Genomic DNA, 50,345 nt, shown 5'->3' with positions numbered 1-50,345 from the left:
GTTACGGGGTGTCCGGCCCCGGTAAGCATGGGAAGCCGGGTCGGCCGCACCGGAGTACGCCTCAGTCTCCGTGACGGCGAGGCGCACGGTTCCCTCGGAGGTCTTGCAGGTGAGGACGCTCCCGAGCAGCCTGGGGGCGACCTCTTCGGCGGGATGGGCGAGAAGATCGACATTCATGCTGACTGCCTTCACATTCCATAGGTGAAGTAGACATACGAATGTCCCGACGGGCCGGACAGCACGCTGGTGCGGGCCGTCCGGCCGCGGAACGCGTGGGAGCCGGGGTCGGCCTCCCCCGCCTCCACCTCCGTGAGCCGCAGCCCGACGGTGCCCTGGCCGGTGCTCCGGACGAGCACACGGCCCAGGAGGTCGGGTGCCACCTCCCGGGCCGACCTGTCGAAGAAGTCCCGCCCGAGCGGCCTTCGGTCCATGCCCACGTTCATAGCGTCCGAGGGTACTGGGCTCGGCGCGACGGGAACCGGCTACGGTCATGGCGCGTATGTAGGGGTCAGGACCAAGGAGGAAAACATGGGTTTCAAGCGGCTGCTCGCGAGCATGGGTGCCGGCGGTGCTTCGGTCGAGACCGAGCTGACCGAACTCAACGTCGTCCCCGGCGGGGTCGTGCAGGGAGAGGTACGGATCCAGGGCGGATCCGTCGCCCAGCAGATCGAGGGTCTCTCGGTCGGCCTGCAGGCGCGGGTCGAGGTCGAGGGAGGGGACCAGGAGACGAAGCAGGACATCGAGTTCACCAAGCTGCGTCTCGGGGGTGCCTTCGAGGTGCAGGCCGGCGCGGTGCACGTCGTGCCCTTCGGCCTGGAGATCCCCTGGGAGACGCCGATCACCATGTTCGCCGGGCAGCACCTGCGCGGCATGAACATCGGGGTGACGACCGAGCTGGAGATCGCCCGCGCCCTGGACTCGGGAGACCTGGACCCGATCAACGTGCACCCGCTGCCCGCGCAGCAGGCCATCCTGGACGCCTTCGGGCAGCTGGGCTTCGGCTTCCGCAGCGCCGACATGGAGCGCGGTCACATCCGCGGCACCCGCCAGCGCCTGCCGTTCTACCAGGAGATCGAGTTCTTCCCGCCCCAGCAGTACCGGGGTCTGCACCAGGTGGAGCTGACGTTCGTCGCGGACGACCGCGAGATGGACGTCATCCTGGAGATGGACAAGAAGCCGGGGCTCTTCAGCGAGGGCAGTGACTCCTACCGCGCGTTCAAGGTGGGTCTGAACGACTTCCAGGGCACGGACTGGGCCGCTTACCTGAACCAGTGGCTCGCCCAGGTCGGCGGTCAGCGCAACTGGCTCTGATCACCCCCTAGGGTCGGTGGGAAGACATCGCACAGCCGATCAGGAGAGGTGCTGACGTGACCGAGCCGAAAAGGGCGCCGCTGCCGCACGACTTCCATCCCGAGGTCCCCGCGTTCACCGTGGTGAGCGAGGACCTCGCGCCGGGTGCCGTGCTGGCGGACGCGCAGGTGTTCGCGGCGGGCAACACCTCGCCGCGGCTGCGCTGGGAGGGGTTCCCGGCGGAGACGAAGAGCTTCGCGGTGACGTGCTTCGACCCGGACGCGCCCACGGGCAGCGGATTCTGGCACTGGGTGCTCTTCGACGTCCCCGCCACCGTGACGGAGCTTCCGGCCGGCGCGGGGAGCGGGGCGTTCGACGGGCTGCCCGAGGGTGCCGTGCAGGCCCGCAACGACTACGGGGCGAAGGAGTTCGGCGGAGCCGCGCCACCTCCCGGGGAGAACCACCGCTACGTCTTCACCGTGTACGCCGTGGACACCGAGAAGCTCGGGCCGGACAGTGACGCCTCGCCCGCCGTCGTCGGATTCAACCTGCGTTTCCACACACTGGGCCGGGCCCAGCTGATCGGGGAGTACGCCGCCCCCGAAAGCTGAACGTTCGCCTCCCGTTTGCCCTGCCCTGGTCTTGGAGAGATCAGGGCAGGGCACTTTTTATTGCGTTGTCCATCACGGTCCGCCCGGACAGAGTTGTTCCGGGCCCGCCGACAGACGGGCGGCACACGGGAGGTGGGCGGGATGCGGGACACACTTGTACTCAACGCGAGCTTCGAGCCACTGTCGACGGTGACGCTGAACCGCGCCGTCGTCCTGATCCTGCAGGACAAGGCCGTCGTCGAGCAGTCGCATCCCGGGCTCCGTATGCGCGGTGCCGCCGTCGACATCCCGGTGCCTCAGGTGATCAGGCTCTGCCGGTACGTACGGGTGCCCTTCCGAAGACACGCTCCGTGGTCCAGACGGGGTGTACTGATACGTGACCAGCACCGGTGCGCGTACTGCGGGCGGCGGGCCAGCACCGTGGACCACGTGGTACCGCGGGCCCAGGGCGGCCAGGACACCTGGCTGAACACCGTGGCCTCGTGCGCGGAGGACAACCACCGCAAGGCGGCCCGGACCCCGGAGCAGGCGGGCATGCCGCTGCTGCGTGAGCCGTTCGTGCCGTCGCCGGCGGACGCGATGCTGCTCGCGCTGGGCTCAGGTGACCGCTCGGCGCTGCCTGAGTGGCTGACGCGCTCGGCGGCGTGAGCGCCTGGTCCACCCATGGGCACGGGTGCGGAGCCCGTACCCCCGTCGCGGAGGGGCGGGCTCCGACCCTCAGCGCAGCAGCAGTTGGACGATGGCCACGGTACCGACGACGACGATCAGGGCACGCAGGAAGCGCGGGCTGAGCCTGCGGCCGACCTTGGCGCCCACCTGGCCGCCGATCGCGGAACCGACCGCGATGAGGACGACCGCCGTCCAGTCGAAGTCGGCGACGAAGAGGAAGAAGAGCGCGGCGACGCTGTTGACGACGGCGGCGAGGACGTTCTTGACGGCGTTGAGGCGCTGCATCGTGTCGTCGAGCAGCATGCCCATGAGGGAGAGGTAGATGATGCCCTGGGCCGCTGTGAAGTAGCCGCCGTAGACGCTGGCGAGCATCAGGCCGGTGAACAGGAGGGGCCCGCCGTCGGGGCGGGCTGCCCTGCCGGTGCGCTCACGGCGGCTTTGCACTGCGCGGCTGATGCGCGGCTGCAGGATAACCAGGACCAGGGCGAGGGCCACCAGGACGGGGACGATCGTCTCGAACGCCGTGGAGGGCAGGGCCAGCAGGAGGGTGGCACCGGTGAGGCCGCCGACGAGCGCGCCGACGCTCAGCTTCACTGTCCGGCGGCGCTGGCCGGTGAGTTCCGCGCGGTAGCCGATGGCGCCGCTGATGGAGCCCGGGATCAGCCCGAGGGCGTTGGACACGGTCGCGGTGACCGGGGGCAGACCGGTGGCGAGCAGGACCGGAAAGGTGATCAACGTGCCGGAACCGACGATGGTGTTGATCGTTCCGGCGCCGACACCTGCCGCGAAGACGGCGAGCATTTCCCAGATGGACAAGGCCATCTCCTTCGATGGTCAGTGATGCCTCCCCGCCATGAAGGTCGAGGGGCCTCACTGATCATGCACGAAGGTGTTTCGCGGTCATTCGACCGGGGGCTGCTCCCTGCGCTCCGTGCCGGTGTTGAAGCCGGGCGCCCCGCTGCCGAGGTTGCCGAAGGCACCGCTGAGTCCCTTGAGCGCGTCGCCGATCTCGCTGGGCACGATCCAGAGCTTGTTGGCGTCGCCCTCGGCGATCTTCGGGAGCATCTGGAGGTACTGGTACGAGAGGAGCTTCTGGTCCGGGTCCCCGGCGTGGATGGCCTCGAAGACCGTACGGACCGCCTGCGCCTCGCCCTCGGCCTTGAGGGCCGACGCCTTGGCCTCACCTTCGGCTCGCAGGATCGCGGACTGCTTCTCGCCCTCCGCGGTGAGGATCTGGGACTGCCTGATGCCTTCGGCGGTGAGGATGGCCGCGCGCTTGTCACGGTCGGCGCGCATCTGCTTCTCCATCGAGTCCTGGATGGAGGTGGGCGGTTCGATGGCCTTGAGCTCGACGCGGTTGACGCGGATGCCCCACTTGCCGGTTGCCTCGTCGAGGACTCCGCGCAGTGCGGCGTTGATCTCCTCGCGGGAGGTCAGGGTCCTCTCGAGGTCCATGCCGCCGATGATGTTGCGGAGGGTGGTGACGGTGAGCTGCTCGATCGCCTGGATGTAGCTGGCGACTTCGTACGTCGCGGCGCGGGCGTCGGTCACCTGGTAGTAGATGACGGTGTCGATGTTGACGACGAGGTTGTCCTGGGTGATCACCGGCTGCGGCGGGAAGGGGACGACCTGTTCGCGGAGGTCGATCCTGTTGCGGATCGAGTCGATGAACGGGACGACGATGTTCAGCCCGGCGTTGAGTGTGCGGGTGTAGCGGCCGAAGCGCTCGACGATGGCGGCACTGGCCTGCGGGATGACCTGGATCGTCTTGATCAGGGCGATGAAGACGAGCACCACCAGAATGATCAGGACGATGATGATCGGTTGCATCGTGTGCCTCGTGCCCTTCGGTTGCCGACGGATCGCGGTGATCGTGGTCGATCGGTCATGACGGTCGTATTCTCATGATGATCGACTTCGAGTTTGGCAGACTGCGGCCTGCCGTGTGACCGGTTCGCTCACATGACTACGGCCGTCGCACCGTCGATGTCCACGACGTCCACCTGCCGGCCGGGTTCGAAGGTCTGGTCGGCGTCGAGTGAGCGGGCGGACCAGACCTCGCCGGCGAGCTTGATGCGCCCGCCGCTGCCGTCGACCTGTTCGAGGACGACGGCTTGACGGCCTTTCAGCGCGTCGATTCCGGTGGCGTGCGGGGACTGGCTCGCACGGTGCCGGGCCGCGATCGGGCGCACGACCGCGATCAGGGCCACCGACACCAGGACGAACACCAGGACTTGCGCGACGATCCCGCCGCCGAGGGCCGCGACGACGGCCGCGGCCACCGCTCCCACGGCGAACATCCCGAATTCGGGCATCGCGGTCAGGACGAGGGGAATGCCCAGTCCCACCGCGCCGATCAGCCACCACACCCACGCGTCGATGTCCACCTGGTCATCGTAGGACCGCGGGCCCCTTCCACGACAGTGCGCAGAGGAGGTTGGCTGTGCTGCGCCTACTGGCCGAGGGGCAGTCCGCGGGCGGTGTAGCGGTCGCCGTGGTGCTCGACGACGAGCGGGAGGCCGAAGCAGAGGGAGAGGTTCCGGGAACTGAGCTCGGTCTCCATGGGGCCTGCGGCGAGGACCTTGCCCTGACGGATCATCAGGACGTGCGTGAAGCCGGGCGCGATCTCCTCGACGTGGTGGGTGACCATGACCATGGAGGGGGCGTACGGGTCGCGGGCGAGCCGGCCGAGACGGCGGACCAGGTCCTCGCGTCCGCCGAGGTCGAGTCCGGCCGCCGGCTCGTCGAGGAGGAGCAGCTCGGGGTCGGTCATCATGGCGCGGGCGATGAGGGTGCGCTTGCGCTCGCCCTCGGACAGCGTGCCGAACTTGCGGTCGAGGAAATCGGTCATGCCGAGACGGTCGAGGAAGGCGCGGGCGCGCTCCTCGTCGACGGCTTCGTAGTCCTCGTGCCAGGTGGCGGTCATGCCGTACGCGGCGGTGAGCACCGTCTGCAGCACGGTCTGGCGCCTGGGGAGCTTTTCGGCCATGGCGACACCGGCGATGCCGATGCGGGGGCGGAGCTCGAAGACGTCGGTGCCGACCCCGCCGAGCCGCTCGCCGAGGACCTTTGCCGTTCCGGTGCTGGGGAAGACGTAGCTGGAGGCGATGTTCAGGAGCGTGGTCTTGCCGGCGCCGTTGGGGCCGAGGATGACCCAGCGCTCCCCCTCCTTGACCGACCAGGAGACGTCTTCCACCAGAGCGCGTCCGTCGCGGACCACGGATACGTCCACCAGCTCCAGTACATCGCTCATGGCGCGTTGTCTCCCCATACAGTGTCGAGATCGTCGCGTGCCTGTGGGCACAGCTCCCAGGGAAAACCTACGCCACCCGAGGAGTGCTCAGGCCCTGGGGCCGTTCCCTAGGCTGTCCCCATGCTTTCGGAACCACGCTCAGGGCGGCTTGCCGCATGGGGAAACGCGCTTTTGGCCGGACTTGTGTCACCGGACGACGCCGCGCTCGCGATCGTCGGCGAGGACGCGGTGCACCGGGTCGAGGGGCTGCCGGGTGAGACGGGGCCCGTGGGGCTCACGCTGGCGCTCGGGCGGCTGAGGGGGCTGGGTGCGACGGGTTTCCGGGTCGCGCTGCCGGTGCCGGGTCACCCGCTGGGGCTCAGCGGGCCGCCGGACTTCAACGCCCGGGCGCTGGAGGCGGAGGAGGCGGTCGTCACGTCCGGGGCGCCGTACGGGCTCGTACCGGAGGTCAGCGAGGCGGGGCCCGCCGGGGATCTGCACGTGGAGGTGGTCTGGCGGTGCCTGCCGGTCCGGGAGGCACCGCCCGCCGACGTGCCGTCGCTGGGTGAGGCGGAGCGGGAGCTCGCAGAGGCGTTGCGGGATGCCACGGCGGTGCTGTCGCGGCTGGACCTCGCCGGCTCCGGCCCGGTCGCGGAGGCCGCGGTGGACGCGTACCGGGCCCGGGCGGAGCGGGGGCGGGAGGTGCTGGCCCCGGGCTATCCGCCGCGGGCGGTGCGAGTGCTGGAGCTGGCCCAGCGGGTGGGGCTGCTGGTGTCGGTGGCCCATGAGAACGGGCACGGCGGCGCGGTGAGCGCGTCCGAGATCGCGGCCCGGGGAGAGGCGCTGCGGCCGGTGGAGCGGGTGGCCAGGCGGGCGCAGGTCGCGGCGTACAACGCGTACGTGGAGGAGCGGGGCCGCTGATCGCGGACCGTCGGCGGGGCGGTGCCGTCCCGCCGACGGCCCCGCCCCCCGCCCCCCGGCCGCCGCACGAAGCACGCGGCACGCGGCACGCATGGAGAGGGCGCCACCCCGCGGAGGATGCGCCGTAAGGGTGGCGTGCACCCGACGGTATGACTCCCGGACCGGAGTGGAACCGTCCGATGGTCCGGCGGCGGCTCGCGGCGGCTCCCCTCAGCCCGCCGCCCCGTGCCTGACCGCCCAGAGCGCGGCCTGGGTCCTGTCCGACAGGTCGAGCTTCATCAGGATGTTGGAGACGTGGGTCTTCACCGTCTTCTCCGACAGGATCAGCGCCCGGGCGATCTCACGGTTGGAGCGGCCGTCGGCGATCAGACCGAGCACCTCCCGCTCCCGCTCGGTGAGGGTGCTCCCCCGGCCCGTGCCGCCGCCCGTGTCCTCCTGGGCGAGCAGCGCCCCCGCGACCTCCGGCTGGAGCAGGACGTGACCCGCGTGGACCGAGCGGATCGCGCCGGCCAGGGCGTCCGGATCCACGTCCTTGTACACGTAGCCCGATGCCCCCGCCCGCAGCGCGGGCACGACGGTGCGCTGCTCGGTGAAGCTGGTGACGATCAGCACCCTGGCCGGGTTGTCAAGCGCCCTGAGCCTGCGCAGCGCCTCGATGCCGTCCGTACCGGGCATCTTGATGTCCATGAGGACGACGTCGGGCCGCAGCTCCTCGGTCCTGGCGACGCCCTCGGCCCCGTCCGACGCCTCCCCGACGACCTCGATGTCGTCCTGGATCTCGAGGAACGTGCGCAGTCCCCGGCGGACCACCTGGTGGTCGTCGACCAGCAGCACCTTGATGACCTTGTCAGCCACAGGGGACCTCCATCTGGATCGTGGTGCCCCTGCCGGGCTCCGAGTCGACGGTGAGCCGGCCGCCGACGCCGCCGGCCCGGTGGCGCATGGAGACGAGGCCCAGGTGCCGGCCCGCGCGCCTGACCACGTGCGGGTCGAAGCCGCAGCCGTCGTCGGTGACCCGCAGCACCGTGGCGGAGGTGTGCCGGGCGAGGCTGACGTCGACCTGCCCGGCTCCGGAGTGGCGCAGGGCGTTGTGCAGGGCTTCCTGTGCGACCCGGAGCATGGCCTCCTCCTGGGCGGACGGCAGCGCCCGCACACCCGCGCTCCCGAAGGTGACCCGGGCGCTGTGGGCCCGGTCCAGGACCTGGATCTGGGTGCGGAGCGTGGCGACCAGACCGTCCTCGTCCAGGGCCGCGGGGCGCAGCTCGACGACTGCCGCGCGCAGCTCGTCCACTGCCTCCCCGGCCAGGGCGGCGACCTGCTGGAGCTCGCCCTTGGCGCGCGCCGGGTCGCGGTCGACGAGTGCCGCGGCGGCCTGGGCGGTGAGCCGGAGCGAGAAGAGCTTCTGACTGACGGCGTCGTGCAGCTCGTGGGCGAGCCGGGAGCGCTCCTCGGCGATGGTCAGCTCACGGCTGCGTTCGTAGAGCCGGGCGTTGGTGAGGGCGATGGCCGCGTGCTGGGCGAGGACCTCCAGGAGTTCCTCGTCCTCCTGCGTGAATCCGCAGCCGCCCGTGGGCTTGGGGCAGCGCTTGTTGGCGAGGAAGAGCGCGCCGATGGTCTCGTCGCCGTCCTGGATCGGGAGGCCGAGGAAGTCGGACATGTCGGGGTGGGCGTCCGGCCACCCCTCGAACCGGGGGTCCTGGCGGACGTCGGCGAGGCGCTGGGGCTTCGCCTCGTGGAGCATCGCGGCGAGGATGCCGTGCTGTCGGGGCAGCGGTCCGATGGCCTTCCACCGGTCGTCACTGACGCCGTCGACGACGAACTGGGCGAAGCCGCCGTGGTCGTCCGGCACGCCGAGGGCGGCGTACTCGGCGTCGAGCAGTTCCCGGGCCGAGGCGACGATCGTCTTGAGGACGTCCCTCATCTCCAGGTGCCGGTTCATGGCGAGCAGCGCGGCGCTGACCGCGGCGAGGCCCGACGGTGGGCGATGACTCATGTGGTCACCGTACCGGCGGGGGTGCGGGGGCCGTATCGGGCTGTGGGCCTCCCTCGTACGGGGCCTCGGTCCTAGGCCGAAGTGCCGTGCGGCGTTGCGGCCGGCGGACGAGGCGGCGGGGCCCGGCGGATTCCTAGGTTGGAGGGCGTCGGAGCTCGTACGAGGTTCAAGGGGATGGCTCTCATGCCGGTCGCGGTGGTCACGGGTGGGACGAAGGGGCTGGGGCGCGCGCTGGGCGCGGCTCTGGCACGGCGAGGATGGGATCTGGTGCTGGGTGCCAGGTCGGCGGAGGCGCTCCGCTCGACCGCGGCGGAGCTGGGCGGGCGCCACGGGGCCCGTGTCGTGGCGGTGGCCGGGGATGTGACGGACCCGTCGCACCGCGAGGCCCTGGTGGCGGCCGCCGGGGAGCTGGGCGGGCTCGACCTCCTGGTGAGCAACGCGAGCGCTCTGGGCGCCGAACCGCTCGTGCGGCTGGAGGAGCTGCCCCTGGAGGGGCTGAGGCGGGCGCTGGAGACGAACGTGGTGGCGGCGCTCGGACTCGTGCAGGAGGCGCTGCCTCTGTTGCGGGCCTCGGCGGCCGGGGCGGTGGTCACGGTGAGCTCGGACGCGGCGACCGAGCCGTACGGGACCTGGGGCGGTTACGGGGCGTCGAAGGCCGCGCTCGACCAGCTGGCCGCGGTGCTCGGGGCGGAGGAGCCGGGGCTGCGCGTGTGGGCGGTCGACCCGGGTGACATGGCGACGGACCTCTATACGGCGGCCGTCCCGGACGACACCGGCCCCCGCCCGCGCCCGGAGGACGTGGCACCCGCCTTCGTGCGGCTGCTGGAGCTGCGCCCGCCCGGTGGCAGGTACACGGCGTCCGCGCTGCTGGACATGGGCCGGAGGGCGGGGCGATGACCGCGCTGGACGCACTGCGGGTTCCTCCGGAGCTTTCGGCGCGGGTCCCGGCCGAGCAGCGGGGTTCGGGGCGCGACGACGTACGCCTGCTGGTCTCGCGCGGTCGCGCGGTCTCGCACCGGGCCTTCCGGGATCTGCCCGGGGAGCTCCGGCCCGGTGACGTCCTGGTGGTCAACACGTCGATGACGCTGGCGGCCGCGGTGAACGCGCGGCTGGGCGGCGAGCGTGTCGTCGTGCACTTCTCGACCCGGGGCGAGGACGGGCGGTGGGCGGTGGAGCTGCGCCGGCCGGCCGGGGACGGGACCACCAGGCCGCGGCCCGGCGGCCCGGCGGGGGCGGTGGTCCGGCTCCCGGGCGGCGGCGCTCTGGTCCTGGAGGAGCCGCTCGGGCCCGGCGAGGGGGCCAGGCTGTGGTGGGCGCGGGCTCCGCGGGATGTGCCCGATCTGCTGGAGCGGCACGGGCGGCCGATCCGGTACGCGTACACGGAGCGGGACCAGCCGCTGTCGGCGTACCGGACGGTGTTCGCCGTGCCGTCGCCCGACGGGAGCGGCTCGGCGGAGATGCCGAGTGCGGCGAGACCGTTCACGGCGGGGCTGGTGGCGGAGCTGGTGAGCAGAGGGGTGCAGTTCGCGCCGCTGACGCTGCACACGGGTGTGGCCTCGGCCGAGGTGCACGAGCCGCCCTACCCGGAGCGCTTCGAGGTGCCCCGCACGACGGCGTGGCTGGTCAACGCGGCTCGGGCGGGCGGCGGCAGGGTGATCGCCGTGGGGACGACCGCGGTGCGCGCGCTGGAGTCGGCGGCCGGCGAGGACGGGGTGGTGCGGGCCGCGGCGGGCTGGACCGACCTGGTGGTGACGCCGCAGCGGGGGGTGAAGGTCGTGGACGGGCTGCTGACCGGGCTGCACGAGCCGGAGGCCTCGCACCTGCTGATGCTGGAGGCGGTGGCGGGGCGGGAGGCGCTGCGGCTGGGATACGCCGAGGCGCTGGGCCACCGGTACCTGTGGCATGAGTTCGGGGACGCCCACCTCCTGCTGCCCCCTGCCCGGAAAGCCCCTTACGCTCCGCATCGCGGTAGCAACTATTCGTGAGTCGGAAGGGGTTCCGATGTGAGCCCAGGCATAGGGCCCACGTCACTTACGAAGAAGGATAGTTTGCCCAAAACGGGCAAGTTGCCAAGGTTCAAACCGGACAAGGAGGCATGAACAAGACCCCCTTCCACTACCCGGCTTCGTACGTCACACCTTTGCCAGGCCATTTTGCTGGCGCTAAGAATTGCAGCTGTCCCCGACGGAGATGCCTCCGGCTCTTCCGTCTGCGTCCTCGCCGAGGACCCCTGCTATTCGAAGAGGTACGACTGTATGTCCGTGTCCCGCATCTCCAGCCGTAGCCGTCGCCTGAACAAGGCGCAGAAGCTCTCCGTCGCGGGGGTCTCGACCCTGGCCGCCGCCGCTGTCGCCTTCTCGCTCGTCCCGGACGACGCGTCGGCCTCCACCGAGCCGCAGGCCGCCGCGGCCGCCGCGCCGGTCGCCTACACCGGCTCGCAGACGCAGAGCCTGAAGGCCACCGGCCTGGCGCAGAACACGACGGCCGAGCGTCTCGCCACGACCGTCGACGCGGCCAAGGCCAAGGAGGAGGCCGCGAAGAAGAAGGCCGCCGCGAAGGCCGAGGCGAAGGCGAAAGCTGTCGCAGAGGCCAAGAGCAAGGCCGCCGCGAAGGCCAAGGCCGACGCGAAGAAGCGTTCCGCCAAGAAGGCCAGCCGTGCCGCCGACCGCAAGCCGGTCTTCGCGAACAACCTGGACGGCTGGATCCGCGAGGCCCTGTCGATCATGCACGAGAAGAAGATCCCCGGTACGTACGAGGGCCTGCACCGCAACATCATCCGTGAGTCCAGCGGTAACCCGCGTGCCATCAACAACTGGGACATCAACGCGATCAACGGCATCCCCTCGAAGGGTCTGCTGCAGGTCATCAAGCCGACCTTCGACTTCTACCACGTCAAGGGCACCAAGCACGACCAGTACGACCCGGTCGCCAACATCACCGCGGCCGCCAACTACGCCGCGGACAAGTACGGCTCGATCGACAACGTCGACAGCGCGTACTGAGCCACGCACCGAGCAAGGCCTGGCACAACGGGCCCGCCGGTCCGCAGCGTCGCGTGACCGGCCGGCACATGCCGAAGGGCGGCACCCCACGGGGTTGCCGCCCTCGGGCGTTTCCGGGTCCGGCGCGGTCCCGTTACTTGCGCATGACCTCGGGCTCATGGCGTCGCAGCATCCGGGAGACCGCGACGAACAGGACGACGCTCATGAAGAGCATCACCGTGATGTCGATGCCCCACTGGCCGGCCGAGTGCTCCCACAGCGGGTCCAGGTCGGTCGGGTTCTTCGGGTCCCACGGCGGCATGAGGTGGGCGAGGTCCAGCGTCGTGCCGGCCGCGGCCACCGCCCAGCGCGACGGCATCAGCCAGGCGAACTGCTCCAGGCCCGGCGAACCGTAGACCTGGAAGAGCACACCGGTGAAGACGACCTGGACGATGGCGAACATGACGAGCAGCGGCATCGTCTTCTCGGCGGTCTTCACCAGCGCGGAGATCATCAGGCCGAACATCATCGAGGTGAAGCCGAGCACGATGATCGACAGGCAGATCTCCACGGCGGGAGGCATGAAGAGGCCCTCCTCCGGCAGCTCGCGGGTGGAGAAGCCGATCCCGCAGATGATCACGCCCTGGAAGGCCGTGATCACTCCGAGGACGATCACCTTGGACAGCAGATAGGCGGACCGGGACAGGCCGGTGGCCCGCTCCCGCTCGTAGATCACCCGTTCCTTGATCAGCTCTCGTACGGAGTTGGCGGCGGCCGCGAAACACATGCCGACCGCCAGGATCAGCATGATCGTTCCGGCCTTGCCGTTGAACCGGGAGGGCGGATCGGGCTCCGCCAGACCGAACTCCGCGGGGATGACCACGCTCACCACGCCGAGCACGGCCGGCAGCAGCACCATCAGGAGCAGGAACCCCTTGTCGGACGCGATCACCGAGACGTAGCGGCGCATCAGCGTCCACAGCTGGGCCATCCAGCCCGAGGGCTTCGGCGGGCGGATCTGCTGGGCGGAAGGCATGTGTACGGGCTGCGCGGCGACCGCGTCGATGTCCGCTGCGTACATCTGGTAGTGCTGCGAACCACGCCAGCGGCCCGCCCAGTCGTAGTCGCGGTAGTTCTCGAACGCGGAGAAGACGTCGGCCCAGCTGGTGTAGCCGAAGAAGTTCAGGGCCTCCTCGGGGGGACCGAAGTAGGCGACGGAACCGCCGGGCGCCATCACCAGGAGCTTGTCGCAGATGGCCAGCTCGGCCACGGAGTGCGTGACCACCAGGACCGTGCGGCCGTCGTCGGCGAGGCCGCGCAGCAGCTGCATGACGTCGCGGTCCATGCCGGGGTCGAGGCCCGAGGTCGGCTCGTCCAGGAAGATCAGCGACGGCTTCGTCAGCAGCTCCAGGGCGACCGAGACGCGCTTGCGCTGGCCTCCGGAGAGCGAGGTGATCTTCTTGTCCTTGTGGATGTCGAGCTTGAGCTCGGCGAGGACCTCGTGGATCCGGGCGGTGCGCTCGGCCTCGGTGGTGTCCGCGGGGAAGCGCAGCTTGGCCGCGTACCGCAGAGCCCTGGTGACCGTGAGTTCCTTGTGCAGGATGTCGTCCTGCGGGACCAGACCGATGCGCTGCCTCAGCTCGGCGAACTGCTTGTACAGGTTCCGGTTGTCGTAGAGGACGTCTCCCTGGTTGGCGGGCCGGTAGCCGGTGAGCGCCTTGAGCAGGGTGGACTTGCCGGAGCCCGAGGGGCCGATGACGGCGATCAGCGACTTCTCCGGGACGCCGAAGGAGACGTCCTTGAGGATGTCCTTGCCGCCGTCGACCGTCACGGTGAGGTGGCGGGCGGAGAAGGAGACCTCACCGGTGTCGACGAACTCTTCCAGCCGGTCCCCGACCAGCCGGAAGGCCGAGTGACCGACACCGACGATGTCGTTCGGGCCGATGAGCGCGGAGCCGGACTTGCTGAGCGGCTGACCGTTGACGTAGGTCCCGTTGTGGGACCCGAGGTCGCGGATCTCGAACCGGCCGTCGGGGGTCGCCCGGAATTCGGCGTGCAGACGTGAGACCTGCAGGTCGGAGACGACCAGCTCGTTCTCCAGCGCACGGCCGATGCGCATGACACGGCCGAGGTCCAGCTGGTGGAACGTGGTCGGGCTGCGGTCCCCGTAGACGGGTGGAGCACCCGCCGCACCGCCGGGCGCACCGGCTACGGGCACGCCGCCGCGGTTCTGCTGGTGCGGGACCGGGGGCTGCTGCTGCATCTGCGGGGTCTGCTGCCAGGCCGCCTGCTGGGGGGCCTGGTGCGCGGGGGCCTGCTGCTGAGCGGGGGCTGCGGGCCAGCCCGCCGCGCCCTGCGGCTGCTGGGCTCCCGCCGCCTTCACGCCGGGCGCTCCCGCACCGGCCGCCGCGGTGAGGTTCAGGCGGGGTCCGTCGGTGGCGTTGCCCAGGTGGACCGACGTTCCCGCGGCGATCTCCGTCTGCTGGACGCGCCGGCCCTGCACATAGGTGCCGTTGGTGCTGCCGTGGTCCTCGATGGACCAGCCGCGGCCGTTCCAGCTGATCGTGGCATGCCGCCAGGACACCCTGGCGTCGTCGATCGTCATGTCGCCCTGCGGATCACGTCCGAGGGTGTACGACCTGGACGGATCGAGCGTCCAGGACCTTCCATTCAATTCCAGTACGAGTTCCGGCACTCCGCGCCCCACTAGTTGTCCCCCGAGTCGCCCCCGTCGCAGGGAGCCTAGGGATGCTGAACATCGTGGGGAACTATTCCAGGAGCGGTCCCGTAACGGAAAGCCGGGCGGTGTGAAGACCGGGCGGAGGCTGCTCGGCGCCGCCGCGGACTCGGGAGAAACCGGTGCGGAGCACCTCATCCGGGGCTCATGTCTCCCGGCCCGGAGGCCCCGTAGGGATCCGGCCGCGGGCTGTCCGCCACTCGGGACGGCTTCGGGGCCCGCCCCGCGGCCCTATACGGTGGGACCACCATGAGCGCATCTCAGCCACCTCGGTCTCCTGAGTCCCCCGAGCCCTCTCCGGGCACGGACGCCCCCACGCTTCTCGTCAAGATCTTCGGGAAGGACCGGCCGGGTATCACCGCCGGGCTTTTCGACACCCTGGCCGCCTACGCCGTCGACGTCGTGGACATCGAGCAGGTCGTCACCCGGGGCCGCATCGTCCTGTGCGCCCTGGTGACCTCGCCGGAGCCCGGCGGCACGACCGAGGGCGACCTGCGGGCGACCGTGCACAGCTGGGCGGAGTCCCTGAAGCTGCAGGCCGAGATCATCTCGGGTACGGGCGACAACCGCCCCCGTGGGGACGGACGTTCGCATGTGACCGTGCTGGGACATCCGCTCACCGCCGAGTCCACGGCGGCCATAGCGGCCAGGATCACCTCCACCGGCGGCAACATCGACCGCATCTTCCGCCTGGCGAAGTACCCCGTCACCGCCGTCGAGTTCGCCGTGTCCGGTACCGGGACCGAGGAACTGAGGACCGCCCTCGCGACGGAGGCCGCGGGGATCGGCGTCGACATCGCCGTCATGTCGGCGGGGCTGGGCCTCCGGGCCCAGCGGCTGGTCGTCATGGACGTCGACTCGACGCTCATCCAGGACGAGGTCATCGAGCTCTTCGCGGCCCATGCCGGCTGCGAGGCCGAGGTCGCCTCGGTCACCGAGCAGGCGATGCGCGGCGAACTCGACTTCGAGCAGTCCCTGCACGCACGGGTGGCGCTGCTGGCCGGGCTGGACGTGTCGGTGGTGGAGAAGGTGCGGGCCGAGGTCCGGCTGACCCCTGGCGCCCGGACACTGATCCGGACACTGAAGCGGCTCGGGTACCAGGTGGGCGTGGTCTCGGGAGGCTTCACCCAGGTCACGGACGACCTGAAGGAGCGCCTCGGGCTGGACTTCGCCTCGGCCAACACGCTGGAGGTCGTCGACGGCAGGCTCACCGGCCGGGTCGTGGGCGACATCGTGGACCGGGCGGGCAAGGCCCGGCTGCTGCGGAGCTTCGCGGAGCAGGCGGGCGTTCCGCTGTCCCAGACGGTGGCGATCGGTGACGGCGCGAACGATCTGGACATGCTGAACACGGCCGGGCTGGGAGTCGCCTTCAACGCCAAGCCGGTCGTCCGCCAGGCCGCCCACACGGCGGTGAACGTCCCGTTCCTCGACACGGTGCTGTATCTGCTCGGCATCACCCGCGAAGAGGTCGAGGCCGCCGACGGCCTCGTGGACTGACCGGCCGCACGGGCAGGACACGAAGGGGGGCGGCGGCACACGGTGTGTGCCGCCGCCCCCCTTCGTGCGTCGTGCTCAGTCGTTCGGCGTCCAGTACTCGACGAGCATGCCCACGCCGTGTTCCAGCTTCTTCCAGGGGCCGGAGAACTCGACGACGGCGTAGGCGGCGGTCGGGAAGCCGTCCCTGGTCATGCGGGCGAGCGCGTCGCCCTCGGCACCGCCGGAGAGAGCGTCCGCGGCACCGTGCATGCCGGGATTGTGGGCGATGACCAGCAGGTTGCGCACATCGTCGGGGGTCTCACCGAACAGGGCGATCAGTTCACCGAGGGAGGCCTCGTACAGCCTCTCCTCGTACACGGTCCTGGGGCGCTGCTCGAACTCGTGGACCGCCAGTTTCCAGGTCTCGCGGGTCCTGGTGGCGGTCGAGCAGAGAGCGAGATCGAAGACGGTGCCTGAATCGGCCAGCTTGCGGCCGGCGACGGGGGCGTCCTTCCTGCCCCGTTCCGCCAGTGGCCGCTCGTGGTCGGACTCCTGCGACCACTCTGCCTTTGCGTGCCTGAGAAGGACGATCCTGCGAGGTGTATCGGCGCTCATACACCTCAGCTTCGCACGGATCACGCCTCGGGGCGCTGGGTGTTGACATGCTCGCCCACGAGGGCTTTTCGCGCGGATCAGACGGCGAGCAGTGCCAGGATGTACTCCAGCAGGCGCCCGATCGCGGGGGCGGCGGTCGCGGCGTCGGCCGGGCCGGGTTCCACGATCAGCAGCAGGAGCGCGGCGAAGGCGACGGCGGGCAGCGCGACGGCCCACCACGGCAGCCGCACCTCGACGGCGTCCGTGGCCGGGCGGTGGGTCCGGGTGTGCGTGCGGGCCGGCATGTCCGCCTCCGTGGGTCCTCGGCTGTGTCACCCCGAAGCTACGGGCCGCACGGCGGCGCTCCCATCCGGTGACCCACCCACTGGACCCTGACCCCTGCCCCCTAGGGGGCAGGGGGGCTGACCCCACCCCCAGGAGGATTCAGGGGGTCAGGGGGAGGCGATCGTGGCGATCACACCGATGACCACGGAGATGAGAAGCATCGTCCCGAACACGAGGAGGAGCTTCTTCTGGCCGTTCTGGGGATTCGGATCGAGCACTGGCATGCGCACAGTGTCGCATCTCAGCATTCGTCCTCGATCGTCCGGTCCCGGCCGGCGAGGACTCCCGCGATCGTCTGGGGCACGAGGAGGGCCGCCATGAGGGCGAGCGGCAGGCCCCATCCACCGCTGTGCTGGTAGAGCACGCCGACCAGCAGCGGGCCGGGGACAGAGATCAGATAACCGGTGGACTGCGCGAAGGCCGAGAGCCTGACCACCCCGGCGCCGGTGCGCGAACGCATCCCGATCATGGTGAGGGCGAGCGGGAAGGCGCAGTTGGCGATGCCCAGCAGCAGCGCCCAGAGCCAGGCACCGCCGGCCGGGGCCAGGTAGAGGCCCGCGTAGCCGAGGAGGCCGCATCCGCTGAGGACGAGGACGATCGGGCCCTGGGTCCGCAGCCGGGTGGCGAGACGGGGGATGACGAAGGCGAGGGGGACACCCATGGCCATGATCACGGCGAGCAGGACTCCCGAGGTGCCGGCCGAGAGCCCCGCGTCCCGGAAGATCTGCGGCATCCAGCCCATGGTGATGTACGCGGCCGTGGCCTGGAGCCCGAAGAAGCAGGCGAGCGCCCAGGACGTACGGCTCCGGGTGATCTTCGGCGCGGGCGGCGCGGAGGCTCCCGCGGCCTGCCCGGACGCGTCACCGCGGTCCTTCAGGAACGGCACCCAGGGCATGACCGCGACCACGGCCAGGGCCGCCCAGACCACCAGCCCGGTCTTCCAACTGCCGCCCAGCGCGTTGGTGAGGGGGACGGTGAGGGCGGCGGCGAGGGCGGTTCCGAGGGCCAGGGCCATCGAGTAGAGGCCGGTCATGGTGCCGACGCGGCCGGGGAACCAGCGCTTGACGATCACGGGCATCAGGACGTTGCTGACCGCGATGCCCATCAGCGCCAGGGCACTGGCGGCGAGGAATCCGGCGGTGCCGCCCACGAAAGGGCGCAGCAGCAGGCCGGCGGCGATGGCCACCATGCCCGCGCAGACGACGGCGCTGGGTCCGAACCGGCGGGCCAGGCGTGGCGCCATGAAACCGAACAGTGCGAAGCACAGCGGCGGCACGGAGGTGAGGACACCGGCGATGCTGCCGCTCATGTGCAGTCCGTCCCGTACCTCTTCGAGGAGGGGGCCGAGGCTGGTGATGGCGGGCCTGAGGTTGAGCGCGGCGAGGACCAGGCCGACGGTCGCGATCCGCAGCACCCAGGGGGACGGTCCGGGCTGGGACTTCTCAGGCCCCGGGGTGGCCTGGGCGGCGGAGGGGCGCAGGGTCGGGGTCTCGTCGTGGCGCATGAGACCCATCATAGAATCATGGGATGATTGACTGTCCACTTCCGCTCTCCCCCTGAGACAATCGGGGGGACGTCCGACGGGCCCGCACCTCCCGGACACACCTTCCGGAACACGAGCAAGGAGCACCATGGCTCTGACGTCCACACGGCGTTCGGCTCTCGCCGACCAGGTGATCGCGCAGCTGAGGAACCAGATCACGGCGGGTGAGTGGCCCGTGGGCTCGCGGATCCCGACCGAGCCCGAGCTGGTCGAGCAGCTCGGGGTGGCCCGGAACACGGTGCGCGAGGCGGTGCGCGCCCTGGCGCACAACGGGCTGCTGGACATCCGCCAGGGTTCCGGGACCTACGTCGTGGCGACCAGCGAGCTGGCCGGGGTGATGCAGCGCCGGTTCGCGGACGCCGACCCACGGCACATCGCCGAGCTGCGCTCCACACTGGAGTCCTCGGCCGCACGGCTGGCCGCCCTGCGGCGCACGGACCGGGACCTGCGGCAGCTGGACACGCTGATGGCGCGGCGCGAAGCGGTGTGGGCGTCCGGGGACGCGGAGGCGTTCGTCGCGGCCGACGCCACCCTGCACCTCGCGGTCGTCGCCGCCTCGCACAATGACGTGCTGGCCGAGCTCTACGCCGATCTGAACGACCTGCTGCGCGACTACCTGCGCGACGACGTGGGCCCGGAGCTGCGGCCGGAGGCCCATATGGACCACGCGCGGCTCGTCGAGGCCATCAGGGCGGGTGACGCGGAGACGGCGGCCGCCGAGGCCGCCGCGCACGCGCTGAACTGTCTCCGGGAGCGGGTCTAGCCGACCGCTCGGGACACCGAGTGGCTGACCCAGGCGGAGCCGACCTCTTTCCAGCAGCGGTCCTCCAGCTTGACCGTCCGCCCCGGCTGCACCGCGACCGCGCCGCCGTCGGCGTCGACGTCCCACCAGCGCGCGCACTCGGTGTGGAGCCGGACGAGATCCGTGCTGGGGTAGGGGTTGTGGCAGTAGGCGACCACCCGGGACCCCTCGACCGACGTACGGCACTCCGCGCCCGAGGGCTCGGGTTCCGGTGCGACGGGGACCGCCGAGCCGCCGGCCCGGTTGGCCGCGCTCACGGCCACCGGGGTCAGCAGCCCCGCGACGACGGCGGCGGCGGCGAGCAGGGCCCAGGTTCTGCGACGTGTGGAGCGCACAACGATCTCCTCCCCGCAGCCTGACCAAAAGTCCGGTTCCCCCACATTCTGCGGTGGAACGGCCAGCTTTTCGACTCGAGCGCGGCCTCCGAGCGCGGAAGAGAGCGCGGGGAGAGCCCGCGGACACGCGCGACGGCCGCGCACCCGGTCAGGGGTACGCGGCCGTCGGTGAGCGGTGGGGCGGTCAGGCGCCCATCATGTGCACGCCGCCGTCGACGTGGATGATCTCGCCCGTCGTCTTCGGGAAGAAGTCCGAGAGGAGCGCGACGACCCCGCGACCGGCCGGCTCCGGGTCGGCCATGTCCCACTCCAGCGGGGAGCGGTGGTTCCAGACGTCCGCGAGCTCGCCGAAGCCCGGGATGGACTTGGCGGCCATGGAGCCGAGCGGCCCGGCCGAGATCAGGTTGCAGCGGATGCTGTCCTTGCCCAGGTCACGGGCGAGGTAGCGGGAGGTCGCCTCCAGCGCGGCCTTGGCCGGGCCCATCCAGTCGTACTGGGGCCAGGCGAACTGCGCGTCGAAGGTGAGGCCGACGATGGAGCCGCCCTCGCTCATCAGGGGCTTGCAGGCCATGGCGAGCGACTTCAGCGAGAACGCCGAGACGTGCATCGCGGTCGCCACCGACTCGAAGGGCGTGTTCAGGAAGTTGCCGCCGAGCGCGTCCTGCGGCGCGAAGCCGATGGAGTGCACGACGCCGTCCAGCGAACCGAGCTCGTCCTTGACCAGGCCGGCGAGCCGCTCCAGGTGCTCGTCGTCGGTGACGTCGAGCTCGAGGACCTTGACGGGCTTGGGAAGCTTCTTGGCGATGCGCTCGGTCAGCGTCGGCCGGGGAAAGGCCGTCAGGATGACCTCGGCGCCCTGCTCCTGAGCCACCTTCGCGGCGTGGAACGCGATGGACGACTCCATCAGCACGCCCGTGATCAGGATGCGCTTGCCGTCGAGAATTCCGCTCATGGTGATCAGTGACCCATGCCCAATCCGCCGTCAACGGGGATGACGGCTCCAGTGATGTACGACGCGTCGTCGGACGCGAGGAAACGCACCGCGGCCGCGATCTCGGCGGGCTGCGCGTAACGGCCGAGCGGCACCTGGGACACGATCTCCTTGCGCTGCTCGTCGGTGAGCGCCTGGGTCATGTCGGTGTCGACGAACCCGGGTGCGACGACGTTGAACGTGATGTTCCGCGAGCCCAGCTCACGGGCCAGCGACCGGGCGAAGCCGACCAGGCCCGCCTTGGACGCCGCGTAGTTGGCCTGTCCCGCCGATCCCAGCAGGCCGACGACGGAGGAGATCAGGACGACACGGCCCTTCTTGGCACGCAGCATCGCGCGGTTGGCCCGCTTGACGACGCGGAAGGTGCCGGTGAGGTTGGTGTCGAGCACGGACGTGAAGTCGTCCTCGGACATCCGCATGAGCAACTGGTCCCTGGTGATACCGGCGTTGGCGACCAGCACCTCCACGGGACCGTGCTTCTCCTCGATCTCCTTGTAGGCCTGCTCCACCTGCTCGGTGTCGGTGATGTCGCACCGGACCGCGAGGACACCCGCCTCGGTGAGCGCCTGCGGCGGCTCCCCCGAGCGGTAGGTGATGGCGACCTTGTCGCCGCTGTCGGCGAAGGCGCGGGCGATGGCGAGGCCGATGCCCCGGTTTCCTCCGGTGACGAGAACCGAGCGGCTCAACGGATCACCCTTTCCTTGGCGGTCTGGTACATCGAAAACCTATCGGTACCGCACCTCAACCAGGGAATCGGCCTCTGACAGTGGCTCCAGCGCGGCACTGTCGGGTTCCTACAGAACGGCCGGGCCCGCACCACGGCGAAGTAAAACCACGCACGTGGAGGCCGCCAACCCCCATGATTCACTGCGGAGACATTTTCGGACGTGGAGAAGGGGAGGCCCGCGTGGCCCACGAGGTAGATCAGTCGTTCCTGGCCCTGCCGTTGCGTGCCCTCGCCGACGCGGCGCTCGCCCGCGCCCGGGCGCTGGGCGCCGTGCACGCGGACTTCCGGTTCGAGCGGGTGCGCGGCGCCTCCTGGCGGCTGCGGGACGCCCGGCCCTCCGGGACGTCGGACACCACGGACACCGGGTACGCGGTCCGGGTCGTGCACGGCGGGGCGTGGGGTTTCGCGTCCGGGGTGGACATGACGATGGACGCCGCGGCGAAGGTGGCCTCGCAGGCCGTCGCCATGGCCAAGCTGTCCGCCAAGGTGATCGCGGCGGCCGGCTCCGACGAGCGTGTGGAACTGGCGGACGAGCCGGTGCACGGCGAGCGGACCTGGGTGTCGGCGTACGAACTCGACCCCTTCGAGGTGCCGGACGCCGACAAGGCCGGGCTGCTCGCCGAGTGGAGTACGCGGCTGCTGGCGGCCGACGGGGTCGCCCACGTGGACGCCTCCCTGATGACGGTCCACGAGAACAAGTTCTACGCGGACACCGCCGGCACCGTCACCACCCAGCAGCGGGTGCGGGTGCATCCGCAGGTGACCGCGGTGGCCGTGGACGGCGGGACCGGCGAGTTCGACTCGATGCGGACGATCGCGCCGCCGGTGGGCCGGGGCTGGGAGTACCTCACGGGCACCGGCTGGGACTGGGACGCCGAGCTGGAGCGCATCCCGGACCTGCTGGCCGAGAAGATGCGCGCGCCGAGCGTCGAGGCGGGGACGTACGACCTGGTGGTCGACCCGTCCAACCTGTGGCTGACCATCCACGAGTCGATCGGCCACGCCACCGAGCTGGACCGGGCGCTGGGCTACGAGGCGGCCTACGCGGGCACGTCGTTCGCGACGTTCGACCAGCTGGGGAAGCTGACGTACGGCTCCCCCGTGATGAACGTGACCGGTGACCGCACCGCCGAGCACGGGCTCGCGACCGTCGGTTACGACGACGAGGGCGTAGCGGCCCAGTCCTGGGACCTGGTCAAGGACGGGACGCTGGTCGGCTACCAGACGGACCGGCGGATCGCGAAGCTGACCGGGCTGGGCCGGTCCAACGGGTGCGCGTACGCGGACTCGCCGGGCCACGTCCCCGTGCAGCGCATGGCGAACGTGTCGCTGCGGCCGGATCCGGGCGGGCTCTCCACGGAGGACCTGATCGGCGGGGTGGAGCGCGGGATCTACGTGGTCGGCGACCGGTCGTGGTCGATCGACATGCAGAGGTACAACTTCCAGTTCACAGGGCAACGTTTCTTCAGGATCGAGAACGGCCGACTGGCGGGCCAGCTGCGGGACGTGGCGTACCAGGCGACGACCACGGACTTCTGGGGCTCGATGGAGAAGGTCGGCGGCCCGCAGACCTACGTCCTGGGCGGCGCCTTCAACTGCGGCAAGGCCCAGCCGGGCCAGGTCGCGGCCGTCTCGCACGGCTGCCCGTCCGCCCTCTTCCGGGGCGTGAACATCCTCAACACGACGCAGGAGGCCGGGCGATGAGCCGCGTCAGCAAGCCGTACGAGATCGTCGAGCGTGCCCTGGAGCTGTCCACCGCCGACGGCTGCGTGGTCATCGCGGACGAGAACTCCTCCGCCAACCTGCGCTGGGCCGGCAACGCGCTGACCACGAACGGGGTGACGCGCGGGCGCACCCTGACCGTGATCGCCACCGTCGACGGCGCGCAGGGGACGGCGTCCGGCGTGGTGACGCGTTCGGCCGTCACGGCCGACGACCTGGAACCGCTCGTACGGGCCGCGGAGGCGGCCGCGCGCGGTGCCGGGCCGGCCGAGGACGCGCAGCCGCTGGTGTCCGGGGTCCCGGTGTCCGCCGACTTCACGGAACCGCCGGCGGAGACCGGCTCCGACGTCTTCGCCGACTTCGCCCCGGCGCTCGGCGACGCCTTCGCGCGGGCCCGCTCGGGCGGCCGCGAGCTGTACGGCTTCGCGAACCACGAGATGACCTCCACCTACCTGGGGTCGTCGACAGGGGTGCGGCTGCGCCACGACCAGCCGAACGGGACGCTGGAACTGAACGCCAAGTCCCCCGACCGGTCACGGTCCGCCTGGGCCGGCCGGGCGACCCGGGACTTCAAGGACGTCGACCCGGCGGCTCTCGACGCGGAGCTCGCCCGGCGGCTCGGCTGGGCCGAGCGCCGGATCGAGCTCCCGGCCGGCCGGTACGAGACGCTGCTTCCCCCGACGGCGGTGGCGGACCTGCTGATCTACCAGTACTGGTCGGCGTCGGCCCGGGACGCCACCGAGGGCCGGACGGTCTTCTCGCGGCCCGGCGGTGGGACACGCGTCGGGGAGAAGCTCTCCGGGCTGCCGCTCACCCTGCGCAGCGACCCGTACGCCCCGGGGCTGGAGTCGGCCCCGTTCGTGATCGCGCACGCGTCCGGGGACGGGGGCTCCGTCTTCGACAACGGGCTGCCGCTGGCGCCGACGGACTGGATCGCGGGCGGGAAGCTCGAGCGGCTGACCAGCACCCGCCACTCGGCGGGGCTGACGGGCCTGCCCGTCGCCCCCGCGATGGACAACCTCGTCCTGGACGGCGGCGGCGAGCGGTCCCTGGACGACATGGTCGCCGCTACGACCGGCCGCGCCCTGCTGCTGACGTGCCTCTGGTACATCCGGGAGGTGGATCCGGCGACCCTGCTGCTGACCGGTCTGACCCGGGACGGGGTCTATCTGGTGGAGGACGGCGAGGTCCTCGGCGAGGTGAACAACTTCCGGTTCAACGAGTCGCCGGTCGGGCTGCTGTCCCGGGCGTCGGAGGCGGGCCGTACGGAGAAGACGCTGCCGCGCGAATGGGGCGACTACTTCACCCGTGCCGCGATGCCCGCGCTGCGCATCCCGGACTTCCACATGAGCTCGGTCAGCCGGGGCGTATGACCCCCATAGACTGGCCGGACGACCAATCGAACGCTCAGAGGAGAGAAACGACCGTGACGGACATCGTCGACGAGCTGAAGTGGCGTGGGCTGTTCGCCCAGTCCACCGACGAGGACGCACTGCGCAAGGCTCTCGCGGACGGCCCGGTCACCTTCTATTGCGGTTTCGACCCGACCGCGGCGAGCCTGCACGTGGGTCATCTCGTGCAGGTGCTCACCATGCGCCGGCTCCAGCTCGCCGGGCTGAAGCCGCTCGCGCTGGTCGGCGGCGCCACCGGCCAGATCGGTGACCCGCGGCCGACCGCGGAGCGCACGCTGAACGACCCGGAGACCATTGCCGCGTGGGTCCAGCGGCTGCGTGGGCAGATCGAGCCCTTCCTCACCTTCGAGGGCCCGAACGCCGCCACGATGGTGAACAACCTGGACTGGACCGCGGGCCTGTCCGCGATCGAGTTCCTCCGGGACATCGGCAAGCACTTCCGGGTCAACAAGATGCTCACCAAGGACTCGGTGGCACGCCGGCTGGAGTCGCAGGAGGGCATCAGCTACACCGAGTTCAGCTACCAGCTCCTCCAGGGCATGGACTTCCTGGAGCTGTACCGGCGCCACGGGTGCACCCTCCAGCAGGGCGGCAGCGACCAGTGGGGCAACCTCACCGCGGGCATCGACCTGATCCACCGCCTGGAGCCGGGCGCCGCGGTGCACGCGCTGGCCACGCCGCTGATGGTGAAGGCGGACGGCACCAAGTTCGGCAAGTCCGAGAGCGGCGCCGTCTGGCTCGACCCGGAGATGACGACGCCGTACGCGTTCTACCAGTTCTGGCTGAACGTGGACGACCGGGACATCTCGACGTACATGCGCATCCTCAGCTTCAAGAGCCGTGAGGAGCTCGAGGAGCTGGAGAAGCTCACCGAGGAGCGTCCGCAGGCGCGTTCGGCGCAGCGGTCGCTGGCCGAGGAGCTGACGACGCTGGTGCACGGCGGCGAGCAGTGCGCGGCGGTCATCGCGGCGTCGAAGGCGCTGTTCGGCCAGGGCGAGCTCGGTGAGCTGGACGAGGCGACGCTGAGCGCCGCCCTGTCCGAGGTGCCGCACGCCCGGGTCACCGAGCTGGGCCCGGTGGTGGACCTGCTGGTCGAGGTCGGACTGTCCGCCAGCAAGTCGGCTGCCCGTCGCACGGTCAAGGAGGGCGGGGCCTACGTGAACAACGCGAAGGTCACGGACGGCGAGAGCGCCCCGGCAGCCGAGGAGCTGCTGCACGGGCGCTGGCTGGTCCTGCGCCGGGGCAAGAAGAACCTGGCCGCCGTCGAGGTCACGGCGGGCTGACACCGGCGACGCACGACGCCGCGGCCGGTCACGCATGGCGCGTGACCGGCCGCGGCGTTCCCGCGTGGGGATCAGGTTCTGCGGGTCCTGCTCTTGTTGCCCCTGATCGACTGCCAGACCATGTCACCGACTCCGACGACGGCGATGGCGCCGATCAGCTGCAGCACGTGCCGGATCCAGTCGATCCCCTTGGTGTCGTTGACGCCGATCCAGGTCGCGACGGCGTTGCCGAGGATGCTGCCGAGGATGCCGAACACCACCGTCAGCCAGAGGGGGATGTCCTGCTTACCCGGCAGGATCGCCCGGGCGATGACGCCCAGCACCAGACCTACGATGATTGCCCACAACCAGCCCATATCGCCTCCTCGTGCGGCACGGTGCGCGCGCGTTCACCCAGTCTCGGCGGGCCGGACGTACGCCGCATGCCCACAGGTCCGTACGTGGAACCGCGGTTCGGACCCGAACGGGCGGACGCGCCCCGGTCTCGTACACCGCCGGCGCCGGGCGTACCGTGGGAGCGGCACCGTCCGGGGAAGTCCGGCGCAGAGATCTGGTGGTGGAATCACGATGCGGAAGCAGAGCGGCTCGGAGGTCTTCCGGATCACGGGCGCCCGTCAGGGCCTCGCCGACGACGTGCGTGGCAGGCAGCGGCGCTACATCATCTCGATGTCCGTGCGCACCGTCTCGGTGGTGCTCGCCGCGACCCTGTGGAACGTCGAGAGGCATGTGGCCGTGGTGGCGCTGGCGCTGGGGGTCCTCCTCCCTTACGTCTCGGTCGTCATCGCCAACGCCGGACGTGAGAACGCCCCTTCGCTCCCGTCGACGTTCGTGCCGGCGCCGATGCGGCCGGCCCTCGGCACGGCTCCCGCCGAGTCGGGCCCGGAGCACGGTGCCTCCGGCCGCGCGGGCGGGCCGCGCCCCGCGGACTGACGTCCGCACCGCCCCGGGCCGGGAGAGGCCCGATCGGTCATGCCGTTCCGTTGCCCCGGACCCCTGCCTCCGTGCCATACTTCGTGAGCGCTCCGCATCCCCCGTCGGAGCGACGGACCGACGCCGGGCAGCTCCCCCCGTGGCTGCCCGGCGTCGCCATTCTCCGGCGGGGATGCGTCGCGGAGGCCTCCGCGCACGAGCGTCTAGGGTTGAGGCCGTGAACTTCCCCGAGACCTCCGCCGAGAGCGCCACCGGCGCACCGGTCTGTTCAGCCAAGGGCTGCCGCGCCGATGCCGTGTGGGTGCTCGCCTGGAACAACCCGAAGCTGCACACCCCAGAGCGCCGCAAGACCTGGCTGGCCTGCGACGAGCACCGGGAGCACCTCTCCTCCTTCCTCGACGTGCGCGGCTTCCTGAAGGACGTCGTGACGCTGGCGGAGTGGGAGTCCTCAGCCGCCGATCGCTGACATCGGGCGGTCGGGCTGCAGGAAGGCAGGGTCGTCGAGTCCGGAGCCCGCCTTCTTGCCCCACATCGCGAGCTTCCAGATCCTGGCGATCTCCTCGTCCGGGGCACCGGAGCGCAGGGCTCCGCGCAGGTCCGTCTCCTCGCGGGCGAAGAGGCAGGTGCGGACCTGCCCGTCGGCGGTGAGCCGGGTGCGGTCGCAGGCCCGGCAGAAGGGCCTGGTCACGGAGGCGATGACGCCGACGCGGTGCGGGCCGCCGTCCACGGTCCAGCGCTCCGCGGGGGCGGATCCGCGCTCCTCGCCACCTTCCGCGGTGAGGGTGAAGCGTGTGCGCAGCGAGGCGAGGATGTCGCCTGCCGTGATCATGCCGTCGCGCTTCCAGCCGTGCTGGGCGTCGAGCGGCATCTGCTCGATGAAGCGGAGTTCGTAGCTGTTCTCCACGGCCCAGGCCAGCAGCTCGGGCGCCTCGTCGTCGTTGAGGCCGGGCATGAGGACGGAGTTGACCTTGACCGGGGTGAGCCCCGCTTCGCGGGCGGCCTCGAGCCCTTCCAGTACGTCCTTGTGCCGGTCGCGGCGGGTGAGCGTCTTGAAGACGTCGGGGCGCAGGGTGTCCAGGGACACGTTGACGCGGTCCAGGCCTGCCGCCTTCAGTGCGGAGGCGGTGCGCTTGAGCCCGATGCCGTTGGTCGTCAGCGACATCCTGGGGCGGGGTTCCAGGGCGGCGCACCGCTCTACGATGGAGACGAGGCCGGGGCGCAGCAGCGGCTCACCGCCGGTGAAGCGGACCTCCGTGACCCCGAGGGTGGTGACGGCCACGCCGACGAGCCGGACGATCTCGTCGTCGCTGAGGAGATCGGTCTTGGAGAGCCACTGCAGGCCTTCCTCGGGCATGCAGTAGGTGCAGCGGAGGTTGCACTTGTCGGTCAACGAGACACGCAGGTCGGTGGCGACCCGGCCGTAGGTGTCGATGAGCACTGTGGGCCTCCCCCGGAGATGTCCGCGGTTGCGGTCTGACTCCTCCGAGACTACGCGAGGCCCCTGACATCGGGAGGGCCCGGTTGACACGAGGTGCGACGGGGCCCCGTCGTAGGGATCTACGAGGGGGCCCCGTCGGAGCACTGCGGGCGTGGGGCGTCAGTGCGCCCCGGTGCCGGTGAGGGACTTGACCTCGAGTTCGGCGTACTTGCCCTTGTCCGGCTCCTCCTTCGAGAGGACCGAGCCGACCCAGCCGAGCAGGAAGCCCAGGGGGATGGAGATGAGGCCGGGGTTCTCCAGGGGGAACCAGGCGAAGTCCACGTCGGGGAACATCGAGCTGGCCTTCCCGGAGACGACCGGGGAGAACAGCACCAGGACGACGGACGAGGCGAGGCCGCCGTAGATCGACCAGAGGGCGCCCTGGGTGGTGAAGCGCTTCCAGAAGAGGCTGTAGAGGATGGTCGGCAGGTTGGCCGACGCGGCCACGGCGAAGGCGAGGGCCACGAGTCCCGCGACGTTCAGGTCGCGCGCCATGGCACCGAGTGCGATGGAGACGATGCCGATCGCGACGGTGGCCCAGCGGGCCGCGCTCATCTCCTCCTTCTCGGTGGCCTGCCCCTTGCGGATGACGTTGGCGTAGATGTCGTGGGCGAAGGAGGACGAGGAGGCGAGGGTCAGGCCCGCGACGACGGCGAGGATCGTGGCGAAGGCCACCGCCGAGATGACGGCGAGCATGACGGCTCCCCCGGTGGTGCCGACCCCTCCGAGGTACTCGGCCAGCTGCGGTGCGGCCGCGTTCCCTGCGGGGTTCTTCGCCTTGATCTCCTCGGGTCCGATGAGCGCCGCGGCGCCGAAGCCCAGGGCGATCGTCATCAGGTAGAACGCACCGATGATGCCGATGGCCCAGTTCACGGACTTACGGGCGGCCTTGGCGGTCGGGACGGTGTAGAAGCGGATCAGGATGTGCGGGAGTCCGGCGGTGCCGAGGACGAGCGCGATGCCGAGGGAGATGAAGTCCAGCTTCGACACGTCCGTCGCGCCGTATTTGAGGCCGGGCTCCAGGAAGGCCGCGCCGTGACCGCTCTTCTCCGCAGCGGTGCCGAGCAGGTCGGAGACGTTGAAGTCGAACTTCCACAGCACCATGAGCGTCATCAGCAGGGCGCCCGCGATGAGCAGCACGGCCTTGACCATCTGCACCCAGGTGGTGCCCTTCATCCCGCCGATCGTGACGTAGACGATCATGAGGACGCCGACCAGCGCCACGATCAGGACCTTGCCCGCGTCGCTGGTGATGCCGAGCAGCAGCGAGACGAGGACGCCCGCGCCCGCCATCTGGGCCAGCAGGTAGAAGATCGACACGACGATGGTGGAGACACCGGCGGCGGTGCGCACCGGCCGCTGGCGCATCCGGTAGGCGAGGACGTCGCCCATGGTGTAGCGGCCCGAGTTGCGCAGGGGTTCGGCGACGAGCAGCAGGGCGACGAGCCAGGCGACGAGGAAGCCGATGGAGTAGAGGAAGCCGTCGTAGCCGAAGAGGGCGATGGCGCCGGCGATACCGAGGAAGGACGCCGCCGACATGTAGTCGCCGGAGACCGCGAGGCCGTTCTGGAAGGCGGTGAACTGCCGCCCGCCCGCGTAGAAGTCCGACGCGCTCTTGGTCTGCCGGCCGGCCCAGACGGTGATGCCCAGGGTCGCGGCGACGAAGACGGCGAAGAGCGTGATGATCAGCGGCCGGTGTTCGGCCGTCGACGACGACGCGGCGAGCTGGATCACGGGGTGCGATGCGTACGCAGCGCTCATGCGTCGGCCTCCAGACGGGACTTGATGGCTGCCGCCTGCGGGTCGAGCTTGCTCGTGGCGTGGCGCGAGTAGAACCAGGCGATGAGGAACGTGGTGGCGAACTGGGCGAGGCCGAACACGAAGGCGACGTTGAAGTTCGCAAAGACGATCTTGCTCATGAAGTCGTCGGCATAGCTGGACAGCAGCACGTACAGCAGGTACCAGGCGATGAATCCGACGGTCAGCGGAAAGGCGAAGGAACGGTGGGAGCGGCGCAGCTCCGCGAACTCCGCGCTGTTCTGCGCCTCGAGGAACGCCTCGGTCGTGGGCTGGACGGGGCTGCCGTCCTCGGGGCTCTGGGGCGGCGGTGCTTCGGTGACCACGGATTCTCCTCGCGACGCGGGTGCGGTGGTGGGGACGTTGGGTTTCACGGGGAGTCCTCTGCGTCTCTGGGGTGGTGGGGCTGATCGCACGACTCCCTGTGCAACGGCACGGAGAGCGTGGCGAAGCGGTTCACCGCAGGTTCGGTCTTCTCGGGGAGGCGCGCGTGTACGCGGCTCCCGGAGGTCACACCTCGAACTCACTTGCCCGTATTCATTGATGTGCCGGGAAGATCAGCGATAACTTCACTGGTCATGTACCGGACCGGACACGCCTGTGTCCGGCCCACGGCACGGATGATGTGGAGAACCCATGGCGCATCTGGCATCCAGACGGACCCGCGTACTCACGCTGCCCGTCGGACTCGCGCTCACGGCCTCGCTGGGCTTCCTCCCGACGGGGACCGCGGCCGCGGCACCCGCGGACGAGCCTGCGGCGACGGTTCGTCACGACGGCCCCCAGCTGTCGTACGTCGTGAACACGCGGGCGGGTCACGGCACGGTCAAGCAGGTGCGGAAGGCGATATCCGCGGCCGGCGGAACCGTCGTGACGTCGTACGACAAGATAGGCGTCATCGTCGTCCACTCGCAGAACCCGGACTTCGGTGCGACGATCCGCAAGGCCAAGGGCGTCCAGTCGGCGGGGGCCACGCGCACCAGCCCCATCACCCCGGCGGCGACGAAGGACATCGGGGTCGAGCAGCCCCTCACCGCCGCGCAGGCGCAGGCGGCGTCGGCGGACGCGGTGGCGGGCCAGGACCCGCTCGAACCCCTGCAGTGGGACCTCCCGGCCATCAAGGCGGACCAGGCGCACAAGAAGTCGCTGGGCAGCAGCAAGGTCACCGTCGCCGTCATCGACACGGGCGTGGACGACACCCACCCGGACCTGGCGCCGAACTTCGACCGCGACGCCTCGGTGAACTGCGTCTCCGGCGCCCCGGACACCACGGACGGCGCCTGGCGTCCCGCGGCCGGCGAGAGCGACCACGGCACGCACGTCGCGGGCACCATAGCCGCGGCGAAGAACGGCACCGGGATCACCGGCGTCGCGCCCGGCGTGAAGGTCTCCGGCATCAAGGTGTCCACGCCGGCCGGCTACTTCTACACCGAGGCCGTCGTCTGCGGCTTCGTCTGGGCCGCCGAGCACGGCGTCGACGTGACGAACAGCAGCTACTACACCGACCCGTGGCTGTTCAACTGCAAGAACGACCCGGACCAGGGCGCCCTGGTCGAGGCGGTCACCCGCGCCACCCGCTACGCGGAGGGCAAGGGCGTCGTGAACGTCGCCGCGGCCGGCAACTCCGACCACGACCTGGCCCTCGACGCCATCGAGGACTCGACGAGCCCCAACGACTCGACGACGGTCACCCGCACGGTCGACCCGAGTGCCTGCCCCGACATCCCGACCATGCTGCCGGGCGTCGTGACGGTCTCCGCGACCGGTGCGAAGAACCTCAAGTCCTCCTACTCGAACTACGGGCTCGGCGTCATCGACGTCGCCGCCCCGGGCGGCGACTCGACGCGCTACCAGGCGCCCGAGGCGCCCGCCGACAACGGTCTGATCCTCTCGACGCTGCCCGGTGGCCGCTTCGGCTACAAGGCCGGTACCTCGATGGCGTCGCCGCACGTCGCGGGTGTCGCGGCCCTGGTCAAGTCGACCCACCCGCACGCCTCACCGGCCGTGGTGAAGGCGCTGCTGACGCTCCAGGCGGACGCCACCGCGTGCGGCGCGCCGTACGACATCGACGGTGACGGCACCGTCGACGCCGTCTGCGAGGGCGGCAAGCGGTACAACGGCTTCTACGGGGCCGGAATCGTGGACGCACTGGACGCGGTCCGCAAGTAGGGCATGAGGGAGGGGCCGGGGACAGCTGTCCCCGGCCCCTCCCGCGTTCCGTCCTGCCCGCGTTCCGTCGCGCCCGCTACGGCTTGATGAGGACCTTGAGCGCCGTACGCTCGTCCATCGCCTTGTAGCCGCCCGGGACCCCGTCCAGCCCGACCGACAGGTCGAAGACGGGCGACGGGTCGATCGTGCCGTCGAGCACGTCGGGAAGCAGCTCCGGGATGTAGGTGCGCACCGGGGCGACCCCGCCGCGCAGGGCGATGTTCCGGTCGAACATCACGTCGAGGTCGATCCCGGTGCCGCTGCCGTGCGGGACTCCGACGTATCCGACGGAGCCGCCGTCACGGACGATGCCGATGGCCGTGCGCATCGACTGCTCGGTGCCGACCGCCTCGATGACCCCGTGGGTGCCCTCGCCCCGCGTGAGCTCCCGTACGGCCGCGAGGGCCGCCTCGCCGCGCTCGGCGACGACGTCGGTGGCACCGAACGCGCGGGCGATGTCGGTGCGTGCCCGGTGGCGGCCCAGCGCGATGATCCGCTCGGCGCCGAGCCGCTTGGCCGCCATGACACCGCACAGGCCGACCGCACCGTCGCCGACGACCGCCACCGTGCTGCCGGGCTTCACGCCCGCGCCGAGCGCGGCGTGATGACCGGTGCCCAGCACGTCGGAGAGCGCGAGGAGCGCGGTGAGCAGCCGGTCGTCGGACGCGGCCGCCGCCGGGAGCTTGACCAGGGTGCCGTCGGCGAACGGGACGCGCACGGCCTCGCCCTGACCGCCGTCGGAACCGACCGACCCCCAGAAGCCGCCCCGGGGGCAGGAGGTGGTGAGCCCTTCGGCGCAGTAGGTGCAGGTGCCGTCGGACCAGACGAACGGGGCCACCACGAGGTCGCCGACGGCGAAGCCGTTGACCCCGGACCCCGCCTCCTCGACGACACCCAGGAACTCGTGGCCGATGCGCTGGCCGGGCTGCCGGGCCGACTCGCCGCGGTAGGCCCACAGGTCACTGCCGCAGATGCAGGCCCGCAGGACCCGCAGGACCACGTCGGTGGGCTGCTGGACCGTGGCGTCGGGCACCTCCTCCACACGGATGTCGTGGGGGGCATGGATCACAGTGGCGCGCATGCGTGAGGGTCCTCGCTGGTCTCAGATTCTGATACGCCTCTCACGGTACGCCCCGGGGGCGGCGCCGGTGGAATCCGTGCCTCTGTCGAGCGCCCCTCGCGTGAGCAGGTACTGCGCCGCGATATAGGTCAGCATGATCCAGAAGTCGTGGGCCGGCGGCTGGGGCCGTTCCGCGATGCCGGTGGCGATGAGCGCGTCGGAGAACAGGAAGAGCGCGCCGCCGAGAGCCGCGGGACGGCCGAGGACGCCCGCGCGCCAGGCCATGGCCGTGAGCAGCAGGCTGTAGCCGGTCAGCGGGATGCGCAGTCCGGCCGGCAGCCCCTGCCACAGCAGTGCGACGAAGGCCACGAGCACCGCGGCGTAGACGAGTCCGGTGACCGGTCGCACGGAGGCGCGGCCGAAGAGCACCAGGTAGCAGACGTGCCCCGCGGCGAAGAAGCCCATCCCCGCGAGGAACGCGGGCTCCGCGTCGGGCATCAGCAGCACGTCGCCCGCCCAGCCGCAGAGCAGCGCGGCGATCAGCAGCCGGGGGCCGCCGCGGGCCGCGGCGTGGGCGGCGAGCAGGAGCATCAGCAGCGGCTTGGTGGCCACGTGCACGGCGTCCTGACCGGCGAGGAGCCCCGCCAGATGGACGGCGGCGACGGCCAGGAAGGCGACGAGCAGCGGTCGTACGAGCCGGGGCGCGCCGGCGCGGAGCGTCATCCGGTGCGCTCGGTGGCGGCGTGCGGCCGGGCGGGCACGGGGGCGGAGGGCACGGGGGCGGAGGGCACGGGGGCGGAGGGCACGGGGGTGGGGGGGCACGGCGGCCTCGGCTGGGCGCGACGGCTGCCAGCCCGGGCCGCGGAAGATCCGGCCGGCGCGCTCGCTCCAGGTGGCGGCCGACCGTACGTCGCGGGCGATGGCGGCGTACTCGTGGGTGGCGACACGGAACGGGTTGTGGGTGGTGATGTTCTTGGTGAGTCCGAAGACGGGGCGCTCGGTCTCCGGGGCGAACGAGCCGAACAGCCGGTCCCAGAGGATGAGGATCCCGCCGAAGTTCCGGTCCAGGTATCCACCCTGGGAAGCGTGGTGCACCCGGTGGTGGGACGGGGTGTTGAGGACGAACTCGAAGGGGCGGGGCAGCTTGTCGATCCGTTCCGTGTGCACCCAGAACTGGTAGACGAGGTTCGCCGAGGAGCAGAAGGCGAGCGCGGCCGGGTGGACGCCCAGCGCGATGAGCGGCAGGTAGAAGGGCCACGAGGTGAGCGAGGTCCAGGGCTGGCGCAGGGCGGTGGTGAGGTTGAACTTCCGGCTGGAGTGGTGGACCACGTGACAGGCCCAGAGGATCCGGATGACGTGGTGGCCCCGGTGGGACCAGTAGTAGAAGAAGTCCTGGGCCGGCAGCATGAGCAGGACCGTCCACCACAGCACCGGCACGCGCAGCGGGGTCAGTTCGTACAGGGCGGCGTAGACCGCCACGACGGGGATCTTCCACAACAGGTCGAAGACCAGGCTGCCCAGCCCCATGGTGACGCTGGTCGCGGCGTCCTTGCCGTCGTACCCGGCGGCCTCGTCGTCCGGGTGGAGGCGGTACGACACCATTTCGAGGACGGTGAGCAGGACGAAGGCCGGTATCGACCACAGCACGACATCGGGCAGGTTCGGCTCCATGCGAGCACCGTAGAGCCGCTCACGGTGCCGGGCATAGATGTTGTTACCGACAAGTATGTGAGACATGGCGTCATGAGCGTTCGGCGGGTCGCGCCACCCGCCCCGCCGGAGGATTTCCGGCACAGGCGTCACCCGGAGCGAGGAACACACCTGCCGGGTAAGGATGTTGCGCCGATCCGGCGTCGGCTACGGTCCTCGGCCGCGGCACCGGGCTGTTCCCGTCCGGGCGGATCGCGCGCCTGGGCCAGGCACAGCTCACGCCCCCGCCGCCCCCAGCAGCGCCCCCGCCCCGTAGGTCACCGCCATGGCCACCGCTCCCCCGGACATGTTCCGCAGCACCGCGGGCCCCGGCGCCGCCTCGCCCAGCCGGGCGCTCCACCAGCCGGTCAGCGCCAGGGCCGCGAGCACCGAGACCACGGTGACGGGGAGCCGTGCCGGAGTGGGCGGCAGCACGATCGCCAGCAGGGGCAGCAGTGCGCCCACCGTGAAGGCCAGGAAGCTCGCCCCCGCGGCGTGCCACGGGTTGGTCAGCGCGTCCGGGTCGATACCCAGCTCGACCTCGGCGTGGGCACGCAGCGCGTCGCGCCGGGTGAGCTGGACGGCGGCCTCCCGGGCCAGCTTGCTGCTCAGCCCCTTCTCCTCCAGGAGTCCGGTGAGTTCCGCGAGCTCGGCCTCCGGGGTCTCCTCCAGCTCCCTCCTCTCCGTCTCCAGCGCGGCCTTCTCCGAGTCGCGCTGGGTGGACACCGACACGTATTCGCCGGCCGCCATGGACATGGACCCCGCGAGCAGCCCCGCCAGGCCGGCTGTCAGCAGGGTGGAGCGGTCGCCCGTGGCCCCGGCCACACCGACGACGAGGCCGGCGGTGGAGACCACTCCGTCGTTGGCGCCGAGCACGGCGGCCCGGAGCCAGTTGAGCCGGGTGCCGAGTCCGCTTCCGTGGGGTTCGTCGTGTGTATGCGCCTGTGTGTCCGTCACTACGGGAGCGTCTCACCGGGTCCGCTCCGGGCGCACGCCCGACCCGCGTCCCGGGCTGCGTTTCCGGCGGCGCGGTCAACTGCGCGGCCTCCTGTCCGGGTTCGCGGCCGAAGGTCCCGGATAGGTCGCTGTCGGTGGCGGCCCGTATTCTCTGTGACCATGCTCGACGACCGTCAGACCGCAGCGCCGTGGCCGGCCGCGTATCCCCAGGGGTACGCGGTCGTCGACGTGGAGACCACCGGCCTCGCCCGCGACGACCGGATAATCTCCGCTGCCGTGTACCGCCTCGACGCACGAGGTGACGTCGAGGACCACTGGTACACGCTGGTGAACCCCGAGAGGGACCCCGGGCCCGTCTGGATCCACGGGCTGACCAGCGACGTCCTGGAGGGCGCGCCCCTCTTCCCGGAGGTCGCGGCCGAGTTGTCCGAGCGGCTGGCCGGACGGGTGCTCGTCGCCCACAACGCCGCGTTCGACTGGTCGATGATCGCCCGGGAGTATGCCCGGGCGGCGGCCACCGCGCCCGTCGAGCAGCGGCTGTGCACCATCGCGCTCGCCAAGGAGCTCCGGCTCCCCCTGCCCAACCACAAACTGGCGTCGCTCGCCGCGCACTTCGGCGTGGTCCAGCAGCACGCGCACCACGCCCTGGACGACGCGCGGGTGCTGGCCGAGGCCTTCCGGCCGAGCCTGCACGCGGCGGCGAAGGGCGGGGTGCGGCTGCCGCTGCTGGAGTGCCGTCCGCTGACGGAGTGGTACGACTCGCCCGTCACCCCGCGCGCCGGGTACCGGCCGTCGCAGGGGCAGGGCAGCTGGCGCCCCTCGCGCAAGCGCCCCGCGTGCCCGTATCCGAACCCCGGGCGCTACGAGTCGGACAAACCGCTCATGCAGGGCATGCGGGTGGCCTTCTCCGGAGACACCTCGGTCGACCGGGAGCTCCTGGAGGACCGCGCCGTGGAGGCCGGTCTGCACGTGGCGACCAGCGTGTCCCGGCTGACGAGTCTGCTCGTCACCAACGACCCGGACTCGGCGACGTCCAAGACGGTGAAGGCGAAGTCGTTCGGCACGCCGGTCCTGGAGGAGAGCGCGTTCACCCATCTCCTGAGGGACGTGGCACCGGCCAGGACGGTCGCCGTGCCGAAACCGTCACCGTCATCGGAGTGAACCGGCGGCGACTCGCCCCGCACCCGCTCGCCCGTCGCCGGCCGGCGTCCCACCCTGTGGCGCATGGCACGTTGCGAGGTTTGCGGAAACGACTACGGGATGTCCTTCGAGGTGCACGCGCAGGGTGCGGTGCATGTCTTCGACTGCTTCTCCTGCGCCATCCACCGCATGGCGCCCATCTGTGAGCACTGCCGGGTCCAGGTCATCGGCCAGGGTGTCGAGGTCGACGGCCACTGGTACTGCGGCGGCCACTGCGCCCGCGCCGAGGGAAGGGCGGGCATCGTGGACAAAGTGTGACGGGCAGGACCCGCCCGCACGGGGGACCCTCCGTGCCGCACCCCATGACCCCGGTTGTACGGTCATGGGGTGTACCGCTTCCTGTTGACCCGGCAGTGGGTGATTCTCACCCTGCTCGTCCTCGCCATGATCCCCACGATGGTGGAGCTGGGTTTCTGGCAGTTCCACCGGCACGAACACCGGGTCGAGCAGAACGCACTGATCACGCGGAACCTCGAGGCGGACCCGGTCCCCGTCACCCGCCTCACCTCTCCCGGACACACGGTCCCGCGCTCCGACTACTGGCGTGCCGTGACGGCCACCGGGACGTTCGACACCGAGCACGAGGTGGTCGTACGACGTCGCACCTCGCAGGACGAGCGCATCGGCGTACTGGTCCTTACCCCCCTGGACCTCAAGGGCGGGGGCACCGTCCTGGTCAACCGGGGATGGGTCCCGGCCGCCGCCGACCAGCAGTCCTTCCCGGAGGTCCCGGCGCCGCCGCGCGGCGAGGTCACGGTCACGGGCCGGCTCAAGGCGGACGAGACGACGAGCGCCAGTGGCATCAAGGACCTGCGGGGCCTGCCGGACCGCCAGGTGATGCTGATGAACAGCGCGCAGCAGGCGCATCTGCTGGGCCGTCCGGTGCTGGGCGGGTACCTCGAGCTGACCGGCCCGGAGCCCGCCGACGGCAGCCCCGAGACGATCGCCGCCCCCGACGACGGTTCCATCGGCCCTCATATGGCGTACGCCGTGCAGTGGTGGCTCTTCGCCGCGGGGGTCCCCGTCGGCTGGGTGATCCTCGTGCGCCGTGAGAAGCGCGACCTCGAAGAGGCCGCCGCGCAGGGCGAGGCGGCGGAGCAGCCGGAACCGGCGACCGCCTGAGAGCCGTCGCGCCCTTCTGTTCGCACCGGTTTCGCTGCTTAGTGGGGCCCAGGTTCGGGAAGACGCCAGAGCGTGACCCCACGTATCGAGGACTACGCCGTCATCGGCGATCTCCAGACCGCCGCCCTGGTCGGCAGGAACGGTTCTGTCGACTGGCTGTGCCTGCCCCGCTTCGACTCCGGCGCCTGTTTCGCGGCCCTGCTCGGCGACGAGGACAACGGCCACTGGCGCATCGCCCCCCAGGGCACGGACAGCACGGAGACCTGCACCCGGCGCGCCTACGTGGAGGACACCCTCGTCCTGGAGACCTTCTGGGAGACCAGGACCGGGACCGTCAAGGTCATCGACTTCATGCCGCAGCGCGACAAGGCGCCCGACGTCATGCGGATCGTCCAGGGCGTCAGCGGCAGCGTCGACATGAGCTCGGTCCTGCGGCTGCGGTTCGACTTCGGCTCCGTGGTCCCGTGGATGCGCCGCTCGCACGGCCACCGGGTGGCGGTCGCGGGCCCCGACTCCGTCTGGTTGCGCAGCGAACCGCCGGTGAAGACGTGGGGCCAGCAGTTCAGCACCTGCTCCTCCTTCACCGTCGCCGAGGGCGAGTCCGTGGCGTTCGTCCTCACCTGGCACCCCTCGCACTCCCCGCGCCCCAAGCTGATCGACCCTCACAAGTCGCTGAAGCACACCCTTACCGACTGGGCGAAGTGGTCGGCCCGGTGCACCTACCACGGCAGGCACCGGGAGGCGGTGCTCCGCTCGCTGATCACCCTGAAGGCGCTCACCTACGCCCCCACCGGGGGGATCGTGGCGGCCCTCACGACCTCGCTGCCGGAGGAGATCGGCGGCGTGCGGAACTGGGACTACCGCTACTGCTGGCTGCGGGACTCCACGCTCACCCTGGGCGCCATGATCTCGGTGGGCTATGTGCAGGAGGCGGCCGCGTGGCGTGACTGGCTGCTCCGGGCGGTGGCGGGCGACCCCGCGGACCTCCAGATCATGTACGGCCTCGCCGGCGAGCGCAGACTCCCCGAGTCGGAGCTGCCGTGGCTGAGCGGCTACGAGAACTCGCTGCCGGTCCGTACGGGCAACGCGGCGGTGCGGCAGCTGCAGCTCGACGTGTACGGCGAGGTCATCGATTCGCTCAGGGTGGCCCGGGCGGCCGGGCTCGACGACAAGCCGCACGCCTGGAACCTGCAGCTCAGCCTGCTCGGCTTCCTGGAGTCCAGCTGGCGTGAGCCGGACGAGGGCCTGTGGGAGGTGCGCGGGCAACGCCGCCACTTCGTCCACTCCAAGGTGATGGCCTGGGTCGCCGCCGACCGGGCGGTGCGCACCCTGGAGGAGAACCCGGGCCTGCCCGGGGACGCCGACCGGTGGCGGGCGATGCGGGACGCCGTGCACGCGGAGGTCTGCGAGAAGGGGTACGACCCCGTGCGCAACACCTTCACCCAGTACTACGGCTCCCGGGAGCTGGACGCCTCGACGCTGCTCATCGTGCGCACCGGTTTCCTGCCGCCCGACGACCCCCGGGTGGTCGGGACGGTCGACGCGGTGCGCGAGGAGCTCGCCCACGACGGCCTGATCCGCCGCTACAGCACCGAGGGCGGCTCGGTGGACGGCCTCCCCGGTGACGAGGGCGCGTTCCTCGCGTGCTCGTTCTGGCTCGTCGACGCGCTGCTGCGGACGGGCCGCAGGGAGGAGGCCGAGGAGCTCTTCGACCGGCTGCTGGACCTGCGCAACGACGTGGGGCTGCTGGCCGAGGAGTACGACTCGGGGGCCGGTCGTCAGCTCGGCAACTACCCGCAGGCGTTCAGCCACGTCGGCCTGGTCAACAGCGCGGTCGACCTCGCGGGTGAGGACTTGGCAGGATAGGGCCATGGATCTTGGACTGAAGGACCGTGTGTACATCGTCACCGGGGCGACCCGCGGGCTGGGCAACGCGACCGCGCGCGCCCTCGCCGCCGACGGCGCGAAGGTGATCGTCTCCGGGCGTGACGAGAAGGACGCCGCCGAGGCGGCCGCCGAACTGGGCGCCGGCGCGGTCGGGATCGGCGCGGACAACGCCGATCCGCTTGCCGCCCGGCGGCTGGTGGACACGGCGAAGGAACGCTTCGGCAGGCTCGACGGCATCCTGATCAGCGTCGGCGGGCCCGCCCCGGGCTTCCTGGCCGACAACACGGACGACCAGTGGCAGTCGGCGTTCGAGTCGGTCTTCCTCGGTGCCGTACGTCTGGCCCGTACGGCGGCCGAGGCGCTCGGCGAGGGCGGTGTCATCGGCTTCGTGCTGTCCGGGTCGGTGCACGAGCCGATCGCCGGCCTGACGATCTCCAACGGACTGCGCCCCGGTCTCGCCGGTTTCGCCAAGTCGCTGGCCGACGAGCTGGGTCCGCGCGGCATCCGGGTCGTCGGTGTCCTGCCGTCGCGGATCGACACGGACCGGGTGCGCGAGCTCGACGCCCTGTCCGGGGACGCCGAGGCGTCCCGCACGGCCAACGAGGCACGCATCCCGCTGCGCCGCTACGGCACCCCGGAGGAGTTCGGGAAGACGTCGGCCTTCCTGCTCTCGCCGGCGGCCTCCTACCTGACGGGCGTCATGGTGCCCGTCGACGGCGGTGCCCGGCACGGGTTCTGACGCTCCCGCCTCGGGGGCGACCGGTCAGCTCACCCGCTCCGCGCGGTGCTTGACCGCCTTCAGACGGACCTCGGCGGGCAGCTCGTCCAGCCCGGCCGAGGTCCGGGCGTGGGTCAGAGCCCCCTCGGAGAGGCCCCGCAGCGCGAGGCCCGGGGCCGCGTGCGGGTCCATCAGGAGGCGGATACGGGCCCGCGGGGCGGTGCGCCGCCCGGTCAGCGTCACCCTGGCGTCGGACACCCCGTCCAGGGCGCCCGCCTCGTCGCCGAGCGCGCCCTCCAGTGCCCTTCCGCGCAGCAGCGCTCCCTCCCCGTCGCCGCTGTCGACCAGCACCTCGGCGAGGCGCCCGCGGCGCAGCTGGGCGAGGAGCCACCACAGCGCGAGGACCACGAGGACGGCGAGGACCGCGATCACGGTGGGCCACCACCAGCCCTCGTCGCGCCACCTGGTCCGGTCGGCCTTGCTGAGCAACACGTCGCCCGTGCCGTCCCAGGGCCACCAGGAGGGCACGGCCAGACCGAGCCCCGTCGCGAGGACGGCGCCGCCGAGGACGACGAGGACCAGCCCCGCGAGGCCGAGCAGGACCCGGTTGACGGTCTTGATCACGAGGTCATCCCTTCTTCGCGGGCCGGCGCACGTGCACGGAGAGGCCCGGCGGGCGTGCCAAATCCAGTTCGCTGACGGCGAGGGACAGGACGGTGTCCAGATCGGCCCTGACGTCGTCGAGTTCACGGAAGTGCGAGAGCGCCCGCACGGTCGCCCTGCGACGGCTCATCCTCACCCGTACGGACTGCACACCGGCCACTTCCACGGCCCGGTCGCGCAGGACCAGGCCGGCGGCCGTCCGGTCGAGTCCGGCCCGTACGCCGGCGTGCCGGCGTCTCATGGGAAGCAGGGCGCGCAGCCCGGGAGTGAGGGCCAGCAGGAGCAGCCAGAGACCGAGGGCGGCCGCCAGCGCGGATCCCGCGAGGACCCACACGTCGTCGAGGTGACGGCTCGACAGGTCGTCGGCGACGGAGCGCCGCCACTGCATGGCGGGGTGGTCCGCGCGTACGGCCGCGATGTCGTAGAGCAGGATTCCGGCGCCGCCGAGGACGGCCAGGGCGACCAGGGCCGCTGGGACCCTGCGCCCGGACCAGAAGCGCCCCGCCCTGCCGCCCGGCGGGTCCGGCGCGGTTCCGGGTTCGTAGCTCGAGCCCGAGGCGGACTGCATCTCGAGCACGCCGCCCGGTGACGCCGCCTCGACGGTGGGCAGGCGCCGCGTGCTGTTCTCCGGGTCCTGGGGCTCGGTCATCGGATGCTCCCCTCCGGTGCGGTGCCCGCTCCCGACGGGTGCAGCCGTTCGACCTGGACCGCCACCTCGGGCACCTCCATCCCCGCCAGTGCTCTCACCCGCTCGGCCACCCGGCGACGAACCGCGCCGCACTGACGGCCGATGTCGCAGGGGTAGGCGAGGTCGAGGCTGACCCGCACCCGGGCCGTGTCGTGGTGCACGGTGACGGTGGCGCGCGGTGGGGCGGCGTCCTGGGGCCGCTCGTCGACGGCCTCCTTGGCCGCCTGCGCGGCGATCTTCGCGACGACGCGGTCGGCGATCCGGGTCTGCCCGCGCTCCGCGGCGCCGACCCGGCCGGTTCCCCCCGTCACCGTCGTCGGTCGCCGCGCTCGCGACTCCGGAAGAAGTCGCCGGGTTCCAGGTCACCGTCCAGGAAGCGGCCGGCGACGAAGCCGACCGCGCCCAGCGCGGCCACCAGCAGAAAGGCCCCGAAGCCGCCGAAGTATCCGGCGAAGCCGAGCGCCATGCCGGCCACCAGGCCGACCACAGCCATGCTCATCGTGTGCTCTCCTCAACTGCCGTGCGTGGGAGGTCTACTGGACGCGTGATTCGGACTCGTCCTCGTCGTCGTCCTCGTCGGGCAGTTTGACGTCGCTCACGGCGATGTTGACCTCGACGACCTCCAGGCCGGTCATCCGCTCGACCGCCGCGATGACGTTCTCACGGACGTCGCGGGCCACCTCGCTGATCGCCACGCCGTAGTCGACGACGATCTCCAGATCGAGCGCGGTCTGTGACTCGCCGACCTCCGCCTTGACGCCGCGGGTCACCGACTTGCCACCGGGGACACGGTCGCGCACCGCCCCGAAGGTCCGGGAGAGACCGCTGCCCATCGCGTGGACCCCGACCACGTCACGTGCCGCCATTCCGGCGATCTTCTCGACCACACCGTCGGCGATGGTGGTGCGTCCGCGGGTGGCGGGGGCTCCCCCGCCGCGCTTGGTGAGCTGGTTCTGCCTGCCGTCGTCACCACGGGACGGGGCGCCGGGGCTGTCGGGCCTGTTCTGCTGCGGGCTCTCGGTCATCGCCGCTCTTCCCTTCGGGGCGGGTTGGACTTCCGTGGCCCACGGTAAGTGCGCTTCCCCGGTCCCGCGCCGTGGATGGGGCAGGGTGGAGCAATGACAATGGCTGACAGCCCGCACCGGGCCGACGGATGGACCGCTGCCGTACGCCAACGGCTCGGCCTGGGCAGGTTGCTCCCTTTGGGCGGCCCGTCCGACTGTTCATGGATCGCCGAACGGGCGGCTGCGGCCGTGCTGCGGGACGCGGCGACCGGATCGGGGGCCGTGCTGGGAACGCTGCGGATCGCCCTGGCCGCGCCGGACCACGCCCCGGAGCCGGTGGCGCCCGGGCCTCCGAGCGCGCTGCCGCCCGGCCCGCTGCGGATCGAGGCCGGTTTCTCCACGACGGCACGGCGGCCACTGCCGGCGACCGCCGAGGCGCTGCGCGCGGCTCTGCTGACGGCGGCGGCCCAGCGGCTCGGTCTGGTGGTCGACGAGGTGGACCTGCGGGTGACGGAGCTGCTGGAGGAGGAACCCCCGCCGGCTGCGGAGCGGCCCGCCGACGTCCGGGCCGCGGAACCCGAGGGGGTGGCCGGGGCCGCGGCGGCCGGTGTCCCGGGCGTCGTCTCGCTGACCCGGGTGCTGGGCAGCGCCGTTCAGCAGTCGGAGGGGCATGTCCGGGTGGAGCTCGCGGCGGCGGAGGGACACCGGGCGCTCGACGTCGCGCGGGCGGTGCGCGGGGCGGTGGCCGACGCCGTGGAGGGCCCTCCCACGGTCGCGGTGCTGGTCACGGCCGTCGTGGACGGGGACTGACGGCGCCCCTCACCGGGTGGCGAGGGGCGGTGCGGCGCAGGAGGTCCTGGCCGGTCAGTCGGCGAGACCGGCGAGGTCGCGCAGCCGGCGGCCCTGTGCGGCGCGCTCGGCGGTGCGCTGCTCCTCGTACGTACGCGAAAGGGCGCCGCTCAGCAGCGCCTTGGTCTCGACGACCGCGTCGCGCGGGGCGGCGAGCAGGGCCGCGGCCAGGTCGCTCCCCGCCGCGTCGAGCTGGTCGGCGGGGACCACGAGGTTGGCGAGACCGGTGCGCTCGGCCTCCTCCGCGTGCACGAAGCGCCCGGTGGCGCAGATCTCGAGCGCGCGGGCGTACCCCACGAGGTTCACCAGAGGGTGCGTGCCCGTGAGGTCGGGAACCAGGCCGAGACCGGTCTCGCGCATGGCGAACTGCACATCCTCGGCGACGATCCGCAGGTCGCAGGCGAGGGCGAGCTGGAAGCCGGCACCGATGGCGTGCCCCTGGACCGCCGCGATCGACACGATGTCGTTGCGGCGCCACCAGGTGAACGCCTCCTGGTACTCGGCGATGGTCGCGTCGAGGTCGGCCTCGGACCCGCGTGCCATGTCGATGAAGGACGGCTCACCGTCGAATCCCTCGGGTGCGAATGCCTGCCGGTCGAGTCCTGCGGAGAAGGACTTGCCCTCGCCACGCAGCACGACGACCCGCACGCTGCCGGGGAGCGCCCGTCCGGCCTCTGTCAACGCCCGCCACAGAGCGGGAGACTGAGCGTTGCGCTTGGCCGGGTTGGTGAGCGTCACCGTGGCAACCGCGTCATCGACGGTGAGCCGTACGCCGTCCTTGTCGAGCACAGAGTCGAGCGAGGTCATGGAGCGCCTCCGGAGCCGGGTGCAGTCAGCACGTACTGGACGATTACTGAACAGTAACCACCCGGGCGACCTGACGGTCGGCCGGGTGGCCACCCGGTGTTCCGGCGAGGCCCGTGACCGCTGCCCGCCGTCAGGCCGAAGCGGCCTTCTTGCCTCGAGTCGCTCCGCCGCGTCCCCGCAGCGTGACTCCGGACTCGCTGAGCATCCGGTGGACGAACCCGTAGGAGCGGCCGGTTTCCTCGGCCAGCGCCCGGATGCTCGCACCGGAGTCGTACTTCTTCTTCAGGTCTGCCGCGAGCTTGTCGCGCGCGGCGCCGGTCACCCGGCTGCCCTTCTTCAGAGTCTCGGCCACCCGTGCCTCCTCAAGGAAGTGCGCTCTGGACTCTCATGATCACCCCTCCCGCGCTTCCTGGCCACCCATTCGGCAAGGTACATAGGTCGGGATTCCGCGCCCCGAAGCGGTCCGACACAAGCGGAATTCAGCATTCACACACGTCTGGACGCCATTCGGAAGCGGCTGCGGGGAAAACGGGCAGGTCAGGGCCGTACGGGGCGAGGTGGCCTGAAATGAGTGCGCCCGGCAGCTATCTGCCGGGCGCCGCGCCGGGGTACGAGACCCGCTCATCCAGATGATGGATCACCGATGGGCCGAATGATCCAGACGCGTTGGATCACCAGGGACCGCACCGGACCCGGCAGCCTCGCGGGTCAGGCCAGGGCGACCAGGTCGCGGTAGTCCGCACCCCAGAGGTCCTCGACCCCGTCGGGCAGCAGGATGATCCGCTCCGGCTGGAGGGCCTCGACGGCGCCCTCGTCGTGGGTGACGAGGACGACGGCGCCCTTGTAGGTGCGCAGGGCCCCGAGGATCTCCTCGCGGCTGGCGGGGTCGAGGTTGTTCGTGGGCTCGTCCAGCAGCAGCACGTTGGCGGACGAGACGACCAGCGTCGCCAGGGCGAGCCGGGTCTTCTCACCGCCGGAGAGGACTCCGGCCGGCTTGTCCACGTCGTCACCGGAGAAGAGGAACGAACCGAGCGTCTTGCGGACCGCGACGAGGTCGAGGTCGGGCGCCGCGGAGCGCATGTTCTCCAGGACGGTGCGCTCGGGGTCGAGGGTCTCGTGCTCCTGCGCGTAGTAGCCGAGCTTGAGGCCGTGCCCCTCGATGATCTCGCCGGTGTCGGGCTTCTCGGCGCCGCCGAGGAGACGGAGCAGGGTGGTCTTGCCCGCACCGTTGAGGCCGAGGATGACGACCCGGGAGCCCTTGTCGATGGCGAGGTCCACATCCGTGAAGATCTCGAGCGAGCCGTAGGACTTGGACAGGCCCTCCGCCATCAGCGGGGTCTTGCCGCAGGGGGAGGGGTCCGGGAAGCGCAGCTTGGCGACCTTGTCCGAGACCCGTACGGCCTCCAGGCCGGAGAGCAGGCGGTCGGCGCGCTTGGCCATGTTCTGGGCGGCGACGGTCTTGGTCGCCTTCGCCCGCATCTTGTCGGCCTGGGCGTTGAGGGTCGCGGCCTTCTTCTCGGCGTTCTGGCGCTCGCGCTTGCGGCGCTTCTCGTCGGCCTCGCGCTGCTGCTGGTAGAGCTTCCAGCCCATGTTGTAGATGTCGATCTGCGCGCGGTTGGCGTCGAGGTAGAACACCTTGTTGACCACCGTCTCGACGAGCTCGACATCGTGGGAGATCACGATGAAGCCGCCCCGGTAGGACTTGAGGTAGTCGCGCAGCCAGACGATCGAGTCCGCGTCCAGGTGGTTGGTGGGCTCGTCGAGGAGCAGGGTGTCGGCGTCCGAGAACAGGATCCGGGCGAGCTCGACACGACGGCGCTGACCACCGGAGAGGGTGTGCAGGGGCTGGCCCAGCACCCGGTCGGGCAGGCTGAGCGCGGCGGCGATGGTGGCGGCCTCGGCCTCGGCGGCGTATCCGCCCTTGGTGAGGAACTCCGTCTCCAGGCGCTCGTACCTCTTCATCGCCTTCTCACGGGTGGCGCCCTTGCCGTTCGACATCCGCTCCTCGTTCTCCCGCATCTTGCGCAGGATCTCGTCGAGCCCGCGGGCCGAGAGGATGCGGTCACGCGCCAGGACCTCGAGGTCTCCGGTGCGCGGGTCCTGCGGGAGGTAGCCGACCTCGCCGCTGCGGGCGATGGTGCCGCCGGCCGGCGTCCCCTCACCCGCCAGGCACTTGGTGAGGGTGGTCTTGCCCGCGCCGTTGCGGCCGACCAGCCCGATGCGATCACCCTTGGCGATGCGGAAGGAGGCGGACTCGATGAGGATGCGGGCGCCGGCGCGCAGCTCGATGCCGGAAGCGGTGATCACGGAAAAACTCCAGGGCGGTATGGACGGCGGAGGGACAGCGGACTCACGACTCGACGCCGTCTAATGCACAAGGAGAATTGCCATGGACTCAGTCTACTGGCGGTGTCCACCTGCTTTTCCGCGTGCTCCCCGGTGACCGGCACGTCCATCTGGACCTGGGGTTCTTCGACGAGCTGCGGACGACGTACGGATCCAGCGGCGGCCCGTTCGCCGAGGCGTACGTGGTGGTGCACGAGTACGGCCATCGGGTGCAGAACCAGCTGGGCACCCTGCTGCCGGGCGCAGGACGGCCGGCAGGGCGCTGACAGCGCTTCCGTGAAGGTCGAACCGCAGGCGGACCGCTTCGCCGGGTCTGGGCGAACCACGCTACGACCACTCCGGGCGAGTCCGGCCGGACCTTGATCACGGAGCTGACCGAGGCGGACATCCAGGACGGGCTCGACGCGGCGTCGGCGATCGCGGACGACCGGATTCAGGAGAAGTTCCAGGGCAGCGTGGATCCGGGGCCCTGGACGCACGGGTCGTCCGCCCAGCGCAGGCGGTGGTTCACGACGGGATTCCGCACCGGGGACCCGAGCCGGTGCGACACCTTCGGCTGAGATCACCGATGGCCGGCCGATGATGGAAACTGAGACGCGGATCACATCGAAGTGGTGCGGGTGAACAGGAGAGGTGAGTCCGATGGCAGGCACGGGCGGCGTTCCCACGATCTTCCCGACGATTCTGTACGACGACGCGAAGGCAGCGGTCAGGATGCTGACCCAGGCCCTGGGGTTCACCGAGGAAGCGGTGTACGAGGGTGAGGACGGCAGCGTGCTGCACGCCGAGCTGTCCTGCGGCAACGGCAGGGTGATGCTCGGCTCGAAGGGACGCGGGGGTGTCTTCGCCGAGGCGATGGCCGGTGGTGGACCCACCGGGGTGTACGTGGTGGTGGACGAGGTGGACGCCCACCACGCGCGGGCCGTGGAACACGGCGTGGAGATCCTGATGCCGCCCACCGACCAGGACTACGGCTCCCGCGACTACATGGCGCGGGACGCCGAGGGCAACGTCTGGAGCTTCGGTACGTACGCCCCGGGGTCCTCGGGCTGAACGCCCCGGGGCTGCGCGGTCACACCCCGCCGGTGTGCACCTGGAAGGCGGCGCGGCGTACGGCTTTGGCGAGGGCCGGGTCCGGATGGGCGGCGGCCAGGGCGACCAGCACCTGGACGGTCCGCGGGTGTCCGACGGCTCTCACCTCGTCCAGGAGCGCGGGGACCGTGCCCTGGACGGCGGAGTCGAGATGGCGGACCAGCAGCCCGGTCTCCCCGTGGTCGGCCACGGCCGCGGCGGTGTCGACCCAGAGCCAGGTGGCCTCCTCGCGGCTGAGGACGTCCTGGGCGTCGTCCGGGTCGGTGCCCTCGTACTCGGCGAGCCACAGCAGCGCGTAGGGCCGCAGCGGTGCCTCGGTGACGACGGAGCGGACGACGGGCTCGGCGGGGGCGCCGACGACGCGCAACGCCTCGAAGGCCAGACCGCGCAGCAGGGCGTCCTCGCCGCGGGCGACGGCCAGCAGTTCGGCCACGGCGCTGCCGACGGGCCGGGCCGCGAGCCAGGCCCGGTATTCGGCGCGGGCCGGGCCCGGGGTGAGCCGTGCGCAGCCGAGCAGCATGTCGGCGGCCGACTGCTCGATGTTCCCCGCCGGGCTCTGGGCCGCGACGCAGATCTGCTCCAGCTTGACCCAGACCGCCCAGTTGCCCAGCGGGGTGAGGGTGGCGTGCCCGGCGCCCAGCGTGAGCGCGCCGACGGAGGCGAGCCCCTCCAGCGCCCAGTCCAGCAGCAGTGCGTTCAGATCGGCCGGTCCCCCGCCGGTGGGCGCGGGCTGCGCCTGCGGCCCGTACGGCACCTCGCACCGCTCCTCGTGGAGTTCCGCGACGCGCTGGCCCAGCAGGTCGAGGAGGGCGGGCACGGTGACGGGGCCCGCCGACAGCTGAAGGAGGGACAGCACCTGGGGCACCGCCTCGACGGCCTCCGCCACCGCGGTGGCCTCGATGCCCTCGGGTGAGACGTGGACGAGCGACCACGCGTCGAAGAGCGCCACCCAGCCGCGGAGCACGGCGGAGTCGTCACGGTCCCAGGCGCGCAGCCGCCAGCCGGGGCGGGCGGTGTCGCCGTGCAGCTCGATGAGTCCGGCCAGCCTGGCCCGGTCCCATCCGGCGCGCACCTGGGACGGGGAGAGTCCGAGGGCGGCGGCGGCCCGTTCCAGGGCCTGGGCGGCGAGCGGGGCGGAGCCCGTGGTCGAACCGTCCGCGGCCCAGTGGGCGATCCGCACGGCGTCGGCCAGTACGGCCCTGGCCTGGCGTGCCAGTTCGGCCGGGGGCGGTGTGCCCTCGGGTGGGCGGGGGGCCGGCCTGGTGCGCCGGGTCGTCACGGCCTTGCGGGCGGTTGCCTGGGGTCGTGGGCGGACAAGTCGCAGCCTGGAGTCGCGCGGGGTACGGGACGTCACGAGGAGCAGTCTTGCCTCTGACGGGCCGAAAGCCCAAACGGAAGCCGTGTCACCGGGGTTCGCGGGGGCTCCTGGCCGGGTCGTCGACCGGGTGGTTCCGGCCCATCGGCTCACATCAGGGGCGTGAGGAAGCGCCGGAGCACCTCTTCGTAACCGGCGGGGTCGGCGTTCCACATCGCCGCATGCGGAGCCTGCGGTACGGCGTGCAGGGTCACGAGGTCGGGCCGGCGGGTGGCGAGTTCCCGGGACTCCCGCCAGGGGGCGAGGGTGTCGTCGGGGCCGTGGAGGACGAGCGTGGGGACGTGCAGGGCCGTCGGCACCGAGGTTTCCAGCAGCCGGGCGCCGTGCACTCCCGTCTGGCCCTGGGCCGCACGGACCGCGAGGGGCAGCAGCGCGGAGGGGACGCCCCGGGCCGAGGCGAGCGCCCGGAGGGTCGTCCTCCAGTCCAGGACCGGGGAGTCGAGGACGAGACCGCTGATGCGGTCGCGGAGGGCCGAGTTGACGGCCGCGTGCAGGGCCATCGAGGCGCCGGACGACCAGCCGTGCAGGATGACGCTCTCGGCCCCGTAGCGCACGGCGTAGCGGACGGCCGCGTCGAGGTCGCGCCATTCGGACTCGCCGAGGTGGGCGAGTCCGTCCGGGGAGCGTGGGGCGCCCGGGTCACCGCGGTAGGCGAGGTCGAGCACGGGGAACTGCTGGTCGTGGAGGAATCCCGTGACGTTCAGGGGGTGGTTCCTGGTGGTGCCGAGGCCGTGCACGGTGATCACCCAGGTGTCGCGGGCGCCGGGCACGAACCAGGCGGGCAGGGCACCGAGTTCACCGGGGACCTCGAC

At 71.3% G+C, this 50,345-nt stretch carries 53 protein-coding genes and 4 pseudogenes (2 of these 57 running past the window's edge); 23 read left to right on the top strand and 34 right to left on the bottom strand.

The window, feature by feature from the left end; translation table 11 throughout:
- Both LWJ43_RS26310 and LWJ43_RS26305 read right to left on the bottom strand, forming a co-directional pair.
- On the bottom strand, positions 1 to 177 hold the 5' end (the start) of the coding sequence (locus LWJ43_RS26310; RefSeq protein WP_277334674.1) for a DNA-3-methyladenine glycosylase. The gene continues 435 nt to the left of window position 1, outside the view; the window shows 177 of its 612 coding nt (coding positions 1-177); it begins with the start codon at positions 175 to 177; its stop codon lies beyond the left edge, outside the window.
- A 14-nt stretch (positions 178 to 191) separates the two neighbouring features.
- A pseudogene (locus LWJ43_RS26305) lies at positions 192 to 443 on the bottom strand (DNA-3-methyladenine glycosylase); the annotation flags it as partial.
- 85 nt (positions 444 to 528) lie between these two features.
- Here LWJ43_RS26305 and LWJ43_RS26300 point away from each other — a divergent pair.
- From LWJ43_RS26300 to LWJ43_RS26290, 3 genes are all read left to right on the top strand, one after another.
- The gene (locus LWJ43_RS26300; RefSeq protein ID WP_277334673.1) at positions 529 to 1,311 is read left to right on the top strand and encodes a sporulation protein; all 783 of its coding nucleotides are present in this window, start codon (positions 529 to 531) and stop codon (positions 1,309 to 1,311) included.
- Positions 1,312 to 1,367: 56 nt separating this feature from the next.
- Entirely contained in the window at positions 1,368 to 1,901 is a 534-nt protein-coding gene (locus LWJ43_RS26295) for a YbhB/YbcL family Raf kinase inhibitor-like protein (RefSeq protein WP_277334672.1), read from the top strand.
- 141 nt (positions 1,902 to 2,042) lie between these two features.
- The gene (locus LWJ43_RS26290; protein WP_277334671.1) at positions 2,043 to 2,549 is read left to right on the top strand and encodes an HNH endonuclease; all 507 of its coding nucleotides are present in this window, start codon (positions 2,043 to 2,045) and stop codon (positions 2,547 to 2,549) included.
- A 69-nt stretch (positions 2,550 to 2,618) separates the two neighbouring features.
- On the opposite strand, the gene LWJ43_RS26285 is transcribed toward LWJ43_RS26290, so the two are convergent.
- The 4 genes from LWJ43_RS26285 to LWJ43_RS26270 form a co-directional block, all read right to left on the bottom strand.
- Positions 2,619 to 3,392: a sulfite exporter TauE/SafE family protein gene (locus tag LWJ43_RS26285; protein WP_277334670.1), complete on the bottom strand. Its 774-nt coding sequence runs from the start codon at positions 3,390 to 3,392 to the stop codon at positions 2,619 to 2,621.
- 78 nt (positions 3,393 to 3,470) lie between these two features.
- Positions 3,471 to 4,400, bottom strand: coding sequence for an SPFH domain-containing protein (locus LWJ43_RS26280; RefSeq protein WP_277334669.1), 930 nt, complete (start codon positions 4,398 to 4,400; stop codon positions 3,471 to 3,473).
- A gap of 128 nt (positions 4,401 to 4,528) precedes the next feature.
- Positions 4,529 to 4,957 carry an NfeD family protein gene (locus tag LWJ43_RS26275; protein WP_277334668.1) on the bottom strand — a complete coding sequence of 143 codons (429 nt, stop codon included), beginning with the start codon at positions 4,955 to 4,957 and terminating at the stop codon, positions 4,529 to 4,531.
- Between the two features lie 65 nt (positions 4,958 to 5,022).
- Positions 5,023 to 5,823: an ABC transporter ATP-binding protein gene (locus tag LWJ43_RS26270; RefSeq protein WP_277334667.1), complete on the bottom strand. Its 801-nt coding sequence runs from the start codon at positions 5,821 to 5,823 to the stop codon at positions 5,023 to 5,025.
- Positions 5,824 to 5,943: 120 nt separating this feature from the next.
- Between LWJ43_RS26270 and LWJ43_RS26265 the strand changes: the two genes are divergently transcribed.
- Complete coding sequence (locus LWJ43_RS26265; protein ID WP_277334666.1) at positions 5,944 to 6,723, top strand: hypothetical protein; 780 nt, start codon at positions 5,944 to 5,946, stop codon at positions 6,721 to 6,723.
- Between the two features lie 210 nt (positions 6,724 to 6,933).
- Here LWJ43_RS26265 and LWJ43_RS26260 read toward each other — a convergent pair whose 3' ends face one another.
- Positions 6,934 to 7,578: a response regulator gene (locus tag LWJ43_RS26260; protein ID WP_277334665.1), complete on the bottom strand. Its 645-nt coding sequence runs from the start codon at positions 7,576 to 7,578 to the stop codon at positions 6,934 to 6,936.
- Complete coding sequence (locus tag LWJ43_RS26255) at positions 7,571 to 8,716, bottom strand: GAF domain-containing sensor histidine kinase (protein ID WP_277334664.1); 1,146 nt, start codon at positions 8,714 to 8,716, stop codon at positions 7,571 to 7,573. The genes LWJ43_RS26260 and LWJ43_RS26255 overlap by 8 nt, the downstream gene beginning before the upstream one ends.
- Before the next feature lie 183 nt (positions 8,717 to 8,899).
- On the opposite strand from LWJ43_RS26255, the gene LWJ43_RS26250 reads away from it, so the two are divergent.
- From LWJ43_RS26250 to LWJ43_RS26240, 3 genes are all read left to right on the top strand, one after another.
- A complete protein-coding gene (locus tag LWJ43_RS26250) occupies positions 8,900 to 9,613 on the top strand; it encodes an SDR family NAD(P)-dependent oxidoreductase (protein ID WP_277335996.1) in 714 nt (237 codons plus the stop codon).
- Positions 9,610 to 10,701 carry an S-adenosylmethionine:tRNA ribosyltransferase-isomerase gene (locus tag LWJ43_RS26245; protein WP_277334663.1) on the top strand — a complete coding sequence of 364 codons (1,092 nt, stop codon included), beginning with the start codon at positions 9,610 to 9,612 and terminating at the stop codon, positions 10,699 to 10,701. The genes LWJ43_RS26250 and LWJ43_RS26245 overlap by 4 nt, the downstream gene beginning before the upstream one ends.
- Before the next feature lie 270 nt (positions 10,702 to 10,971).
- The gene (locus LWJ43_RS26240; protein ID WP_277334662.1) at positions 10,972 to 11,718 is read left to right on the top strand and encodes a transglycosylase SLT domain-containing protein; all 747 of its coding nucleotides are present in this window, start codon (positions 10,972 to 10,974) and stop codon (positions 11,716 to 11,718) included.
- Positions 11,719 to 11,851: 133 nt separating this feature from the next.
- On the opposite strand, the gene LWJ43_RS26235 is transcribed toward LWJ43_RS26240, so the two are convergent.
- Positions 11,852 to 14,404, bottom strand: coding sequence for an ABC transporter ATP-binding protein/permease (locus LWJ43_RS26235; protein ID WP_277334661.1), 2,553 nt, complete (start codon positions 14,402 to 14,404; stop codon positions 11,852 to 11,854).
- A 279-nt stretch (positions 14,405 to 14,683) separates the two neighbouring features.
- On the opposite strand from LWJ43_RS26235, the gene serB reads away from it, so the two are divergent.
- Positions 14,684 to 15,931: a phosphoserine phosphatase SerB gene (serB, locus tag LWJ43_RS26230; protein ID WP_277334660.1), complete on the top strand. Its 1,248-nt coding sequence runs from the start codon at positions 14,684 to 14,686 to the stop codon at positions 15,929 to 15,931.
- 75 nt (positions 15,932 to 16,006) lie between these two features.
- Here serB and LWJ43_RS26225 read toward each other — a convergent pair whose 3' ends face one another.
- From LWJ43_RS26225 to LWJ43_RS26210, 4 genes are all read right to left on the bottom strand, one after another.
- The gene (locus tag LWJ43_RS26225; protein WP_277334659.1) at positions 16,007 to 16,525 is read right to left on the bottom strand and encodes a SixA phosphatase family protein; all 519 of its coding nucleotides are present in this window, start codon (positions 16,523 to 16,525) and stop codon (positions 16,007 to 16,009) included.
- A gap of 77 nt (positions 16,526 to 16,602) precedes the next feature.
- Positions 16,603 to 16,809: a hypothetical protein gene (locus LWJ43_RS26220; RefSeq protein ID WP_277334658.1), complete on the bottom strand. Its 207-nt coding sequence runs from the start codon at positions 16,807 to 16,809 to the stop codon at positions 16,603 to 16,605.
- 147 nt (positions 16,810 to 16,956) lie between these two features.
- Complete coding sequence (locus tag LWJ43_RS26215) at positions 16,957 to 17,073, bottom strand: SGM_5486 family transporter-associated protein (RefSeq protein WP_086010434.1); 117 nt, start codon at positions 17,071 to 17,073, stop codon at positions 16,957 to 16,959.
- Positions 17,074 to 17,090: 17 nt separating this feature from the next.
- The gene (locus tag LWJ43_RS26210) at positions 17,091 to 18,362 is read right to left on the bottom strand and encodes a CynX/NimT family MFS transporter (protein ID WP_462100912.1); all 1,272 of its coding nucleotides are present in this window, start codon (positions 18,360 to 18,362) and stop codon (positions 17,091 to 17,093) included.
- Positions 18,363 to 18,480: 118 nt separating this feature from the next.
- On the opposite strand from LWJ43_RS26210, the gene LWJ43_RS26205 reads away from it, so the two are divergent.
- Positions 18,481 to 19,155: a FadR/GntR family transcriptional regulator gene (locus LWJ43_RS26205; protein ID WP_277334656.1), complete on the top strand. Its 675-nt coding sequence runs from the start codon at positions 18,481 to 18,483 to the stop codon at positions 19,153 to 19,155.
- Here the strand turns inward: LWJ43_RS26205 and LWJ43_RS26200 are convergent.
- From LWJ43_RS26200 to fabG, 3 genes are all read right to left on the bottom strand, one after another.
- Positions 19,152 to 19,529: a hypothetical protein gene (locus LWJ43_RS26200; protein ID WP_277334655.1), complete on the bottom strand. Its 378-nt coding sequence runs from the start codon at positions 19,527 to 19,529 to the stop codon at positions 19,152 to 19,154. The genes LWJ43_RS26205 and LWJ43_RS26200 overlap by 4 nt on opposite strands.
- 184 nt (positions 19,530 to 19,713) lie before the next feature.
- Positions 19,714 to 20,481, bottom strand: coding sequence for an enoyl-ACP reductase FabI (gene fabI, locus LWJ43_RS26195; RefSeq protein ID WP_277334654.1), 768 nt, complete (start codon positions 20,479 to 20,481; stop codon positions 19,714 to 19,716).
- A 5-nt stretch (positions 20,482 to 20,486) separates the two neighbouring features.
- The gene (gene fabG / locus LWJ43_RS26190; protein ID WP_277334653.1) at positions 20,487 to 21,206 is read right to left on the bottom strand and encodes a 3-oxoacyl-[acyl-carrier-protein] reductase; all 720 of its coding nucleotides are present in this window, start codon (positions 21,204 to 21,206) and stop codon (positions 20,487 to 20,489) included.
- A 221-nt stretch (positions 21,207 to 21,427) separates the two neighbouring features.
- On the opposite strand from fabG, the gene LWJ43_RS26185 reads away from it, so the two are divergent.
- The 3 genes from LWJ43_RS26185 to tyrS are packed head-to-tail and all read left to right on the top strand — an operon-like array spanning position 21,428 to position 25,664.
- Entirely contained in the window at positions 21,428 to 22,951 is a 1,524-nt protein-coding gene (locus LWJ43_RS26185) for a TldD/PmbA family protein (RefSeq protein WP_277334652.1), read from the top strand.
- Positions 22,948 to 24,342 (top strand): metallopeptidase TldD-related protein, encoded by a 1,395-nt coding sequence (locus LWJ43_RS26180; protein WP_277334651.1) that lies wholly within the window; start codon positions 22,948 to 22,950, stop codon positions 24,340 to 24,342. The genes LWJ43_RS26185 and LWJ43_RS26180 overlap by 4 nt, the downstream gene beginning before the upstream one ends.
- 53 nt (positions 24,343 to 24,395) lie before the next feature.
- The gene (gene tyrS, locus LWJ43_RS26175) at positions 24,396 to 25,664 is read left to right on the top strand and encodes a tyrosine--tRNA ligase (protein ID WP_277334650.1); all 1,269 of its coding nucleotides are present in this window, start codon (positions 24,396 to 24,398) and stop codon (positions 25,662 to 25,664) included.
- 71 nt (positions 25,665 to 25,735) lie between these two features.
- Here the strand turns inward: tyrS and LWJ43_RS26170 are convergent, their stop codons facing one another.
- Positions 25,736 to 26,020: a GlsB/YeaQ/YmgE family stress response membrane protein gene (locus LWJ43_RS26170; protein WP_277334649.1), complete on the bottom strand. Its 285-nt coding sequence runs from the start codon at positions 26,018 to 26,020 to the stop codon at positions 25,736 to 25,738.
- 211 nt (positions 26,021 to 26,231) lie between these two features.
- On the opposite strand from LWJ43_RS26170, the gene LWJ43_RS26165 reads away from it, so the two are divergent.
- Positions 26,232 to 26,594, top strand: a complete 363-nt coding sequence (locus tag LWJ43_RS26165) for a DUF3099 domain-containing protein (RefSeq protein ID WP_277334648.1) — start codon at positions 26,232 to 26,234, stop codon at positions 26,592 to 26,594.
- A 217-nt stretch (positions 26,595 to 26,811) separates the two neighbouring features.
- Positions 26,812 to 27,060, top strand: coding sequence for a hypothetical protein (locus LWJ43_RS26160; RefSeq protein ID WP_277334647.1), 249 nt, complete (start codon positions 26,812 to 26,814; stop codon positions 27,058 to 27,060).
- On the opposite strand, the gene moaA is transcribed toward LWJ43_RS26160, so the two are convergent.
- From moaA to LWJ43_RS26145, 3 genes are all read right to left on the bottom strand, one after another.
- Complete coding sequence (moaA, locus tag LWJ43_RS26155; protein ID WP_277334646.1) at positions 27,043 to 28,032, bottom strand: GTP 3',8-cyclase MoaA; 990 nt, start codon at positions 28,030 to 28,032, stop codon at positions 27,043 to 27,045. The genes LWJ43_RS26160 and moaA overlap by 18 nt on opposite strands.
- Positions 28,033 to 28,191: 159 nt before the next feature.
- Positions 28,192 to 29,832, bottom strand: a complete 1,641-nt coding sequence (locus LWJ43_RS26150) for a solute symporter family protein (RefSeq protein ID WP_277334645.1) — start codon at positions 29,830 to 29,832, stop codon at positions 28,192 to 28,194.
- Positions 29,829 to 30,194 (bottom strand): DUF485 domain-containing protein, encoded by a 366-nt coding sequence (locus tag LWJ43_RS26145; protein WP_277334644.1) that lies wholly within the window; start codon positions 30,192 to 30,194, stop codon positions 29,829 to 29,831. The genes LWJ43_RS26150 and LWJ43_RS26145 overlap by 4 nt, the downstream gene beginning before the upstream one ends.
- A 310-nt stretch (positions 30,195 to 30,504) precedes the next feature.
- Here LWJ43_RS26145 and LWJ43_RS26140 point away from each other — a divergent pair, with 310 nt between their 5' ends.
- Positions 30,505 to 32,037 carry a S8 family peptidase gene (locus tag LWJ43_RS26140; RefSeq protein WP_277334643.1) on the top strand — a complete coding sequence of 511 codons (1,533 nt, stop codon included), beginning with the start codon at positions 30,505 to 30,507 and terminating at the stop codon, positions 32,035 to 32,037.
- 76 nt (positions 32,038 to 32,113) lie between these two features.
- Here LWJ43_RS26140 and LWJ43_RS26135 read toward each other — a convergent pair whose 3' ends face one another.
- The 4 genes and pseudogenes from LWJ43_RS26135 to LWJ43_RS26120 all read right to left on the bottom strand — a co-directional run bounded on the left by LWJ43_RS26135 (position 32,114) and on the right by LWJ43_RS26120 (position 35,782).
- Positions 32,114 to 33,157, bottom strand: coding sequence for a zinc-dependent alcohol dehydrogenase family protein (locus tag LWJ43_RS26135; protein ID WP_277334642.1), 1,044 nt, complete (start codon positions 33,155 to 33,157; stop codon positions 32,114 to 32,116).
- A 21-nt stretch (positions 33,158 to 33,178) separates the two neighbouring features.
- Positions 33,179 to 33,691: pseudogene (locus tag LWJ43_RS26130) on the bottom strand (lysoplasmalogenase); the annotation flags it as partial.
- Positions 33,692 to 33,925: 234 nt separating this feature from the next.
- Positions 33,926 to 34,807 (bottom strand): annotated as a pseudogene (locus LWJ43_RS26125) (sterol desaturase family protein); the annotation flags it as partial.
- Positions 34,808 to 35,062: 255 nt separating this feature from the next.
- The gene (locus tag LWJ43_RS26120; RefSeq protein WP_277334641.1) at positions 35,063 to 35,782 is read right to left on the bottom strand and encodes a VIT1/CCC1 transporter family protein; all 720 of its coding nucleotides are present in this window, start codon (positions 35,780 to 35,782) and stop codon (positions 35,063 to 35,065) included.
- Positions 35,783 to 35,935: 153 nt separating this feature from the next.
- Between LWJ43_RS26120 and LWJ43_RS26115 the strand changes: the two genes are divergently transcribed.
- From LWJ43_RS26115 to LWJ43_RS26095, 5 genes are all read left to right on the top strand, one after another.
- Positions 35,936 to 36,943: a DEDDh family exonuclease gene (locus LWJ43_RS26115; protein ID WP_277334640.1), complete on the top strand. Its 1,008-nt coding sequence runs from the start codon at positions 35,936 to 35,938 to the stop codon at positions 36,941 to 36,943.
- Positions 36,944 to 37,006: 63 nt separating this feature from the next.
- Positions 37,007 to 37,240, top strand: coding sequence for a hypothetical protein (locus LWJ43_RS26110; protein WP_073747930.1), 234 nt, complete (start codon positions 37,007 to 37,009; stop codon positions 37,238 to 37,240).
- A gap of 69 nt (positions 37,241 to 37,309) precedes the next feature.
- Positions 37,310 to 38,104, top strand: a complete 795-nt coding sequence (locus LWJ43_RS26105) for an SURF1 family cytochrome oxidase biogenesis protein (protein WP_277334639.1) — start codon at positions 37,310 to 37,312, stop codon at positions 38,102 to 38,104.
- Positions 38,105 to 38,176: 72 nt separating this feature from the next.
- Positions 38,177 to 39,970, top strand: a complete 1,794-nt coding sequence (locus tag LWJ43_RS26100; RefSeq protein WP_277334638.1) for a glycoside hydrolase family 15 protein — start codon at positions 38,177 to 38,179, stop codon at positions 39,968 to 39,970.
- Between the two features lie 4 nt (positions 39,971 to 39,974).
- Entirely contained in the window at positions 39,975 to 40,730 is a 756-nt protein-coding gene (locus LWJ43_RS26095; RefSeq protein ID WP_277334637.1) for an SDR family oxidoreductase, read from the top strand.
- Between the two features lie 24 nt (positions 40,731 to 40,754).
- Here LWJ43_RS26095 and amaP read toward each other — a convergent pair whose 3' ends face one another.
- From amaP to LWJ43_RS26070, 5 genes are read right to left on the bottom strand one after another with little or no spacing between them, the layout of a single operon-like run.
- Positions 40,755 to 41,333 (bottom strand): alkaline shock response membrane anchor protein AmaP, encoded by a 579-nt coding sequence (gene amaP / locus LWJ43_RS26090; RefSeq protein WP_277334636.1) that lies wholly within the window; start codon positions 41,331 to 41,333, stop codon positions 40,755 to 40,757.
- 4 nt (positions 41,334 to 41,337) lie between these two features.
- Positions 41,338 to 42,021: a DUF6286 domain-containing protein gene (locus tag LWJ43_RS26085; protein WP_277334635.1), complete on the bottom strand. Its 684-nt coding sequence runs from the start codon at positions 42,019 to 42,021 to the stop codon at positions 41,338 to 41,340.
- Positions 42,018 to 42,371 (bottom strand): Asp23/Gls24 family envelope stress response protein, encoded by a 354-nt coding sequence (locus LWJ43_RS26080; protein ID WP_277334634.1) that lies wholly within the window; start codon positions 42,369 to 42,371, stop codon positions 42,018 to 42,020. Before LWJ43_RS26080 ends, LWJ43_RS26085 begins: the two co-directional genes overlap by 4 nt.
- Complete coding sequence (locus tag LWJ43_RS26075; RefSeq protein ID WP_031099868.1) at positions 42,368 to 42,559, bottom strand: hypothetical protein; 192 nt, start codon at positions 42,557 to 42,559, stop codon at positions 42,368 to 42,370. The genes LWJ43_RS26080 and LWJ43_RS26075 overlap by 4 nt, the downstream gene beginning before the upstream one ends.
- Positions 42,560 to 42,593: 34 nt before the next feature.
- Positions 42,594 to 43,085, bottom strand: a complete 492-nt coding sequence (locus tag LWJ43_RS26070; RefSeq protein ID WP_277334633.1) for an Asp23/Gls24 family envelope stress response protein — start codon at positions 43,083 to 43,085, stop codon at positions 42,594 to 42,596.
- A gap of 93 nt (positions 43,086 to 43,178) precedes the next feature.
- On the opposite strand from LWJ43_RS26070, the gene LWJ43_RS26065 reads away from it, so the two are divergent.
- On the top strand, positions 43,179 to 43,874 hold the full coding sequence (locus LWJ43_RS26065) for a hypothetical protein (protein ID WP_277334632.1): 696 nt from the start codon (positions 43,179 to 43,181) through the stop codon (positions 43,872 to 43,874).
- 54 nt (positions 43,875 to 43,928) lie between these two features.
- Here the strand turns inward: LWJ43_RS26065 and LWJ43_RS26060 are convergent, their stop codons facing one another.
- From LWJ43_RS26060 to LWJ43_RS26050, 3 genes are all read right to left on the bottom strand, one after another.
- Entirely contained in the window at positions 43,929 to 44,720 is a 792-nt protein-coding gene (locus LWJ43_RS26060; protein ID WP_277334631.1) for an enoyl-CoA hydratase/isomerase family protein, read from the bottom strand.
- Positions 44,721 to 44,850: 130 nt separating this feature from the next.
- On the bottom strand, positions 44,851 to 45,072 hold the full coding sequence (locus tag LWJ43_RS26055) for a helix-turn-helix domain-containing protein (protein WP_006123601.1): 222 nt from the start codon (positions 45,070 to 45,072) through the stop codon (positions 44,851 to 44,853).
- 356 nt (positions 45,073 to 45,428) lie between these two features.
- Positions 45,429 to 47,027: an ABC-F family ATP-binding cassette domain-containing protein gene (locus LWJ43_RS26050; protein ID WP_277334630.1), complete on the bottom strand. Its 1,599-nt coding sequence runs from the start codon at positions 47,025 to 47,027 to the stop codon at positions 45,429 to 45,431.
- A gap of 122 nt (positions 47,028 to 47,149) precedes the next feature.
- Here LWJ43_RS26050 and LWJ43_RS26045 point away from each other — a divergent pair.
- A pseudogene (locus LWJ43_RS26045) lies at positions 47,150 to 47,626 on the top strand (neutral zinc metallopeptidase).
- 82 nt (positions 47,627 to 47,708) lie between these two features.
- On the top strand, positions 47,709 to 48,119 hold the full coding sequence (locus LWJ43_RS26040) for a VOC family protein (RefSeq protein ID WP_277334629.1): 411 nt from the start codon (positions 47,709 to 47,711) through the stop codon (positions 48,117 to 48,119).
- Between the two features lie 19 nt (positions 48,120 to 48,138).
- Here LWJ43_RS26040 and LWJ43_RS26035 read toward each other — a convergent pair whose 3' ends face one another.
- Both LWJ43_RS26035 and LWJ43_RS26030 read right to left on the bottom strand, forming a co-directional pair.
- Positions 48,139 to 49,437, bottom strand: coding sequence for a hypothetical protein (locus LWJ43_RS26035; protein ID WP_277335994.1), 1,299 nt, complete (start codon positions 49,435 to 49,437; stop codon positions 48,139 to 48,141).
- Positions 49,438 to 49,622: 185 nt separating this feature from the next.
- Positions 49,623 to 50,345 carry the 3' portion of an alpha/beta hydrolase family protein gene (locus LWJ43_RS26030; RefSeq protein WP_277334628.1) on the bottom strand. Its footprint extends 417 nt past the window's final position, so only the last 723 of its 1,140 coding nucleotides appear in the window; its start codon lies beyond the right edge, outside the window — the gene reads right to left on this strand; its stop codon occupies positions 49,623 to 49,625.

The organism is Streptomyces sp. JH34, from assembly GCF_029428875.1.
Taxonomy (GTDB): domain Bacteria; phylum Actinomycetota; class Actinomycetes; order Streptomycetales; family Streptomycetaceae; genus Streptomyces.
This window is presented reverse-complemented; position numbering and strand designations above follow the sequence as displayed.

What these genes read in the sequence shown, in the direction of transcription:
- LWJ43_RS26300 (WP_277334673.1), top strand. Translation starts at nt 529, where the DNA reads ATGGGTTTCAAGCGGCTGCTCGCGAGCATGGGTGCCGGCGGTGCTTCG.
- LWJ43_RS26290 (WP_277334671.1), top strand. Translation starts at nt 2,043, where the DNA reads ATGCGGGACACACTTGTACTCAACGCGAGCTTCGAGCCACTGTCGACG.
- LWJ43_RS26285 (WP_277334670.1), bottom strand. Translation starts at nt 3,392, where the DNA reads ATGGCCTTGTCCATCTGGGAAATGCTCGCCGTCTTCGCGGCAGGTGTC.
- LWJ43_RS26280 (WP_277334669.1), bottom strand. Translation starts at nt 4,400, where the DNA reads ATGCAACCGATCATCATCGTCCTGATCATTCTGGTGGTGCTCGTCTTC.
- LWJ43_RS26270 (WP_277334667.1), bottom strand. Translation starts at nt 5,823, where the DNA reads ATGAGCGATGTACTGGAGCTGGTGGACGTATCCGTGGTCCGCGACGGA.
- LWJ43_RS26265 (WP_277334666.1), top strand. Translation starts at nt 5,944, where the DNA reads ATGCTTTCGGAACCACGCTCAGGGCGGCTTGCCGCATGGGGAAACGCG.
- LWJ43_RS26255 (WP_277334664.1), bottom strand. Translation starts at nt 8,716, where the DNA reads ATGAGTCATCGCCCACCGTCGGGCCTCGCCGCGGTCAGCGCCGCGCTG.
- LWJ43_RS26250 (WP_277335996.1), top strand. Translation starts at nt 8,900, where the DNA reads ATGCCGGTCGCGGTGGTCACGGGTGGGACGAAGGGGCTGGGGCGCGCG.
- LWJ43_RS26245 (WP_277334663.1), top strand. Translation starts at nt 9,610, where the DNA reads ATGACCGCGCTGGACGCACTGCGGGTTCCTCCGGAGCTTTCGGCGCGG.
- LWJ43_RS26240 (WP_277334662.1), top strand. Translation starts at nt 10,972, where the DNA reads ATGTCCGTGTCCCGCATCTCCAGCCGTAGCCGTCGCCTGAACAAGGCG.
- serB (WP_277334660.1), top strand. Translation starts at nt 14,684, where the DNA reads ATGAGCGCATCTCAGCCACCTCGGTCTCCTGAGTCCCCCGAGCCCTCT.
- LWJ43_RS26225 (WP_277334659.1), bottom strand. Translation starts at nt 16,525, where the DNA reads ATGAGCGCCGATACACCTCGCAGGATCGTCCTTCTCAGGCACGCAAAG.
- LWJ43_RS26220 (WP_277334658.1), bottom strand. Translation starts at nt 16,809, where the DNA reads ATGCCGGCCCGCACGCACACCCGGACCCACCGCCCGGCCACGGACGCC.
- LWJ43_RS26215 (WP_086010434.1), bottom strand. Translation starts at nt 17,073, where the DNA reads ATGCCAGTGCTCGATCCGAATCCCCAGAACGGCCAGAAGAAGCTCCTC.
- LWJ43_RS26210 (WP_462100912.1), bottom strand. Translation starts at nt 18,362, where the DNA reads ATGGGTCTCATGCGCCACGACGAGACCCCGACCCTGCGCCCCTCCGCC.
- LWJ43_RS26205 (WP_277334656.1), top strand. Translation starts at nt 18,481, where the DNA reads ATGGCTCTGACGTCCACACGGCGTTCGGCTCTCGCCGACCAGGTGATC.
- fabI (WP_277334654.1), bottom strand. Translation starts at nt 20,481, where the DNA reads ATGAGCGGAATTCTCGACGGCAAGCGCATCCTGATCACGGGCGTGCTG.
- LWJ43_RS26180 (WP_277334651.1), top strand. Translation starts at nt 22,948, where the DNA reads ATGAGCCGCGTCAGCAAGCCGTACGAGATCGTCGAGCGTGCCCTGGAG.
- LWJ43_RS26170 (WP_277334649.1), bottom strand. Translation starts at nt 26,020, where the DNA reads ATGGGCTGGTTGTGGGCAATCATCGTAGGTCTGGTGCTGGGCGTCATC.
- LWJ43_RS26165 (WP_277334648.1), top strand. Translation starts at nt 26,232, where the DNA reads ATGCGGAAGCAGAGCGGCTCGGAGGTCTTCCGGATCACGGGCGCCCGT.
- LWJ43_RS26150 (WP_277334645.1), bottom strand. Translation starts at nt 29,832, where the DNA reads ATGAGCGCTGCGTACGCATCGCACCCCGTGATCCAGCTCGCCGCGTCG.
- LWJ43_RS26140 (WP_277334643.1), top strand. Translation starts at nt 30,505, where the DNA reads ATGGCGCATCTGGCATCCAGACGGACCCGCGTACTCACGCTGCCCGTC.
- LWJ43_RS26135 (WP_277334642.1), bottom strand. Translation starts at nt 33,157, where the DNA reads ATGCGCGCCACTGTGATCCATGCCCCCCACGACATCCGTGTGGAGGAG.
- LWJ43_RS26110 (WP_073747930.1), top strand. Translation starts at nt 37,007, where the DNA reads ATGGCACGTTGCGAGGTTTGCGGAAACGACTACGGGATGTCCTTCGAG.
- LWJ43_RS26095 (WP_277334637.1), top strand. Translation starts at nt 39,975, where the DNA reads ATGGATCTTGGACTGAAGGACCGTGTGTACATCGTCACCGGGGCGACC.
- LWJ43_RS26085 (WP_277334635.1), bottom strand. Translation starts at nt 42,021, where the DNA reads ATGACCGAGCCCCAGGACCCGGAGAACAGCACGCGGCGCCTGCCCACC.
- LWJ43_RS26075 (WP_031099868.1), bottom strand. Translation starts at nt 42,559, where the DNA reads ATGAGCATGGCTGTGGTCGGCCTGGTGGCCGGCATGGCGCTCGGCTTC.
- LWJ43_RS26070 (WP_277334633.1), bottom strand. Translation starts at nt 43,085, where the DNA reads ATGACCGAGAGCCCGCAGCAGAACAGGCCCGACAGCCCCGGCGCCCCG.
- LWJ43_RS26065 (WP_277334632.1), top strand. Translation starts at nt 43,179, where the DNA reads ATGACAATGGCTGACAGCCCGCACCGGGCCGACGGATGGACCGCTGCC.
- LWJ43_RS26060 (WP_277334631.1), bottom strand. Translation starts at nt 44,720, where the DNA reads ATGACCTCGCTCGACTCTGTGCTCGACAAGGACGGCGTACGGCTCACC.
- LWJ43_RS26040 (WP_277334629.1), top strand. Translation starts at nt 47,709, where the DNA reads ATGGCAGGCACGGGCGGCGTTCCCACGATCTTCCCGACGATTCTGTAC.